General features: G+C 74.5%; 49 protein-coding genes and 1 pseudogene (1 of these 50 only partly in view). 31 read left to right on the forward strand and 19 right to left on the reverse strand.

Annotated features, from left to right (window positions below):
- The 5 genes from ACFVIU_RS28590 to ACFVIU_RS28610 form a co-directional block, all read left to right on the forward strand.
- A partial coding sequence (locus ACFVIU_RS28590; RefSeq protein WP_385845993.1) for an amino acid adenylation domain-containing protein occupies positions 1-5705 on the forward strand: 5705 nt, incomplete at its 5' end.
- A gap of 5 nt (positions 5706-5710) precedes the next feature.
- Positions 5711-5926, forward strand: a complete 216-nt coding sequence (locus ACFVIU_RS28595; RefSeq protein WP_385845994.1) for an MbtH family protein — start codon at positions 5711-5713, stop codon at positions 5924-5926.
- Positions 5927-5936: 10 nt separating this feature from the next.
- On the forward strand, positions 5937-7184 hold the full coding sequence (locus tag ACFVIU_RS28600) for a cytochrome P450 (protein WP_385845995.1): 1248 nt from the start codon (positions 5937-5939) through the stop codon (positions 7182-7184).
- Between the two features lie 30 nt (positions 7185-7214).
- A complete protein-coding gene (locus ACFVIU_RS28605; protein ID WP_385845997.1) occupies positions 7215-7952 on the forward strand; it encodes an SRPBCC domain-containing protein in 738 nt (245 codons plus the stop codon).
- Between the two features lie 31 nt (positions 7953-7983).
- Positions 7984-8172: a hypothetical protein gene (locus tag ACFVIU_RS28610; RefSeq protein WP_385845998.1), complete on the forward strand. Its 189-nt coding sequence runs from the start codon at positions 7984-7986 to the stop codon at positions 8170-8172.
- A gap of 63 nt (positions 8173-8235) precedes the next feature.
- Here the strand turns inward: ACFVIU_RS28610 and ACFVIU_RS28615 are convergent, their stop codons facing one another.
- The 5 genes from ACFVIU_RS28615 to ACFVIU_RS28635 all read right to left on the reverse strand — a co-directional run bounded on the left by ACFVIU_RS28615 (position 8236) and on the right by ACFVIU_RS28635 (position 15165).
- A complete protein-coding gene (locus tag ACFVIU_RS28615; RefSeq protein ID WP_385845999.1) occupies positions 8236-9570 on the reverse strand; it encodes an NAD(P)/FAD-dependent oxidoreductase in 1335 nt (444 codons plus the stop codon).
- The gene (locus tag ACFVIU_RS28620; RefSeq protein WP_385846001.1) at positions 9567-10607 is read right to left on the reverse strand and encodes an oligopeptide/dipeptide ABC transporter ATP-binding protein; all 1041 of its coding nucleotides are present in this window, start codon (positions 10605-10607) and stop codon (positions 9567-9569) included. The genes ACFVIU_RS28615 and ACFVIU_RS28620 overlap by 4 nt, the downstream gene beginning before the upstream one ends.
- Positions 10604-12463, reverse strand: coding sequence for a dipeptide/oligopeptide/nickel ABC transporter permease/ATP-binding protein (locus ACFVIU_RS28625; RefSeq protein ID WP_385846002.1), 1860 nt, complete (start codon positions 12461-12463; stop codon positions 10604-10606). Before ACFVIU_RS28625 ends, ACFVIU_RS28620 begins: the two co-directional genes overlap by 4 nt.
- 85 nt (positions 12464-12548) lie before the next feature.
- Positions 12549-13535, reverse strand: coding sequence for an ABC transporter permease (locus tag ACFVIU_RS28630; RefSeq protein ID WP_385846003.1), 987 nt, complete (start codon positions 13533-13535; stop codon positions 12549-12551).
- 34 nt (positions 13536-13569) lie between these two features.
- Positions 13570-15165 (reverse strand): ABC transporter substrate-binding protein, encoded by a 1596-nt coding sequence (locus ACFVIU_RS28635; RefSeq protein ID WP_385846005.1) that lies wholly within the window; start codon positions 15163-15165, stop codon positions 13570-13572.
- Between the two features lie 156 nt (positions 15166-15321).
- On the opposite strand from ACFVIU_RS28635, the gene ACFVIU_RS28640 reads away from it, so the two are divergent.
- From ACFVIU_RS28640 to ACFVIU_RS28660, 5 genes are all read left to right on the forward strand, one after another.
- Positions 15322-17130 (forward strand): DUF885 domain-containing protein, encoded by a 1809-nt coding sequence (locus tag ACFVIU_RS28640; RefSeq protein WP_385846006.1) that lies wholly within the window; start codon positions 15322-15324, stop codon positions 17128-17130.
- 105 nt (positions 17131-17235) lie between these two features.
- The gene (locus ACFVIU_RS28645) at positions 17236-17487 is read left to right on the forward strand and encodes a DUF5132 domain-containing protein (protein ID WP_385846007.1); all 252 of its coding nucleotides are present in this window, start codon (positions 17236-17238) and stop codon (positions 17485-17487) included.
- Positions 17484-18233, forward strand: a complete 750-nt coding sequence (locus ACFVIU_RS28650) for a thioesterase II family protein (RefSeq protein ID WP_385846008.1) — start codon at positions 17484-17486, stop codon at positions 18231-18233. Before ACFVIU_RS28645 ends, ACFVIU_RS28650 begins: the two co-directional genes overlap by 4 nt.
- Before the next feature lie 198 nt (positions 18234-18431).
- Entirely contained in the window at positions 18432-19541 is a 1110-nt protein-coding gene (locus ACFVIU_RS28655) for an alpha/beta fold hydrolase (protein WP_385846009.1), read from the forward strand.
- A gap of 59 nt (positions 19542-19600) precedes the next feature.
- Positions 19601-21052 carry an amidase gene (locus ACFVIU_RS28660; protein ID WP_385846010.1) on the forward strand — a complete coding sequence of 484 codons (1452 nt, stop codon included), beginning with the start codon at positions 19601-19603 and terminating at the stop codon, positions 21050-21052.
- Between the two features lie 12 nt (positions 21053-21064).
- On the opposite strand, the gene ACFVIU_RS28665 is transcribed toward ACFVIU_RS28660, so the two are convergent.
- The 3 genes from ACFVIU_RS28665 to ACFVIU_RS28675 form a co-directional block, all read right to left on the reverse strand.
- A complete protein-coding gene (locus ACFVIU_RS28665) occupies positions 21065-22465 on the reverse strand; it encodes an NAD(P)/FAD-dependent oxidoreductase (RefSeq protein WP_385846011.1) in 1401 nt (466 codons plus the stop codon).
- Positions 22466-22674: 209 nt separating this feature from the next.
- Complete coding sequence (locus tag ACFVIU_RS28670; RefSeq protein ID WP_385846013.1) at positions 22675-23613, reverse strand: sigma-70 family RNA polymerase sigma factor; 939 nt, start codon at positions 23611-23613, stop codon at positions 22675-22677.
- Between the two features lie 306 nt (positions 23614-23919).
- Positions 23920-25110, reverse strand: a complete 1191-nt coding sequence (locus ACFVIU_RS28675; RefSeq protein ID WP_385846014.1) for an NAD(P)/FAD-dependent oxidoreductase — start codon at positions 25108-25110, stop codon at positions 23920-23922.
- Positions 25111-25337: 227 nt separating this feature from the next.
- On the opposite strand from ACFVIU_RS28675, the gene ACFVIU_RS28680 reads away from it, so the two are divergent.
- The 4 genes from ACFVIU_RS28680 (at position 25338) to ACFVIU_RS28695 (ending at position 30077) form a co-directional block, all read left to right on the forward strand.
- Entirely contained in the window at positions 25338-27350 is a 2013-nt protein-coding gene (locus ACFVIU_RS28680; protein WP_385846015.1) for an ATP-binding cassette domain-containing protein, read from the forward strand.
- 169 nt (positions 27351-27519) lie between these two features.
- Entirely contained in the window at positions 27520-28332 is an 813-nt protein-coding gene (locus ACFVIU_RS28685) for a hypothetical protein (protein ID WP_385846016.1), read from the forward strand.
- Positions 28333-28463: 131 nt separating this feature from the next.
- Positions 28464-28823: a DUF488 domain-containing protein gene (locus ACFVIU_RS28690; RefSeq protein ID WP_385846017.1), complete on the forward strand. Its 360-nt coding sequence runs from the start codon at positions 28464-28466 to the stop codon at positions 28821-28823.
- 246 nt (positions 28824-29069) lie between these two features.
- The gene (locus ACFVIU_RS28695) at positions 29070-30077 is read left to right on the forward strand and encodes a hypothetical protein (protein ID WP_385846019.1); all 1008 of its coding nucleotides are present in this window, start codon (positions 29070-29072) and stop codon (positions 30075-30077) included.
- Between the two features lie 20 nt (positions 30078-30097).
- Here ACFVIU_RS28695 and ACFVIU_RS28700 read toward each other — a convergent pair whose 3' ends face one another.
- The 4 genes from ACFVIU_RS28700 to ACFVIU_RS28715 form a co-directional block, all read right to left on the reverse strand.
- Entirely contained in the window at positions 30098-30976 is an 879-nt protein-coding gene (locus tag ACFVIU_RS28700; RefSeq protein WP_385846020.1) for a GNAT family N-acetyltransferase, read from the reverse strand.
- Positions 30977-31018: 42 nt separating this feature from the next.
- On the reverse strand, positions 31019-31882 hold the full coding sequence (locus ACFVIU_RS28705) for an esterase/lipase family protein (protein WP_385846021.1): 864 nt from the start codon (positions 31880-31882) through the stop codon (positions 31019-31021).
- Positions 31883-32035: 153 nt separating this feature from the next.
- Complete coding sequence (locus ACFVIU_RS28710) at positions 32036-33244, reverse strand: MFS transporter (protein WP_385846022.1); 1209 nt, start codon at positions 33242-33244, stop codon at positions 32036-32038.
- Between the two features lie 31 nt (positions 33245-33275).
- Positions 33276-33662 carry a DUF190 domain-containing protein gene (locus ACFVIU_RS28715; protein WP_385846023.1) on the reverse strand — a complete coding sequence of 129 codons (387 nt, stop codon included), beginning with the start codon at positions 33660-33662 and terminating at the stop codon, positions 33276-33278.
- A gap of 242 nt (positions 33663-33904) precedes the next feature.
- On the opposite strand from ACFVIU_RS28715, the gene ACFVIU_RS28720 reads away from it, so the two are divergent.
- On the forward strand, positions 33905-34324 hold the full coding sequence (locus tag ACFVIU_RS28720) for a CBS domain-containing protein (protein ID WP_385846024.1): 420 nt from the start codon (positions 33905-33907) through the stop codon (positions 34322-34324).
- 54 nt (positions 34325-34378) lie between these two features.
- Here the strand turns inward: ACFVIU_RS28720 and ACFVIU_RS28725 are convergent, their stop codons facing one another.
- Positions 34379-35485: a hypothetical protein gene (locus tag ACFVIU_RS28725; RefSeq protein ID WP_385846026.1), complete on the reverse strand. Its 1107-nt coding sequence runs from the start codon at positions 35483-35485 to the stop codon at positions 34379-34381.
- A 197-nt stretch (positions 35486-35682) separates the two neighbouring features.
- Between ACFVIU_RS28725 and ACFVIU_RS28730 the strand changes: the two genes are divergently transcribed.
- The 4 genes from ACFVIU_RS28730 to ACFVIU_RS28745 all read left to right on the forward strand — a co-directional run bounded on the left by ACFVIU_RS28730 (position 35683) and on the right by ACFVIU_RS28745 (position 39690).
- Complete coding sequence (locus ACFVIU_RS28730; RefSeq protein ID WP_385846027.1) at positions 35683-37014, forward strand: phosphoribosyltransferase family protein; 1332 nt, start codon at positions 35683-35685, stop codon at positions 37012-37014.
- A gap of 181 nt (positions 37015-37195) precedes the next feature.
- Positions 37196-38533, forward strand: coding sequence for a jacalin-like lectin (locus ACFVIU_RS28735; protein WP_385846028.1), 1338 nt, complete (start codon positions 37196-37198; stop codon positions 38531-38533).
- 93 nt (positions 38534-38626) lie between these two features.
- Positions 38627-38974, forward strand: coding sequence for a tetratricopeptide repeat protein (locus ACFVIU_RS28740; RefSeq protein WP_385846134.1), 348 nt, complete (start codon positions 38627-38629; stop codon positions 38972-38974).
- 71 nt (positions 38975-39045) lie between these two features.
- On the forward strand, positions 39046-39690 hold the full coding sequence (locus ACFVIU_RS28745; RefSeq protein ID WP_385846029.1) for a peptide deformylase: 645 nt from the start codon (positions 39046-39048) through the stop codon (positions 39688-39690).
- Positions 39691-39699: 9 nt separating this feature from the next.
- Here ACFVIU_RS28745 and ACFVIU_RS28750 read toward each other — a convergent pair whose 3' ends face one another.
- A complete protein-coding gene (locus ACFVIU_RS28750) occupies positions 39700-41130 on the reverse strand; it encodes a dihydrolipoyl dehydrogenase family protein (protein ID WP_385846030.1) in 1431 nt (476 codons plus the stop codon).
- Between the two features lie 131 nt (positions 41131-41261).
- Here ACFVIU_RS28750 and trxA point away from each other — a divergent pair, with 131 nt between their 5' ends.
- The gene (trxA, locus tag ACFVIU_RS28755; RefSeq protein WP_385846032.1) at positions 41262-41636 is read left to right on the forward strand and encodes a thioredoxin; all 375 of its coding nucleotides are present in this window, start codon (positions 41262-41264) and stop codon (positions 41634-41636) included.
- Between the two features lie 54 nt (positions 41637-41690).
- Here the strand turns inward: trxA and ACFVIU_RS28760 are convergent, their stop codons facing one another.
- Both ACFVIU_RS28760 and ACFVIU_RS28765 read right to left on the reverse strand, forming a co-directional pair.
- Positions 41691-42692 (reverse strand): LacI family DNA-binding transcriptional regulator, encoded by a 1002-nt coding sequence (locus tag ACFVIU_RS28760; protein ID WP_385846034.1) that lies wholly within the window; start codon positions 42690-42692, stop codon positions 41691-41693.
- A 109-nt stretch (positions 42693-42801) separates the two neighbouring features.
- Complete coding sequence (locus ACFVIU_RS28765) at positions 42802-43491, reverse strand: TetR/AcrR family transcriptional regulator (protein ID WP_385846035.1); 690 nt, start codon at positions 43489-43491, stop codon at positions 42802-42804.
- A gap of 99 nt (positions 43492-43590) precedes the next feature.
- On the opposite strand from ACFVIU_RS28765, the gene ACFVIU_RS28770 reads away from it, so the two are divergent.
- Entirely contained in the window at positions 43591-44154 is a 564-nt protein-coding gene (locus tag ACFVIU_RS28770) for an NAD(P)H-dependent oxidoreductase (RefSeq protein ID WP_385846037.1), read from the forward strand.
- A 66-nt stretch (positions 44155-44220) separates the two neighbouring features.
- Here the strand turns inward: ACFVIU_RS28770 and ACFVIU_RS28775 are convergent, their stop codons facing one another.
- The gene (locus tag ACFVIU_RS28775; RefSeq protein WP_385846038.1) at positions 44221-45198 is read right to left on the reverse strand and encodes a helix-turn-helix domain-containing protein; all 978 of its coding nucleotides are present in this window, start codon (positions 45196-45198) and stop codon (positions 44221-44223) included.
- A 56-nt stretch (positions 45199-45254) separates the two neighbouring features.
- Here ACFVIU_RS28775 and ACFVIU_RS28780 point away from each other — a divergent pair, with 56 nt between their 5' ends.
- The 5 genes and pseudogenes from ACFVIU_RS28780 (at position 45255) to ACFVIU_RS28800 (ending at position 50835) form a co-directional block, all read left to right on the forward strand.
- Positions 45255-46490: an MFS transporter gene (locus ACFVIU_RS28780; RefSeq protein WP_385846040.1), complete on the forward strand. Its 1236-nt coding sequence runs from the start codon at positions 45255-45257 to the stop codon at positions 46488-46490.
- 35 nt (positions 46491-46525) lie between these two features.
- A complete protein-coding gene (locus tag ACFVIU_RS28785) occupies positions 46526-47521 on the forward strand; it encodes an alpha/beta hydrolase (RefSeq protein WP_385846041.1) in 996 nt (331 codons plus the stop codon).
- Between the two features lie 50 nt (positions 47522-47571).
- Positions 47572-48992 (forward strand): annotated as a pseudogene (locus ACFVIU_RS28790) (amidase).
- Positions 48993-49021: 29 nt separating this feature from the next.
- Positions 49022-49240 (forward strand): hypothetical protein, encoded by a 219-nt coding sequence (locus ACFVIU_RS28795; RefSeq protein WP_385846043.1) that lies wholly within the window; start codon positions 49022-49024, stop codon positions 49238-49240.
- A 134-nt stretch (positions 49241-49374) separates the two neighbouring features.
- Positions 49375-50835 (forward strand): SPFH domain-containing protein, encoded by a 1461-nt coding sequence (locus tag ACFVIU_RS28800; RefSeq protein WP_385846044.1) that lies wholly within the window; start codon positions 49375-49377, stop codon positions 50833-50835.
- Positions 50836-50859: 24 nt separating this feature from the next.
- On the opposite strand, the gene ACFVIU_RS28805 is transcribed toward ACFVIU_RS28800, so the two are convergent.
- Together ACFVIU_RS28805 and ACFVIU_RS28810 are read right to left on the reverse strand one after the other, a co-directional pair.
- On the reverse strand, positions 50860-51288 hold the full coding sequence (locus tag ACFVIU_RS28805; RefSeq protein ID WP_385846045.1) for a hypothetical protein: 429 nt from the start codon (positions 51286-51288) through the stop codon (positions 50860-50862).
- Positions 51289-51341: 53 nt separating this feature from the next.
- Positions 51342-52016, reverse strand: a complete 675-nt coding sequence (locus ACFVIU_RS28810; protein ID WP_385846047.1) for a helix-turn-helix transcriptional regulator — start codon at positions 52014-52016, stop codon at positions 51342-51344.
- A gap of 119 nt (positions 52017-52135) precedes the next feature.
- On the opposite strand from ACFVIU_RS28810, the gene ACFVIU_RS28815 reads away from it, so the two are divergent.
- The 5 genes from ACFVIU_RS28815 to egtC form a co-directional block, all read left to right on the forward strand.
- Positions 52136-52564, forward strand: coding sequence for a cupin domain-containing protein (locus tag ACFVIU_RS28815; protein WP_385846048.1), 429 nt, complete (start codon positions 52136-52138; stop codon positions 52562-52564).
- Positions 52565-52618: 54 nt separating this feature from the next.
- Positions 52619-53065, forward strand: a complete 447-nt coding sequence (locus tag ACFVIU_RS28820) for a type II toxin-antitoxin system PemK/MazF family toxin (protein ID WP_385846049.1) — start codon at positions 52619-52621, stop codon at positions 53063-53065.
- A 343-nt stretch (positions 53066-53408) separates the two neighbouring features.
- Positions 53409-54770: an ergothioneine biosynthesis glutamate--cysteine ligase EgtA gene (egtA, locus tag ACFVIU_RS28825; protein ID WP_385846051.1), complete on the forward strand. Its 1362-nt coding sequence runs from the start codon at positions 53409-53411 to the stop codon at positions 54768-54770.
- The gene (egtB, locus tag ACFVIU_RS28830; protein ID WP_385846053.1) at positions 54767-56104 is read left to right on the forward strand and encodes an ergothioneine biosynthesis protein EgtB; all 1338 of its coding nucleotides are present in this window, start codon (positions 54767-54769) and stop codon (positions 56102-56104) included. Before egtA ends, egtB begins: the two co-directional genes overlap by 4 nt.
- Positions 56104-56829, forward strand: partial view of an ergothioneine biosynthesis protein EgtC gene (egtC, locus tag ACFVIU_RS28835; RefSeq protein ID WP_385846054.1) — the 5' portion only. The gene runs 54 nt beyond the window's last position; the window shows 726 of its 780 coding nt (coding positions 1-726); its start codon is at positions 56104-56106; its stop codon lies beyond the right edge, outside the window. Before egtB ends, egtC begins: the two co-directional genes overlap by 1 nt.

Genomic DNA, 56829 nt, shown 5'->3' on the forward strand with positions numbered 1-56829 from the left:
ACCAGCAGGTCAAGGTACGCGGCTTCCGCATCGAACCCGGCGAGATCGAAGCCGCCCTCGCCGAACACCCCGCCGTCGCCCAGACCACCGTCCTCGCCGACGGCGACCGGCTCATCGGCTATGTCGTCCCGCGCCAGGAGGCGGCCCGGGACAGCGGCCTCGAAGCGGACCATGTGGGCGAGTGGCGGGACATCTACGACGCCCTGCCCATCGCCCCCGGCGAAGCGGACTTCGGGCAGAACTTCGTCGGCTGGAACAGCAGTTACGACGCGAGCCCGATCCCGGTCGAGCAGATGCGGGAGTGGCGGGACGCGACCGTGGCCCGCATCCTGGCGCTGCGTCCGCGCCGGGTGCTGGAGGTCGGTGTCGGCACCGGCCTGCTCCTGTCGCAGATCGCGCCGCACTGCGAGGCCTACTGGGCGACCGACTTCTCCGCCACCGCGATCGACGCGCTGGCCGCCCAGGTGGCCCGCGAGGAGCGGCTGGCCGAGCGTGTCGTGTTGCAGACGCGCCCGGCGCACGACACCGACGGACTGCCGGCCGGAGAGTTCGACACCATCGTGATCAACTCGGTGGTGCAGTACTTCCCGTCCGCCGACTACCTCGCGGACGTCATCGGGAAGCTGATGCGGCTGCTCGCCCCCGGCGGCGCGCTCTTCGTCGGCGACGTCCGCAACCTGCGGCTGCTGCGGCCGCTGGCCACCGCCGTCCAGCTGCACCGGGCCGCCGAGGACGCCGACCTGCCCTCGGTGCGCCGGGCCGTGGAGCAGGCCCTGCTGGTGGAGAAGGAACTCCTGGTCGACCCGGACTTCTTCACCGCCCTGCGCGATCGCGGCACCGTCGGCGCGGTGGCCGTGGAGGTCAAGCGCGGCCGGCACCACAACGAGCTGACCCGCTACCGCTACGACGTCACCCTGCACCAGCAGCCGGCCACCCCGGCGGCCCCGGCCCCGCAGGAGCTGACCTGGGGCCGAGAGATCACCGGCCTGGCGGACGTACGCGAACTGCTCACCCGCCAGGGCACGCAGCCGCTGCGCCTCTGCGGGGTGCCGAACCGGCGCGTCGCCCGCGAGGCGGCACTGGCCCGGGCGGTGCAGAACGGAGAAGGGACGCTCGCCGAACTGCTGGACCGGCTGCACGGCCCGGCCAGCGACGACCTGCCCGACCCGGAGGACTTCCGCCGGCTCGGCGAGGAACTCGGCCAGCGGGTGGACGTCACCTGGTCGGTCGGCGCGCCCGACGCCCTGGACGTCGTCATCGGCGGCGCCCCGGGAGACGACCCCGTCGAGGCCTACCGGCCGCTGCGGCCGGCCGGCACCGCACTGTCCTCGCTCACCAACCGCCCCACCGGGAGCCGCGCCACGGGCGCCCTCGTCGGCGCGCTCCGCGACCGGCTGCGCGAGCGGCTGCCGGACTACCTCGTGCCGTCGGCCATCGTCGTCCTGGACGCGCTCCCGCTGACCGCCAGCGGCAAGGTCGACCGCCGCGCGCTGCCCGCCCCCGACCTGGGGACGGCCGCGACCGGGCGGGCCCCGCGCACCCCGCAGGAGCAGCTGCTCGCCGATCTCTTCGCCGATGTGCTCGGACTGCCCGGGGTCGGCGTCGAGGACAGCTTCTTCGACCTCGGCGGGCACTCCCTGCTGGCGACCCGCCTGGCCTCCCGGGTGCGGGCGGCCTTCGGCGCGGAGCTCGAGGTCCGCACGCTCTTCGAGTACCCGACCGTGGCCGCCCTGGCGGCCCGCCTCGACGGCTCGGTCACCCAGCGGCCCGCGCTGATGGCCGGTCCGCGCCCCGAGCGGATGCCGCTGTCCTTCGCCCAGCAGCGCCTGTGGTTCCTGCACCGGATGGAGGGGCCGAGCGCCACCTACAACATGCCGCTCGCGCTCCGCCTGGACGGCGAACTGGACCGGCCGGCGCTGCGTGCCGCGCTCGCCGACGTGATCGCCCGGCACGAGAGCCTGCGGACGGTCCTGCGCGAGGCGGACGGCGTGCCGTACCAGCTCGTGCTGGGCGCGGACGAGGCGTACCCCGAACTGCCGGTGGTCCAGCTGGACGACGTACGGCTGCCCGGGCGGCTGGCGGAGGGGGCCCGGCTCGGCTTCGACCTGGCCGCCGAGCCGCCGGTCCGCGCGGAGCTGTTCGCGCTCGCGCCCGACCGGCATGTGCTGCTGCTGGTGGTGCACCACGTCGCGGCCGACGGCTGGTCGATGGGCCCGCTCTCCCGGGACCTGGCGACGGCGTACGCGGCCCGCTGCCGGGGCGAGGAACCGCGGTGGTCCCCGCTGCCGGTGCAGTACGCCGACTACACCCGGTGGCAACGCGAGCTGCTCGGCGACGCCGCCGACCCGGACAGCCTGTTCGCCCGGCAACTCGCCTACTGGAGCGAGGAGCTGGCCGGGCTGCCGCAGCGGCTTCAACTGCCGACGGACCGGCCCCGGCCGGCCGTGGCCTCCCAGCGCGGCGGCCGGCTGACCGTCCGGCTGGACGCCGAGCTGCACCAGGCGCTGCGGGAGCTGGCCACCGCGCGCGGCGCCAGCATGTTCATGGTGCTCCAGGCGGGCCTCGCCGCGCTGCTCACCCGGCTCGGCGCCGGCACCGACATCCCGGTCGGCAGCCCCATCGCCGGGCGCACCGACCAGGCCCTGGACGACCTCGTCGGGTTCATGGTCAACACACTGGTGCTGCGCACCGACACCAGCGGCGACCCCGGCTTCGCCGAACTGCTGGGCCGGGTACGGCAGAAGGCGCTGGCCGCGTACGCCCACCAGGACGTGCCGTTCGAGTACCTGGTCGAGGTGGTCAACCCGGCCCGGTCGCTGTCGCACCACCCGCTGTTCCAGATCATGCTGGCCCTCCAGAACGCGCCGCTCGGCGAGTTCACGCTGCCGGGGCTGTCAACCGGCTACCTGGAGGCGCCGACCGGCACCGCACGGGTCGACCTGACGTTCAGCCTGGCCGAGCAGTACCGGCCGGACGGCGGCCCCGACGGCCTGGCCGGTGCGGTGGAGTACGCCACCGATCTGTTCGACCCGGCCACCGTGGAGCTGCTGTTCGCCCGCTGGGCGCGGTTGCTGCGCGCGGCGGTCGCCGACCCCGACCGGCCGATCAGCCGGATCGACATCCTGTCCGGTGAGGAGCGGCACCGGGTGCTGGCGGAGTTCAACGACACCGCCGTCGAGCTGCCCGAGGCCGCGCTGCCGGAGCTGTTCGCCCGTCAGGTGCGCGCGACCCCGGACGCGGTGGCCGTCGTGGCGGCCGGCACCGAGCTGACCTACCGGGAGCTCGACCTGCGGGCCAACCGCCTGGCCCGGGCGCTGATCCGCCAGGGCGTGGCGCCGGAGACACCGGTCGCGGTCCTGCTGGAGCGCTCGGCGGACCTGGTCGTGGCGATCCTGGCGATCATCAAGGCGGGCGGTGCGTATGTGCCGCTGGACTCGCGCTTCCCGCAGTCCCGGATCGACCTGATCGTCCGGGAGGCGGGCGCCGCGCTGGTCCTCACCGAGGATGTGCTGACCGCGCTGGTGCAGGCCGAACCCGACTCCTCCGACCCGGAAGTCGCCTGCCATCCCGACCAGTTGGCGTACGTGATGTACACCTCCGGCTCGACCGGGCGGCCGAAGGGCGTGGCCGTCACGCACCGCGATGTGGTGGCCCATGCCCTGACGCCCTGCTGGCACGAGGGCGGACACGAGCGGGTGCTGCTGCACTCCCCCACCGCGTTCGACCTCTCGACGTACGAGCACTGGGTGCCCCTGCTGGGCGGCGGCCGGATCGTGGTCGCACCGCCCGGACGGCTCGATCTCGAGCAGTTGCAGCAGACGGTCGGCGAGCACCGGGTGACCGGGCTGTGGCTGACGGCCGGGCTGTTCCGCCTGGTCGCCGAGGAGCGGCCGGAGCTGCTCGCCGGGGTCCGCGAGGTGTGGACCGGCGGTGATGTGGTCTCCCCGGCCGCCGTCGCCCGGGTGCGGGCGGCCTGCCCCGGAATCACGGTGGTCAACGGCTACGGGCCCACCGAGGCCACGACCCTGGCCACCTGCCACCCGGTGCACCACCTGGCCGAGCACGCCGCGACCGTGCCGATCGGCCGGCCGATGGCGAACATGCGCGCCTACGTGCTCGATGCCGCGCTGCGGCCGGTGCCGCCCGGTGTGGTCGGCGAGCTGTATCTCGCGGGGCTGGGCGTGGCCCGGGGCTATGTCGGCCGGCCCGGTCTGACGGTCCAGCGGTTCACCGCCGACCCGTACGGGCCGGCCGGGAGCCGGATGTACCGCACCGGTGACCTCGCGTGGTGGCTGCCCGACGGCACCCTGGAGTTCGCCGGACGGGCCGACCACCAGGTCAAGCTGCGCGGCTTCCGGATCGAGCCCGGTGAGATCGAGGCGGTGCTCTCGGGCTGCCCGGGCGTCGCCCAGGCCGCCGTCGTCGTCCGTGAGGACCAGCCCGACGACAAGCGGCTCGTCGCCTACCTGGTGCCCGCTCCCGAGGGGGCGCCCGAGGCGGGCGCGCTGTCCGACCGGCTGCGCCGCGAACTGCCCGAGTACATGGTGCCGTCGGCGTTCGTCACCCTGGACGCGCTGCCGCTGACCGCCAACGGCAAGCTGGACCGGGCCGCCCTGCCGGCTCCGGACTACGGTGCGCCGGGTTCCGGACGCGGTCCCCGGACCCCGCAGGAGCAACTGCTGTGCGACCTCTTCGCCGAGGTGCTCGGCCGGGAACAGGTGCACATCGACGACAGCTTCTTCGACCTGGGCGGGCACTCGCTGCTCGCCGCCCGCCTGGTCTCCCGCGTCCGCGAGACCCTCGGCGTCGAGGTCGGCCTGCGCACGCTGTTCGAGGCGCCCACCGTGGCCGGGCTCACCGAACGCCTGGTCATGAACGACCCCGACGACGCGTTGGACGTGCTGCTGCCGCTGCGCACGACGGGCAGCCGGACCCCGCTGTTCTGCATCCACCCCGGCGGCGGCATCAGCTGGTCGTACAGCGGGCTGCTGAACCACATCGGTTCGGAGTACCCGGTCTACGCGATCCAGGCGCGCGGCCTCGGCCGGCCCGAGCCCCTGCCGGCGTCGTTCGAGGAGATGGCCGCCGACTACGTCCACCAGATCCGCAAGGTCCAGCCGGAGGGCCCGTACCTGCTGCTCGGCTGGTCCGCCGGCGGGCTGATCGCGCACGCGGTCGCCTGCGAGCTCCAGGCGCAGGGCGAGCGCACCGCGCTGCTGGCGGTCCTCGACGCCTACCCGGTGAAGGACGTGACGTTCGAGGAGCTGCCCGTGCCCACCGAGCGGGACGTGCTCGTCGGTGTGCTCGACTGCAGCCTGGACGACCTGGGCGACCGGCCGCTGACCTATGACGAGGTCTCCGAGATCCTGCGGGAACGGGGCAGCGCGCTGGCCGGACTGACCGGGCCGCAGATCGAGATCGTCGTCCAGATCATGATCAACAACGCCAAGCTGGCGGCCGACTTCGTCCCCGGCAGGTTCGACGGAGACCTGCTGCTGTTCAACTCCACGATCGACCGGGGCAAGGACGACGCCGGACCGGAGACCTGGCGCCCGTACATCGCCGGCCGGATCGACTCGCACCAGATCACCACCCGGCACGACCGGATGACCCAGGCGGGCTCGCTGGCCCAGCTCGGACCGGTGCTGGCGGCCAGGCTCGCCGAGGCCACCGGTGACACCACCACCCACACCCAGGAGGACTGATCCCCATGACCAACCCGTTCGACGACCAGGACGGCACCTTCCTCGTACTCGTCAACGAGGAGAACCAGCACTCGCTGTGGCCGCAGTTCGCGGACGTGCCGGACGGCTGGACCGTCGTCCACGGCCCCGACGGCCAGGCCGCGTGCCTGGAGTACGTCGAGCGGTCCTGGACCGACATGCGGCCCAGGAGCCTCGCCGACGCCATGGACGCCCAGCGGTAGCGCGGCCGACGTGACCTCCACCGACACGCTGGGCGGGACCCGCGAAGCCGCGGGCCCCGCCCGGCCTGACGACCTCGCCGCAGCCCTGCTCACCCCCGAGGCCCGCCGGGACCCGTACCCGGTCTACGCCCGCATGCGGCGCGAGAGCCCGGTCCACCGCAGCGCGCAGGGCATCTGGTATCTCACCCGGTACGCCGATGTCGAGGCGGCCCTGGGAGACCTGCGGCTGTCCAACGACCGGGACCGGATGACCCGCGCCTACGAAAGGCTCGGCGGCGATCTGAAGGCCTTCAGCCGGCTCACCGACCGACTGGGCCGGGTGATGACCAACACCGACCCGCCGGACCACGCCCGGCTGCGCAAGCTGGCCAACCGCGCCTTCACCGCCCGGCGGGTGGAGGCGCTGCGCGAGGGCATCCAGCGGATCGTCGACCGGCTCGTCGACGAGGCGGTCGCGGCGGGCCCGTCCATGGACCTGATCGAGGCGGTCGCCTCCCCGCTGCCGCTGTCCGTCGTCTGCGAGCTGTTCGGCATTCCGGACGAGGACCGTCCGCAGGTCAAGAGCTGGTTCCGGCGCTTCGGCCGGCTCTCCGAGGACATCGACAAGTCCGAGGCGGCGATCGGGCAGTACGAGGAGTACCTCGCCCGGCTCGTCCGCAGGCGCCGGGCCGACCCGGGCGACGACCTGGTCAGCGCCCTGGTCGCGACGCAGGCGCAGGACGACCGGCTCACCGACTCCGAACTGCTCTCCACCTGCTTCGTGCTGATCACCGCCGGCGACGAGACCACCACCCACCTGGTCGGCAACGGCATGCTCGCCCTGCTGCGCCACCCCGGCCAGCTGGCCCGGCTGCGTGCGGACCCGGCGCTGATCCGCACGGCCGTGGACGAACTCACCCGCTACGACACGCCGACCCAGGCGATCGTCCGGGTCGTCGCCGAGGACGTCGAGATCGGCGGGCGGACGCTGCGCGAGGGCGAGCTGGTGTACCTGTTCCTCGCCGCGACCAACCGCGATCCCGAGCGCTTCGAGGACCCCGACCGGCTCGACCTCGCCCGGGCCGGCCACCGGCACCTCGGCTTCGGCAACGGCCCGCACTTCTGCCTCGGCGCTCCGCTGGCCAGGCTCCAGGCGGAGGTGGCCATCGACACGCTGGTCCGCCGGCTGCCGCGGCTGCGCCTGGCCGACGGGGCGGCCCTGGAATGGCGGCCCAACCCGCTGCAACGGCGGCTCTGCGCCCTCCCGCTCACCTACTGACACCTGAACGACGACGAAGGAGAACCGAGCATGGCCCGAGAGTTCGAGGTCCGCCGGGAGCAGGACCTGCCCGCCCCGCCCGAGCAGGTCTGGGACGCGGTCGCCACCGGCGCCGGCAACCTCGGCTGGCTGTACCCCATGGAGGTCGAGCCGCGTGTCGGCGGAAAGGTCAGTCGCGCCGACGGCACCGTCGTGGCCTGGGAGCCGCCGCACCACTTCGCCGCGCGCGTCGCCCTGGACGACGGGTTCTCCAACACGCTCAGCTACCGGATCGAGCCGCGCGAGGACGGCACCAGCCACCTGCGGATGGGCATCCACTGGGTGCACACCGGAGTGGTCGACGAGTACTGGGACACCAAGGCGGACGCGGCCGAGAAGCACGTCGACTTCTACCAGCACAGCCTCGCCGAGTATCTGCGGCACTTCGCCGGGCGCCCCGCCGTCTATGTCAAGACCGGGCGCGCCGAGCGCACCGACGACCCCGCCGACTTCGCCGCGCTGCGCCGGCGCCTCGGCCTCGCCGAGGACACGGCCGTCGGCGACCGGCTGTCGCTCGGCCTCCCGGGCGCGGACGGCGGCCCGGAGGAGGTGGTCGTGGACTGGCTGAGCCCCGACTTCGTCGGCCTGCGCGGCCCGGACGCGCTGTACCGGTTCTTCAACGGCAGCACCTGGAACTGGCCGATCTGGCTGGGCCACCACCTGTTCGCCGAGGACGCGGACGAGGAGCGGGCCACCAAGGCGTGGAACGCCTGGCTCAACGGCGCGTGACTCCTCGCCCGGCACAACCCGAAGGACCGCTGTGGAAAGACTCGTCTACGCCGCCGAACTCGTCGAGGAGGACGGTGCCTACAAGCTCGTGGTGCAGGACGTGGTGCGGGGCACCGTCCAGGTCACCCCTGTGCCCAAGTCCGCTGTGGACCGGCTCCCGACCTTTCTGTCGGTGCTGAGTTCCAAGCTCGGCTCCGCACCGGCACGCAGCCGCCGGTAGCCCTGTCGGCGGGCGCGGGGCCGGTGCCGGACGGCACCGGCCCCGCATCACGTCCGCGGCACGTCAGCCCATGACGGAGCGGGCGGCGGCGCCCTCGGCCACGGGCCGTCGGCGGGAGAAGGCGCCCAGGTCGATGGCGAGGCCGGTGTGTTCACCCGTGTACCGCAACGGTTCGCGGTCGTGGTCGTGGCCGGCCTCGACCCGGTCGACCAGGGCGGCGAGGAACCGGCCCGCCAGCGGGGCGTTCTTGAACTGGTTGCCGCTCGTTCCCATGGCGACGTAGAAGCCGGGCAGATCGGTGCGGTCGTAGACGGGGCACCAGTCGTCGGCGACGTCGTAGACGCCGGCGATGCCGGTCGGCCGGTTGGGCACCCCGAGCAGCGGGAAGCGGCGTGCGGCCCGGGTGGCCTGGGTGTCGAACCGGGCGGGCGTCGGGTGCGGGTTGCACAGGTCGGGATCCTCCAGCCACTCCAGCGGGTCGCAGGCCGGCAGCGTGCTGCCGACGAGGAGGTGTCCGTCGCGGGGGCACAGATAGGTCCCGAGGTCGACGTCGGCCACGACCGGGCCGGGCCCGGCCTCGGCGCCGCTCCGGCCTCCCGGTGCGGTCAGCTGGTGGACTTCCTGGCGCAGCGGACGCACCCCGACGGTGAACTCGGCCCCGGCCCCGGCCATCCGGTTGAACGCGCCCGACCAGGGCCCGGCGGCGTTGATCACCACCGGTGTGGTGATCTCGGTGCCGTCGGCGAGCCGGACGCCCGCCACCCGGTCCGCGCGGCGCAGGACGCCGACGACCGTGCGATGGAAGAGGAAGCGCGCCCCGAGGCGGGCAGCGGCGTCCGCGAGGTTGCGGGCGGCGAGCTGGGGATCGTCGACGAAGCCCGCGTCGGGTGTGAACAGCGCCCCCAGCTCCCCGTGCGGGCCGGAGAAGAACTCCTCGTCGCGCAGGGACCGGGGCGGGCCGTAGCGTCCCGTGTCGATGCCGGGGATCCGGCTGCGCAGCGTTGCGGCGTCCCAGCGCTCGTACGGCACGCCGGCCCGCTCGAACAGTGCGACGACCTGCGATAGGCCGTCGCCCGGCGGGTCGAGGAGGACGGCACCGGTGCGCCGGAACGCCGCCAGGCCGGGGCCGTGCGCGGTGTCCAGGTGCTCCGCCCAGCCTGCCCAGCAGTGCTGGGACTCCCAGGCGGTGGCGACTCCGTCCCAGGTCGAGTAGTTGAACCGGATGACGGCGCTGGACGCGCTGGTGGATCCGTGGCCGACGCCGCCGGACTTGTCGACGGTCACCACGCGCCGCCCGGTGCGCGCCAGTTCCAGCGCCACGGCGGCACCGATCACACCGGCGCCCACGACGACCGCGTCCGCGCCGGACGGCGGCGCGTCCGGTCCCCGGGCCGTCATGACGGCAGCTCCCGGGGGTTCCCCGGAGCCCGGTCGCCGTTCGCGTCCCGCTGGACGCCGTCGGCGCCCTGGGGGAAGTGGCAGGCGGCGCGGTGCGGTTGCCCGGCCGCCTCCTGCTGGGGGTCCCGCGCGGCGCAGACGTCCCGACCGGGGCGGCGGTTCGGCCCGACGGGACACCGCGGGTGGAAGCGGCAGCCGGACGGTGGCGCTGCGGGGTCGGGCGGCTCTCCGGGAAGGAGCGGTTCACCGACCGGCCGGGGCCCGGCGCGCAGGCTCGGTACGGCGGACAGCAGCGCCCGGATGTAGGGATGCCGGGGGCTGCGCAGCAGGTGCTCGGTGGCGGCGGTCTCGACGATCCGGCCGAGGTACATCACGGCGACGGCGTCCGACACATGGCGGACGGCGGCGAGGTCGTGGCTGATGAACAGCATGGCGAAGCCCATGCGCCGCTGGAGGTCCCGGAGCATGGTGAGGAGCGCGGCCCGGACGGACATGTCGAGAGCCGAGGTGACCTCGTCGGCGACGAGCACCGCCGGATCGACGGCGAGCGCGCGGGCGACGGCCACGCGCTGGCGCTGGCCGCCCGACAGCTGCCGCGGCACGCGGTCGGCGCAGCCGGCGTCGAGACCGACCAGTTCCAGGAGTCCCCTGACGCACTGTTCGCGGCTGCGGCGGTCCAGCCGGACGAAGGCCCCGGCCGATTCGGCGAGCGACTGGCGGACCGTCATCCGCGGGTCCAGTGCCGTGTCCGGGTCCTGGAAGACCAGCTGGACCTGCTGCCCCAGCCGGCGGCGGTCGGCGGCCCGGCGCCCGCGGTACTCCCGGCCGCCGACCGTGATCCGCCCGGCACACGGGCTGTCCAGTCCGACGACCGCGCGAGCCAGCGTGGACTTTCCCGAACCGGACTCGCCGACCAGCCCGACCGTCGTGCCCGGGGGAACCTCCAGTGACACCCCGTCCACCGCGGTGACCGGCCCGGACGGCCCGTGGTGGCGCACGGTGACGTCGTACAGCGCGAGCCCTGCCCGTTGCGTCATGTCCCGGCCTCCTCGGTCGCACGCCGTCCGGGGAGCGGTTCCGGGGGCAGCGGCCGCCAGCAGGCGACGTCGTGCATCGGGCCGAGCGGGGACAGCTCGGGGATCTCCACGGCGCACCGGTCCAGCCGGTGCGGGCATCGGTCGTGGAACGGACAGCCGGGGGCCGCACCGCTCGGATCGGGCGGCCCTCCCTCGATGGCGCGTAGGGGGCGGTCACGGTCCGCGGTCAGGTCCGGTACGGAGGCGACGAGCATCCGCGTGTACGGGTGCCGGGCGCCGGTCGCCAGGTCACGGGCCGGGAGGTTCTCCACGATCGTTCCGCCGTACATGACGAGCACCCGGTCGCAGGCGTCGGCGACCAGGGCGATGTCGTGGCTGATGAAGAGGATGGCGGTGCCGTCGTCGTGCCGGAGCCGGCGGAGCAGGTCCATGATCTGCCGTTGCACGGTGACGTCCAGGGCGGTCGTCGGCTCGTCCGCGATGACGAGGTCGGGCCGCAGCATCGCGGCGGCGGCGATCGCCACGCGCTGGCGCTGACCGCCGGACAGCTGGAAGGGGCGGGACCGCAGCAGCCGGCGCCCGCCGGGCAGCGCGACCCGCCGAAGCTCCGCAAGGGCCTGTTCGACGGCTGTGGCGCGGGGGGTGCCCCGGTGGGTGCGCACGGCCTCCGTCATCTGCGTTCCGATGCGGAGCGCGGGGTTGAAGGCCGAGGCCGGGTTCTGGAAGATCATCGCCAGTCCCGTCGCCAGCTGCCGGCGTCGCTCCGCGCGGGACAGGGACTCGGGGTCCGTGCCGAGGAACCGGTGGGTGCGCCAGGTCGCGCGGGCGCCGTCCGGCAGCAGGTCGGCGAGGGCGAGCGCGGTCAGCGACTTGCCGGAGCCGGACTCGCCGACCAGGCCGGTCATCTCACCGCGGCGCAGTGCGAGGGTGACACCGCGGACCGGCCGAAGGATCCCGTCCGCGGTGGGCAGGACGACCCGCAGGTCCTCCACCTCCAGGACGTGGTCCGCGGCCGCCGGGCGGGCGGGGTGTGCCGGGCGCGGCGCGGGTCCGTCCGGCCGGTACGGGCGGGGCCGGCGGGCGGCGGCTCCGGCGAGCATCTCGCCCAGCAGCTGGAAGGCCACCGCGGCGTAGACGATGGCGATGCCGGGTGCCACGGCGGGCAGTGGTTCGGTGTAGATGCGGTCCAGTCCCTGGCTCAGCAGCAGCCCCCAGTCGTACGACGGGGGCTGCACCCCCAGGCCGAGGAAGCTCAGTCCGGACAGCGCCACGAGTGCCGAGCCCGCGGCGACGGTGGTGTTGAGCAGCAGGGGCTCGGCGATGTGGGGCAGGACATGGCGCAGCAGGAGCCGGTGGCGGCGCAGGCCCAGCACGCGTGCCGCCGCCATGAAGTCGGTTCCGGCGACCGCGGCGGCGAGGGTCTGGGTGATCCGCGCGAAGCCCGGTGCACCGGCCACGGCGAGCGCGCCCACCGCCCCGGCGGCGCCCGCGCCGAAGAGGGCCGCGAAGAACATCGCGACGAGGAGCGCGGGGAAGGCCAGCAGGAGGTTGATCAGGGCTCCCAGCAGGCGGCGGGCGCGCCCGCCCACGACGGCGGTGAGCGCGCCCAGGGTGATGCCGGCGGCCGCCCCGAGGAGCGTGGCCGCGACGGCCAGCAGCAGGGAGAGCCAGGTCGCCGAGAGCAGCCGGGCGAGCAGGTCCCGCCCGAGATGGTCGGTGCCGAGCAGATGGGCGGCGGTGGGTCCTTGCAGCACCGCCGACGGGTCCGCGCGGTGGCCGGCCCGCCCCCACAGCGCCGTGCCCACGACGGCCGGCACGGCGAGCGATCCGAGCATCACCAGGGTGATCACGCCCATCGGCGAGGTCCAGCCCGACCGGGACGCGCGCGCTCGGCCGGCGGCACGCGACGGGGAAGGGGCGGGGGAGATCAGCACCATCGGATCACGTCTTCCGGATGACCGAGCGGGGGTCGAGCAGCGCGAGGGCCAGATCGACCAGGAAGTTCACCACCAGGACGGCCGAGCCCAGCACCAGGACCGACGCCTCGACGACCGCGTAGTCCTGCGCGGCCACGGACTGGGCCATCGCCGAACCGATGCCGGGCCAGGCGAACACCTTCTCGACCAGGACGGTCCCCGCGATCAGGGCGGGCAGCAGATTCCCGCCGAGCGTGAGCGAGGCGGTCAGCGTGTTCGGTGCCACATGGCGCAGACAGAGCGCCACGGCGGGCAGCCGCTTCGCGCGGGCGGCACGCACATAGTCCGTCGCGAGGACCTTGAGCGTCTCCACCCGGACGATCCGCAGCAGGACCGCGGTCGGGGCGAGCGCCAGGGCGAGCACGGGCAGCACATAGGACCGGGGGCCGAGGTCGCCGGCGGCCGGGAAGACGGGCAGGGCGACCGCCAGCCCCGCGGTGAGCCCCGCCGCGAGCACGAAGTCCGGCAGGCCCGCGAGGACGGAGGTGGTGGCGGTGAAGGCCAGTTCCGCCCGGGGCCGCCGCCCTCCGCGGGTCCACACCGCGGCGAGCAGCCCTCCGGGGAGGGCGACGAGCAGGACGCAGCCGAAGGCCAGGACGGCGAGCAGCAAGGTGGCCGGCAGACGCGCCCTGATCAGGTCGGCCACCGGCTCGCCGGTCACCAGGGAGACACCGAGGTCCCCGTGGGCCAGCTGCCGCAGGTACTGCCGGTACTGCGTCAGCAGGGCGCCGTCCAGGCCGAGTTGGTGGCGTTTCGCCGCCACGAGGTCCGGCGGGGCGTCCACGCCCAGGGCGGCCCGGACGGGGTCGCCGGGCACCAGCCGGATCATCGCGAAGGAAGCGGTGACGACCACGAAGAGGGAGACCGTGAGCCGCACCGCACGCCGGCAGCAGAACACCACCCACGGGTGGCGCCGGGCCAGGGCGGCGAGCCGCGCGGACACGGTCGTCATGGGAGTTCTCCTCGGCTGGGGGCGGTCGCCGCCGCTATCGGTGCAGGCGGATGCTGGTCGGTACGATCCGGCCGCCGGGCGCGACGGCGAAGGTGGTCCGGTAGCCGTACACGGTGCTCGTGCCGTCCGCGACGGGCAGCGCGTCGGCCGAGCGGAACAGCGCCGCGGCCGCCTTGTTCCAGTCCGCGCAGCTGGCCGTGCCCGCAGCGCGCAGGGCGCGGGCAACGAAGCGGTCGTAGGCGTGGTTGGTGACGTGCGCGAAGTTCAGTCCCGCTGACGGCGCCGGGCCGGAGAAGTACGGGACGAGCTGCGCGGGCAGCGGCGGACCCGGTGAGCTGCCGACCACGGCGTCGAAGTCCCCGCTCTGGTACATGGCCTGGACCAGCGCGTTGCGGCCCTCGCTGACGAGGTCGACCTGCGCGCCCAGCGCCTGCCAGGAAGCGGCCATCAGTTCGGCGACCGAGGGAAGGGTGGAGCCGAGGTCGGCGCTGCTGAGCAGCCGCAGCCGCAGCGGTCTGCCGTGCTTCACCAGTCTCCCCCGCGCGTCCTTCGTCCAGCCCGCGGCACGCAGGGCCGGCACGGCGGTGTGCGAGGGCAGGTTCCCGTCCGCCACGTCGGCGTGGCAGACGGAGTCCGCGGCGGTCAGATGGCCGGCGGGTGTTCCGTCGCCGCCGATCGCCACATTGGCCAGGCCCTTGCGGTCCAGGGCGCCCACCAGAGCCCGCCGCAGGCCGGGATCGCTCAGGGGCCGGCCGGGACGCTCGTTGAAGAAGGTCAGCCCCACCACGGTCGGCACCTGGGCGGTGGCCAGGCCGTGGCCGGACAGCCGCGCCCGGTCGGGGCCGGTCACCGTCGCGATGTTCACCCCGCCCGTGAGGAGGAGGTTCGCCGCCGTGGACTCCTGCGGCACCACCGACACCACGATCCGCTCGGGCTGGCCCGCGGCCGCGTTGGTCGCTCCGCCCGGCCCCCACGCGTACCCCTTGCGCCGGGTGAAGAGGTACGGGCCGCCCGAGGTGTAACCGCTCAGCACATACGGCCCGGTGCCCGCCGTGCTCCTGTCCAGCGCGCCGGGACGGGCCAGCCCGGCGGGGCAGACGACGGGCAGCAGACCGATCGTGCGCAGGACGAAGCTGTACGGCGACGCCATCCGCACCGACACCGTCCGGGCCGCGTCGTCGGCGGACACCGTGAAGGGCACACCGGGCAGTGCCGCCCGGGCGCCGACGAGCCGGTTGCGGGGATCGCTCGCATAGGTCAGGGACCGGGCCACCCCGGAGGCCGTGAGGACCGTGCCGTCGGAGCAGGTCACGCCCTTGCGCAGGGTGAAACGCGCGGTGGTGGCTCCGGCCCGCCACGTCTCGGCCAGCCCGGAGACCACGCGTCCGTCCGGTGCCACACCGACCAACGAGTCGTAGGCGTAAGGAGCCAGGGCGGAGCCGAACTGCGCGTAGGGATGGAAGCTCGGAGTCTCGGACGCGGTGGCGATCGTGACGGTTCCCCCCACGACGACGGGGGTGCGGGTCGACGACACGTCGCCGCCGCAACCGGCCAGCACGGCGGACGCGACGGCGGCGGACGCCACCACGGCCGACCGGGCCCTGGGCAACGACGCGGTTCGGCGGTGCATGGCGTTCATCGTGCCACCGGGACCGCGGGCCCCGGACCGGCTCTCAAGGGCAGGGCGGACACGGGCCGGGCGAATTCCCCCGTCCGAGTGAGGCCGCCCGGCGCGCGGTTGATCTCCGGTTCTGATGCGGCGTCACCTGGCGCGCACACTGGCTCCATGGCGAACCACTCAGCGGACTCCCCGGACGGCTCGGCGGCACGCGAGGCACATTCCCCCGACGGCTCGGCGGCGCGGGAGGTCGGCCGGCTCGCGGCCTCCTACTGGGACTTCCTGCTCGCGCGCGAGCCGGCGCTGCGGACCCGCCGCGGGCTGCCGGTCGAGTCGCTGCCGGGGGTGTCCGCCGCGGAGGCGGACGAGCGCGCCGGGTTCGCGGCGGGGGTGCTGCACCGGCTGGACACGCTGCGGCCCACGGAGCTGCCCGGTCCCGCCGCCGACACCGCGGGCTTCCTCCGGGCGCTGGCCGAGCAGGAGGCGGAGGCGGGACGCTTCCACTGGCTCACCCCCACCGCCACGCCGTACCAGGTCTTCCGTCTCCAGCAGTACGGGGACACGGTCTTTTGCCCCTTCGCCTTCGAGGACCGCGCCGACGTGGACCGGTACCTGTCCCTCGTACGGGATCTGGCCCGCTGTGTCGGGACGATCGGTGACAAGGCCGCGGGGCAGGCGGCACGGGGCTTCCGCGTCCCGGCACCGGCGCTGGCCGGGGTCCGGACCACCCTCACCCGCCTGCGGGCGTCGGCGGCACGGTATGTCCGCGTGGACGCCGGCCGGCTCACCCGGCTCGACGCGGCCGGCCGGGGCCGGCTGTGCGACACGGTGGCGGAGCTGGTGGCCACCGAGCTGGAGCCGGCCTTCGACCGACTCCTCGCCCTCGTGGCCGACCCCGACTACGCCGGACGGGCCCCGCAGGCCGTCGGCTGGGCCCACCACCCGGAAGGCGAAGCCGCGTACCGGTCCTTCGTCAGGACCTACACCTCCGGCGACACACCGCCCGAACGCCTCCACCAGCTCGGCCGGGAGCACTGCCGCGAACTCGGCGAACGGATGCGGGAGATGCGGGACGCCCTCGGCTTCACGGGGACCGAGGCGGAGTTCCACGCACGGCTCGCGACCGAGCCCCGCCTGTACGCCACCACCCCCGAGGAGGTCGAGGCGCGCTACCGCGGACACCTCGACCGGCTCGCGCCGCTGCTGCCGCGCTGGTTCGCGGTCCTGCCGCGCGCGCCCTACGGCGTGGCCCGCCTCGATCCGGCGCTGGAGGCGTCGATGACGTTCGGCTACTACGAACCGCCGACCGCCGCGCGGCCGAGGGGGCGTTACCGCTACAACGCCTCGGACCTGGCGCACCGGTCGCTGCTCGGGGCGGCCGCGTTGATCTACCACGAACTCGCGCCCGGACACCACTTCCACCTCGCCCGTCAGGCGGAGAACACCGCGCTGCCCGACCTGCGCCGCGAACTGGCGGTCTTCGACGGCTTCCAGGAGGGCTGGGCGGAGTACGCGGCTGGGCTCGGCTGGGAGATGGGGCTGTACGAGGACCCGTGGGACGCGTACGGACGCCTGGCCCATGAGCGCTTCACCGCGCAGCGCCTCGTCGTGGACACCGGTCTCAACCTCGGCACGATGACGCTGGAGCAGGCGCGCGCCTTCATGCGGGCCCACGCGGCAGCCGAGTCCGAGGAACAGATCACCACCGAGCTGCTGCGCTATGCGACCGATCTGCCGGGACAGGCGCTGTCGTACCGGGCGGGGCATGCCGAGTTCACGGCACTGCGGGCGGCGTACGAGCGCGACGCCGGCGCCGCGTTCGACGTCCGCACCTTCCACGAGGCCGTGCTGGCCGGCGGCACGCTGCCGTTTCCCGCCCTGCGCCGACGGCTGGCGAGAGAACTGCACGGGCGTCCGGCCACCGGTGCGGGCCCGGAACAGCCCGTCACGGGAGCACCGTTCTCCTCGAACGGGTGAAGGCACGGCGGAACCGGCGACCGTGCGCGCAACCCCGGATACCGTCTGTGATCCCGTCGCTCTTTCCCTCATCGCCACCTCGGCAGAAGAGAAGGATGTCCTGCCATGCCGCCTGTCGTGCCTCCGTTCCTGATCGGCCTGCTCACCGCGTCCTTGGTCAAGAAGGTGGGCAAACCCGTCCTCCACGGGCTCGTCAAGACGTCGGTGGGGCTGGGACTCGAGGTCAGGAAGGCCGTCCACGAAGCGAGCGAGGAGATCCAGGGTCTCGCGTCCGAGGCGACCGCCGAGATCCTCGCCGCCCGGGCGGCGTACGCAGCCGAGGACGGCGGCGGCGCCGCGCGGACGGTCGGGCCATGACGGCACATGACGCGACGAAGTGGTTCCGTGTCCACCGGCGCGCGGTGGACCCCGTACTCCGACTGGTGTGTCTGCCGCACGCCGGCGGCACGGCACAGCTGTTCCACGGCTGGCCCGCGCTGCTGCCGGAGGACGTCGAGGTGCTCGCCGTGCGGTACCCCGGCCGCCAGGACCGGCTCGCGGAGCCCTGCATCGACTCCATGGACACCCTGGCCGAGCTGATCGCGGACGCGCTCCAGCCCTGGCTCGACCGGCCGCTCGCGCTCTTCGGACACAGCATGGGTGCCTGCGTCGCCTACGAGCTGGCGCTACGGCTGGAGGCCCGCGGTGTCGTCCCCGAACACCTGCTGGTCTCCGCGCACGCGGCCCCCCAGCGGGCCGGGCGCGGCGCACTGCACCGCGCCGACGACGAAAGCCTGATCTCCCACGTCCGCCAGCTCGGAGACCTGCACTCGGAGGCCTACGACATCCCCGAGCTGCGTGATCTGCTGCTGCCCGCCCTCCGCGCGGACTACCGGCTCATCGAGGGCTACCGGCCCGTGCGTCCGGCTCCGGTGAAGGCACCGATCACCGCGTACGCCGGCCGGGACGACACCAGTTGCGCACTCGACGACGTCCTCGCCTGGTCCGACCTGACGGCCCCGGGCTCCTTCGAGCTGCGCGCGTTCCCCGGGGACCACTTCTATCTGGCGCCCGGGGAGGCCGAGGTGGTCGCGGACGTCGCGGCACGCCTCACCCGCGCGTAGGGCGCGGGGCAGGCCCGCCGCGGCGGGTCGGCGTCTCGGCCCCGGCGGCTGCGCCTGCGGCCGTGGCGGAGGGCGGAGGGCGGGGCCCCGCGCTCCGCATGGCGCCCGCGGGGTTTCCGGGGGACGATGCTCGTGCCGGCCGCCGAGATGCGCGGTGTCCCGGGCAGCGGCCACGAGGGCGGGACGGAGAGGGAACCCATGCGACCGGGCACGCATGTCGCCGACGCGGTGCTCCGGCTGCTCAGCCGGGACTGGGCCGGGCTGGCCATCGCCCTGCTGACGGCGGCCGTGGGCGCGTGGTGCCTCACCCTGGGGACCGGCTGGCGCGTTCTCGGCGGTGTGCTCTGTGCCGCGGCCCTCGTGCTCGGCTTCGGGGCGCTGCGCCATCTGGTGCATGTGGCCCGGGTGCGAAAGAGGTATCCGCCGCCCGGACGCCTGGCCGACGTGGGCGGCTACCGCATGCATGTCCTCGCCGAGGGAGACGCCGGACCGGGGCCCACCGTGGTGTGGATGCCGGGCGGCCATGCCGGCGGGTACGCCATGCACCGGCTGCACGCGCTGGCACGGGAACGGACGCGTTCGGTCCTGGTGGACCGTCCGGGCTCCGGCTGGAGCGACCCGGGTCCGTTCCCGCGCACGACGGCGGCCGAGGCGGTCGAACTGCTCACGGCGCTGGAGCGGGCCGGCGAAACGGGTCCCTACGTCCTCGTGGGGCACTCCTTCGGGGGACTGCTCATGGCCAACGCCGCCCGGCGCCGCCCCGACCTGGTGGCCGGTCTGGTGCTGCTCGATCCCACCCCGCCCGACGTCGTCGCCTTCGGCCCTTCCCTCGGGACCCTGCGGCACGCCGCGCGGGGACAGACCGTCCTCGCGCTGCGCCACCTGTTCGGCCTGCACGCCCTGGCCCCCAGGAACGGGGCGCACGCTCCACAGGACCCGATGCATGTGCTCGCGGCCGTCGAGACCCGGACCCGGGCGCACTGCGCCGCGGCGTCGATCCTGCGGGAGCTGTCGCCGGCCGGTATCACCCGGGACGGCTGGCAGACGGTCGTCCACGACGGCGAACTCGGCGCGCTGCCCCTCCTCCTGGTGGCACCCCGGGACCTGACGGGCGGTGACCACCTCTTCGACGCGGTCGACGATCCGGTGGAGAGCGCCCGGGTACGGCACTTCTTCCTCACCGTGCGCGACCGCTACCTCGCCGCCTCCAGCGCGTCCCGGAAGGTCCACACCCCGGAGGGAACCGGCCACGACTTCCCGGACCGGGTCCCCGAGTTCGTGGTGCAGGTGGTGGGCTCACTGCTGTGAAACCCGTTGCGTGAAACGGTGTTTCGTGGCCTGTGCGAGCGGCCAGTACGGTCCGGATCATGGAGTGGACCTATCAGACGGCCGCGGAACTCGCGGCTGCCATGCGTGCCGGTGACGTGTCCTCGGCGGAACTGACCGACCAGGTGATCGCCCGTATCGAGCGGGACGACACGGCGGTCAACGCGATCTGTGTGCCGGACTTCGACCGTGCGCGGGCCGCCGCGCGCGATGCCGACCGGGCGCGCGCCCGCGGTGAGGACCGGCCGCTGCTCGGCATCCCGGTGACGGTCAAGGAGTCGTACGACATCGCCGGACTGCCCACGACCTGGGGCATGCCCCAGCACCGGGACTACCTACCGGCCGAGGACGCGGTGCAGGTGTCGCGGCTCAGGGCCGCGGGCGCGGTGGTGCTCGGCAAGACCAATGTGCCCGTGGGACTCCAGGACATACAGAGCTTCAACGAGATCTACGGCACCACCAACAACCCGTGGGACCACGGCCGTACGGCGGGCGGGTCCTCCGGCGGATCGTCGGCGGCCCTGGCGGCCGGGTTCGGGGCGCTGTCCATCGGCTCCGACATCGGCGGCTCGTTGCGCACCCCGGCACACTTCTGCGGTGTCTACGCGCACAAGCCGACCCTGGGGCTGGCGGCGAACCGCGGCATGGTCCCGCCGCCCGGGCCGGCGCTGCCGGTCGACCAGGACCTCGCCGTCGTCGGTCCGATGGCGCGCAGTGCCCGCGACCTCACGCTGCTGCTCGATGTGATGGCCGGTCCGGACCCGCTGACGCACGGTGTGGCGTACGACCTGAGGCTGCCGCCCGCGCGCCACGAGCGGCTCCGCGACTTCCGGGTGCTGGTCCTGGAGGAGCATCCGTTCATCCCGACCGGCTCCGCCGTGCGGGCGGGCGTCGGCCGGGTGGCCGAGGCGCTTGCCGACGGCGGCGCCCGCGTCGAACGGCACAGTCCGCTGCTGCCCGACCTGGCCGAAGCCGCGGTGGTCTACATGCAGTTGTGGTTCTCGGGTGCCGTGGCGCGTTTTCCCGACGCGGCGTACGAGCAGCTGCGGGCCCGTGTCGCCGGCCTGAGCGCGGACGACCGGAGTCTGCACGCGGAGCGGCTGCGCGGCATGGTGTTCAGCCACCGGGACTGGGTGGCGGCGAACAGCCGTCGCGAACTCCACCGGCAGGGCTGGCGGCGGCTCTTCGCGGAGTTCGACGCCGTGGTGTGTCCCATCACGCCCACCCCCGCGTTCCCGCACGACCACCACCCCGATCCGCTGGCCCGCCGGATCGACATCGACGGCGTGGCCCACCCCTACCTCGACCAGCTGGTGTGGGCCGGTGTGGCGACCATGCCCGGCCTGCCCGCCACCGCCGTACCGGCGGGCCGGTCCCCCGAGGGTCTTCCGGTGGGAGTGCAGCTGATCGGCCCGATGTTCGAGGACCGCACCCCGCTGCGACTGGCCGAACTGCTCGAGAAGAGGATCGGCGGCTTCCAGGCACCGCGGTAGGGCGGCGGCGCCCTATCCCCGGCGCAGGCCCAGGCGGGGTTCCAGGGTCAGGCGCAGGCCGGCGATCGCCCGGTCGGGGGTGGTGGGCCAGGGGGTCAGCCGGCTCGCGCCGTGGCCTCCGAGGCCCACGCGCCGGTGGCCGGGCAGGGGGTCGCGCAGGGCGTGGAAGAGGCGGGGGACGGTGTCGTCCCGGCTGTCGTGGAGGTCTTCCACACCGGTGACGATGTTGAGGAACGACTCGTGCAGGCGCAGGGGCTGCTGGTCGCGGTGGCTGAGGTGCTGGGCGCGGCGGAAGTGGGCGTCGCGGCCCTGGTGGATGTCGTAGAAGGCGCCGACGAGGATGAGGAGGCGTTCGTAGGCGTGCTGGTAGGCGCCCTGGTGGAAGGCGGTGGCCTCGGCCTCGGTGGCTTCGTCGCGCAGGGCGGCGGCGATGGCCGCGGCGGAGAGCAGGCCGCTGTACATGGCGAGATGGACGCCGGTGGACAGCAGGGGGTCGAGGAAGCAGGCCGCGTCGCCGGCGGCGAACCAGCCCGGCCCGCCGAAGCGGTCGGCGGTGTAGGAGTAGTCGCTCTCCACCCGCAGCGCGGTGGTCTGTTCGGCGTCGGTCAGCAGGCGGGCCAGGGCGGGGGCGTGGAGCAGCCGGTCGGCGTAGAGCTGCTCGGTGCCGCCGAGCGCCTGCCGGGCCAGGGTGAAGGAGTGCTTGTCGGTGACCAGGCCGACGCTGAGGGTGCCGTCGTGCAGGGGGATGGCCCAGAACCAGCCGTGGTCGGGCAGGGAGTGCAGGCGGATCGCCCCGTCCGGCGCGTCCGCGGCAGGTGCGGCACCGCGCCAGTAGGTCCAGGTGGCGACGTTGCGGAAGGCGTCGTGGAACCGGCGTGTGTGTAAGTGCCGTGCGGTCACCAGCCCGGCGCGGCCGGAGGCGTCCACCAGGTACCGGAAGGCGATCCGGCCCTGCCGGCCGGCCCGGTCGGCCCAGGTGGCGGCGCTCGCCCGGCCGTCGGGGAGGTCGACGGCGCGGACCGCGGTCTCCTCGTGGGCCCGTACGCCCTGGCCGCGGGCGTGCTCCAGCAGGGCCTGGTCGAACTCCGCGCGGACGACCTGGAAGCTGTAGGGCGCGTCGGGCCCGAGGTCGTCGAAGGTCAGCTGCCACTGCTGGCCGCCCCAGTCGTAGTAGGCGCCCTGTTTGCGGACGAAGCCGCGTTCCTCGATGGTCTCCCGGGCGCCGAGCAGGTCCAGCAGGGGCAGCAGGGACGGCAGGAGGGACTCCCCGATGTGGTAGCGGGGGAAACGATCCTTTTCCAGCAGGGTGACGTCGAAGCCCTCGCGGGCGAGCAGCGCGGCCGCCGTCGCGCCGGCCGGGCCGCCGCCCACGACCAGCACGTCCGTCTCCTCCATCGGTGGTACGTCGGGCATGACGGCCTCCCCGGCTCGGGACTGCGTGACGCCGCCAGTGAACAGTCCCGCGCCGCCCGCCGGGAAGACCGCCTGCCGCCGGCAGCTGGCCGGTGCCCTCGGCCTCCGTGGCCTGGGCGGGCGCTGTACCGCTCGGCCTCCGCGCGACCACGCGATCGGTCTGCCGGCGCACCAGCAGGACCCAGGTCACCCGGGTGCGTCGGCCCCGCTCACCATGCGCTGACGACCGGCGCGTCGGCTCCGTGCTGCCGCCAGGCCGCGTCGAGGCGCGCGAGCCGGTGTGCGGCGGCGATGCCGTGCAGGGACGCGACCCTGCCGTCGCTGACGCCGAACGCCACGGCGCCCACGACCCGGTCGCCGACCACGGCGACGACGGCCGGGGAGCCGTTGACCAGCGCGGCGTGCAGCGCGACCGAGCCTCCGGCCAGCCGCCGTTTGGCCTCGGTGGGCTTGAAGCCGGCCCGCACGAAGGTGGCGACCCGCTCGCGCGTGGTGTACCGCAGCAGCCGCCTGGCCAGCCCGGCTCCGTCGGAGACCGCGGTCACGTCGTCGGTGAGCATCGCCACCAGCCGTTCGGTGCGTCCCGAGGTGGCGGCGGCGAGGAACTCCTCGACGATACGGCGCGCGGACGCGGCGTCCACCTCGCCGCCGCCCCGGCGCTCGGCGGCGACCCGGCGCCGGGCCCGGTGGGCGTGCTGCTGGCTCGCGGACGGGGTGATGTCGAGGATCGCGGCGATCTCGGCGTGGGGGTAGGAGAAGGCCTCGCGCAGGACGTACACGGCCCGCTCGACCGGCGAGAGGCGCTCCATGAGCATCAGGACCGCCAGGGACACCGACTCACGCTGCTCGAAGGTGTCGGCGGGGCCGAGCATCGGGTCGCCCTCGAGCAGCGGCTCGGGCAGCCAGTCCCCGGCGGCGCGCTCATGGCGCGCCTGCGCCGAACGGAGCCGGTCCAGACAGAGGTTGGTGACGACCTTGGTCAGCCACGCCTCCGGCACCTCGACCGTGGCGCGGTCGGCGGCCTGCCAGCGCAGGAACGCGTCCTGTACGGCGTCCTCGGCGTCGGCGGCCGAGCCGAGCAAACGGTAGGCGAGCGAGGCCAGTCGGCCCCGGCTGGCCTCGAACCGGTCGATGGCTGCGGTGTCCATGCGGTGCAGCCTACGGCCTCTCTTTCGGACCTTGCCGGCGTCGCGGGCCCTGGCACGCGCATCTGCCGCGTTGTCGTCCCTCGCCGACTCCCCCACACTCGGCTGCGCTCGCGCGGGGGACCCCCATCGCGTCGACTCGGTCCTCCGCCTTGCATCTGCACGCTCCCCCAAGCTCTCGACTCCTCCCCCACTCTCGGCTCCGCTCGAGCGGGGGGACCCCCATGAGCAGGGGGCACCCCCATGACCCCGCTCGGGTCGGCCAGAAAGGCACCGGCGCCGCAGCCGACCTGATCCGAAAGAAGGACCCTAGGCGGCGGCCCGCACCCCGGAGCGGTCGGGGGCGGTGGCCAGACGGCGCCTGCGCTTCGGCATGCCGAAGGTCGGGTGGGCGACGCTCCACCCGGATCCCTTGAGCACGCCCGACTTGAGGAACGCGGCGGTCCGGCCGCCCAGGTACCAGGACTTGGACCGGACGTCTCCGTCCACCATCTGGAAGATCGCGTCCCGCTGCCCGAGGCTGATGTGGTTGCCGTAGTACTTCAGCCCGACGGCCGGGACCTCGGCGCCCGTGAGGCGGGCGACGATCGCGGCGGTCGCCTGCATGCCGGTGTAGCCGGCCGAGGCGCAGGACATCGGCATCGGACGGCCGTTCTCGCCGATCGCGTGGGCGCAGTCGCCGGCCGCGTAGACGTCCGGGTGCGAGACCGAGCGCATGGAACGGTCGACGACGATCTGGCCGGTCTCGGCGACCTCCAGACCGGCGGCGGCCGCGAGGGAGTCCACGGCGAACCCGGCCGACCACACGGTCACGTCGGCCGGGAGCGACCTGCCGTCGGCGGCGATCGCCCGGTCCGGCTCGACGGCTTCGATGCCGGTGTGTTCGTGGACGGTGACGCCGAGCCGGTCGAAGGCCTGGCGCAGGTGCCGGCGGGCCCGCGGGGAGAGCCAGGCGCCCAACTCGCTGCGGGCGGCGAGCGCGACCGACAGGTCGGGCCGGGACTCGGCGAACTCGGTGGCGGTCTCGATGCCGGTCAGTCCCTCCCCGACGACGAGCACGGTGCCGCCGGGGCCCAGGCCGGCCAGGCGCTCGCGCAGCCGCAGCGCCGAGGAGCGGCCGGTCACGTCGTAGCCGTATTCGGCCACCCCGGGGACGCCGTGGCGGGCCACGGAGCTGCCGAGCGTCCAGAGCAGCGTGTCGTAGGCGAGTTCGCCGTCGCCGTCCTCGCCGGTCACCGCGACGGTCCTGCGCTCGGGGTCGACGCCGGTGACCCGCGCCAGGCGCAGCCGTACGCCGGTGCCCGCGAAGACGTCGGCGAGCCCCTGGAACGCGAGGTCCTGGCCGCTCGCGAGCTGGTGGAGCCGCATCCGCTCGACGAAGTCGGGCGCGGCGTTGACGACGGTGATCTCGGTGTCGGCCGGGGAGAGCCGTCGGGCCAGGCTGCCGGCGCTGAAGGCCCCGGCGTATCCGGCGCCGAGGACGACGATGCGGTGCTTCATGACGATCGCTCCTGTCTCGTTCGCGTGCCCGTTGAACGAGACGGCGGCCCCTTTCCTGACAGGGGCCCGATGTGATGCAGGTCACCGGACCGAGGGCGGTGACCGAGCCTTCGGCGGGCGCCCCGGGCAGCCGGGAGCCGGTGCGGCAGTTTGCCCGGATCCGGCCGTTACGGGCCACGGCAGGCGGTCGTTTCCTTGAGCGTTCGACGACCGGCGGGGAGGACAGAGTGAGCGAACGGACCGGGGACCAGCCTCCTGCGGCGCCGGCCGGGGTGCCGCGGCCGCGCGCCGAGGACCTGCCGTCGCCGCCCGCGACGATCGCGGCCATCGCGCAGCACGCGGACGACGGCGAGGAGATGGTCGAGGCCTGGTGGCTGCTGCACCAGGGCGCGTCCGCCCGCGCCGGCCTGGGGCAGATTCTGGCCGAACTGCCCCGCACGGTGCGGCGGGTGGGCGGCTTCGCATGGCGGGCGAGCCGGCCGGCCACCCTCGCCCTGGCGGTGCTCCAGACCGCCTCGGCCGTGATGTCCGCGTTCGGGCTCGTCGCCACGGTCGGGGTGGCCCAGCACATCCTCGCCGACGGCCCCACCCCCGAGCGGGTGCGCGCCGCCGTTCCGCAGCTGGTCCTGGTGGTCGTCGTCCTGTCGGTGCGCGCCCTGCTGGAGTACGGCGTCACCGTCGCCCAGGGCCGGCTGACGCCGCTGATCCGCGCCGCGCTGGAACGGGAGTTCTACCGGCTCACCTCGCATGTGAGGCTGGAGGCCGTGGACAGCCCGACCTGGCAGGACGACTGCTACCGGGCGCGGAACCAGGGGCTGCACTACGCACGGCAGATCGTCGGGCACGTGGTCACCCTCGCCTCTGCGGCGCTGGTGCTGATCGGCACCGCGAGCGTCCTCGCCGTCCTGCATCCGCTGCTGCTGGTCCTGCTCCCGCTGTCGGTGCTGCCGGTGGGCGCGGCGGCGGTGAAGTCGGCGAAGGCCCGCTTCCACAGTTTCCGCCGGTTCAACGAGATGTCCCGGCGCACCGAGGTGTTCTCCTGGCTGATGCTGGACCGGGACACCGCCGCGGAGCTGCGCTCCCACACCGCCCAGCAGGCGCTGCTGGACGAGCACGGCCGGCTCACCGAGCAGATCACCGCGGAGGACGTCCGGCTGAACCTCGCCGAGGCCCGGCTGTCGCTGATCGGCCGCAGCGCCGGCGGGATCGGGACGGGCGTCACCTACGTGGTGCTGGGCCTGATGCTGATCCACGGCTGGCTGCCGCTCGCCGCCGGTGCGGGTGCGGTGCTGGCGTTGCAGAGCGCCCGGTCCGCCATGACCCGGGTCGTGGACGTGGCCCACCTGCTGTACGAGACGAGCCTGTGGGTGGGCGACCTGCTGGAGCACCAGGAGCGCTGCCGCGGGGTCCTGCCGCGCCGGACCGGTGTGCAGGCCCCGCGGACGGTCGCGGCGATCACCTTCGACGACGTGCACTACACGTATCCCGGCAAGGACACGCCCGCGCTCGCCGGGATCAGCCTGACCCTGCGCGCCGGGCAGACCGTCGCGTTCGTCGGCGCGAACGGCTCGGGCAAGAGCACCTGCTCCAAGCTGCTGGCCGGCCTGTACGACCCCACCGAGGGCGAGATCCGCTGGGACGGGGTGCCGCTGACCCGGTACGACGCGGAGTCCGTCCAGGCCCGGGTCGCGTCCGTCCTCCAGGATCCGACGCGGTATCCGTTCTCCGCCCTGTCCAACATCACCGTCTCCCGCGGCACCCTCACCGAGGCGGATCCGGCCAGGGTCCTGGAGGCCGCCACCGCCTCGGGCGCGGACCGGGTGATCGCGTCCCTGCCCGGCACCTGGACCGCGACCCTGTCCAAGCGGTTCCGGGGCGGCCAGGAACTCTCGGCCGGCCAGTGGGCGAAGCTGGCCGTCGGCCGGGGCGAGTACAAGGACGGCCTGGTGCTGATCCTCGACGAGCCGACCGCGAGCATGGACCCGCGCGCCGAGCACGCCGTCTACCGGACCGTGCTGCGCGGCAAGCACCGCCCGGACCGCATCACCGTCCTGATCTCCCACCGCCTCGCCTCGGTCGTGGACTGCGACGCCATCTACGTCTTCGCCGACGGCAGGATCATCGAGGCGGGGACGCACGGCGAACTCATGGCACTCGGCGGCGAGTACGCGCAGATGTTCACCCTCCAGGCGGCCGCGTACCAGGCCGGCTCGTCCGCGGCGGCGGAGGCACCGGGGTGAGCGGCCCCGGCGGCCGGCGGGGCACGTGCGGCGAAATGTCTTGAACGTTCCGGAGTAGCGCGTTTGCGGGGTCCCGAGGTGTGGGAGGCCGAGACATGGCAAAGACGCCGAGGGGTTCTGCGGGAAGGGGTACGGCATGGCCGGGTCGGGCTCTGGGGGTACCGCGGGCGTGGCGAGCGGCAAGGCGCGGTTCGACGACATCTACGACCGGCCGGACCCCCGTGCCTATTTCGGACGCCTGGCCCCGCTGGAGTACGAGATCCCGCACCATGCCCAGCAGGTCTTCCGGCGGGCCGCGGCCGAACGGGCGGCGCTGGCCGACGGCCGGCCGCGCCCGCCGGCGGTGCTGGACGTCTGCTGCTCGTACGGGATCAACGCCGCGCTGCTCAACCACGACGTCACGCTGGCGGAGATGTACGAGCGGTACACCTCCCCCGATGTCGAGAAGCTGTCGACGGCCGAACTCGCGGCCCGGGACAAGGAGTTCTACGCCGAGCGGCGCCTTCCGGACGCCGTGGCGGTGGTCGGCCTGGACGTCTCGGCGCCCGCCGTCCGGTACGCGATCGAGGTGGGCCTGCTCGACGAGGGCTTCACCGACGACCTGGAGCAGGGCTCACCCGGGCCCGGGCTGGCGCGGGCGCTCCCGGAGGTCGGCCTCATCACGCTGACCGGCGGCGGCAGCTATGTCACCGCCCGGACGTTCACCGCGCTGCTGGAGGGGGCCCGCAGACCGGTGTGGGTCAGTGCGTTCGTGCTGCGGACGGTGTCGTACCACCCGATCGTGCGCACCCTGGCCGCGCACGGACTGGGCACCACGGTCGACGCCACCCGGACCTACCCCCAGCGTCTCTTCACCGACGAGCGGGAACAGCGGTATGCGATCGCCGCGGTGCGGGCGCTGGGCGGCGATCCCGCCGGGCGGGAGGCGGACGGCCGTTTCCACTGTCTGCACTACGAGTCCCGGCCGGACCTGCTGCGGTGAGACACCGGGCGGCGGCCGCTCCGCCGGGGGGCCGGGGCGCTCGCCCGATCGGGTGAGCCTCCGTTACGGCCGCGATGCCGACGGGAACCCGGTGCGGGCCGGGACGGCCGATCGCTCGGGAGGGTGTCGTCATGGCCCAGCACATCACCTGTCACCGGGTCTACGAGGAGACCTCGCCCAGGGACGGCAAGCGGATCCTCGTCGACCGTGTCTGGCCGCGCGGGATGCGCAAGGAGGACGCGCAGCTGGACGAGTGGCTGCGCGATGTGGCCCCGTCGACCGAGCTGCGCCGCTGGTACGGCCATGAGCCCGGCCGCTTCGCCGAGTTCCGCCGCCGCTATCTGGCCGAGCTGGAGGACTCCGGACACCGGGAGGCCGCCGAGCATCTGCGGGACCTCGCCGCCCAGGGCAGGGTCACGCTCCTGACCGCCACCAAGGACGTGGACCACAGCCAGGCCGCCGTACTCGCCGAATGGCTGGGCGGAGCCTGACCCTCGCCCCGCGGGCGGCCCCGGATGGCGCAGCGCGCCCGACCGGACGTACGGCACCCGGTGCCTGAGCCGTCCGTGGCACGGCAGGCCCCGGACCCGCGCTTTCGGCGGCGAGCCCGGCCGGCCGCGGGTGCCCGCGCCGACTGCCGTGGCAGCGGCGGGAGATGCGGGGGTGGGCGGTTGGGGGCACGGTGGGGGCTGTGCCGGACTCCGGCCGATCCCTCCCGAGCATCCGAAGGAACCTTGATGTCCGTAGCCACAGACCTGCTCGTCCCGGCGCTGCGCGAGGTCCGCGAGACCAAGGCGGCGCTTGCCGACCGCTTCAAGGCCCATCTCGCCGTCACCCCGCCCGGTGAACACCGGGACGTGCTGGAGCGCCGCCTCGGAGACGCCCGCGGCCATGTGTACCGCCTCGACGAACGCCTGGACGTGATCCAGCCCCGCGGCCTGGTGCAGAGCGTCCTGGGCGGCGCCTGGCAGCTCACCGGGCAGGCGGCCCGGCTGCCCTTCGACATGGCGGCGTCGGTCCCGGCGGCGGTGTTCCGCGGCCGCGGACCGGCCACCGAACTGCGGCTGCTGAAGAACGCCCAGGACGAGTACGCGGTCACCGCGCTGGCCCTCGTGGTGTGCCGGGCCGCCGAGCGCATCGCCCAGGAGACCGCGGACGGCGTCACGACGGAGCTGCTCGACGCCATCCGCCGGGACGACGAGGAGACGCTGGAGGAGCTGGCCCACGCGGTCGAACAGCACGCCGAGGCCGCGGTGGCGGCGACCGGGACCACGGCGGGGCCGGGCGTGGCCGGAGCCGCCCTGGCGGTGCGCGAGTGGAGCAGCTGGCTGCGGGAGACGGCCGAGCGCATGCCGGGCGCGGACCGGCTCCAGGGCGCCCCGCGCGGGGCCCTGATCAGCGAGGACCAGCTGCCGATCGCCGACTATCGCAGGCTCAGCACCAAGACGATCGTCGACCGGCTCCCCTACCTGCCGCAGACCGACCTGGCCATGGTCGGCGCCTACGAGCGGTCCCACGCGGGCCGCCCGGCCGTCCTGAGCCGGGTCGCCGCCCTGCTCGGTCCGGTGCCGTGGCCCGGCTACGACGGCATGACGGCGGAAGAGGTCGTCAAGCGGCTGAACGACGCCGGCCCCGGACACTGCCGGCGGGTGCTGGAGTACGAGCGGCGCCACCAGGGCCGTACCACCGTGCTCAAGGCCGCGGAGCGGGCCGTGGAGAGGACCACCGACCGGGTGCCCGCCTGACCGGCGGTACGGCCCGCACGTCACCCGGGCGGACCGGCGGCCGGGGGCTGCCGCAGCTGGTAGGTCCACAGCCGGTCCACGAGGGTGAAGCCGAAGGAGGCGAAGAGCCGGGCCGCGGCCTCGCGCTCCGGGGTGCCGTCGATGACGAGCGCGGCCTCGCAGGCGCCCTGCTCGGCCAGCAGGGCGAGGGCCTGGCCGAGCAGCCCGCGGCCGAGTCCCCGGCACCGGTGGGTGGGGCGGGTCTCGATCCAGTAGACGGTCGCGGTGCGGCCGGGACCGGTGCCGACCACGGCCTCCGCGACCGGCTCGGCTCCGTCGTGGACGATCAGCCGGTGTCCCGGCGGGACCTCGCAGGGCAGCACGTCGGCGACCGGTGTCACCGGCGACGGCACGGCCGGGAGCGTGCAGTGCATGTAGGCGCTCTGGCAGCGGCCGGTGAACCCGGCCGCCAGCAGGGCGTCATGGGTGGCGGCGCGACGCGTGCGGGGCAGGCCGCCCGGCCCCAGCGGACCCGGCGGGGCGGCGACGAACGCGTCGATCCGCGGGCAGTTGGCGAGTTCGGCCCGGGCGTGGCCGAGGAGAGCGCTCAGCACGGGCGGGTCCTCCCGGCCGTACGCCCAGCAGATGACGCCCGTACGGGCGTCCGTCCACGCCACGTAGCCGATGACCCCGCGGGGGCGGTGCCCGGCCTCGGCCAGGACGCCGACCCGCGGCGGGGCCGGTGCGGTCCAGCCGGCCAGGGCGGGCGGGCCGCGCCGCGCGGCGGCCAGCTGCTCCGCCGTGCACGGCCGCTGCCCGGGCAGCCGGTCCGCCGCGACCAGTGCGCACACGCCCGGCTCGTCCTCGGGGCGGTACGGGCGTACCAGCGTGCCGGGGTCGGGGCTGGGTGCAGGGGCCATGATGTCGGTCCGCGGGGCGCCGGCATGCCGGCGGCGGTGTGCTCACCGGCTCCGTTTCAGCGTCCTCCGGTTCCTCCCCGCTGTCACGCCTCCCCTCGCGCACCGGGGCGGAGACCCGGCGGTCACCGCGGCCCCGGCGGCGGTCAGCAGCGAGCGCATCTGCTCGATGACGGGCTGGTGCAGGGGCAGGGTCAGATGGCCCACCCCGGGCACGAGGACGTTGCGTGCCTCGAGGTCGGGATGGTCGATCCGGCCCCGGGCAGCGGGTACGACGGCCTCGTCCAGGTCGCTGTAGAAGGCCACGAACCGGGTGCGGCAGCCCGCGGCCGGCTCCGCGAGTTCGGCCAGGACGTCGCTGCCCGGCCGCAGCTGGCGCAGCAGTGGGTGGGGCGGTGCGAGCAGGGCGGTCGCCGTCCCGGTGTGCGGCGTCGCCAGGGTGATCAGCAGGGACACATACGCGTCACCGCCGAGCCGCTGCACGTAGTAGCGGGCGATCAGGCCGCCCAGGCTGTAGCCGATCAGGACCACGGACCGGCCGGTGCTGCGGGCGTGCGCCGCCTCGACCTGGTCGCCGAGCACCCGGGCCGCCGACCGGATGTCGGGGCTGAGCGCCTTGTAGTCGACCGGGACGAAGGGGCCCACGCCGCAGCCGTCCAGGCCGCGGTGGAGCGAGGAGACCACCCACTCGCGGTCGGCCAGACCGTGCACCAGAAGCACCGGGACGGTGCTGACGGGGTCGTCCGGTGGAGCGGTGGCGTCGGCCGCCCGGGCGGCGCGGGGGTGACCGAGCCAGCCGGTCAGTGTCCCGACGCCCTCCTCGGCGATGTCGAGCGGTAGCCGGGCGAGTCGTACCGCCGCGCGGCCGGCCTCGACACCGAGACCGAGCACCGGCGACAGGCCCGGCACGGACAGCTGCGTTTCGAAGGAAGTGCTCGTAGCGGCTCACCTCCTCGGTTACGCCCCGAGGTGCCCCCACCATGGCACGGAAAACGTGTGTCCGCCTCTTCAAGGCCCCGTACCTGGAGCGAAGGAAAGCCTGACGGCCTCGTCCCCGGCCGCTCAGCGGCGGCTCAGCTCGGTGACGGCCAGCAGGACCACGGCCACTGCCTGGACGGCGACGACCACCGTGATCAGCACGGGGATCGAATAGCCGTACAGGCCGCCGGTCAGCGCGCCGCCCGTCACGCTGGCCGCGCCCACCACGCCGGCGAACAGGCCGTACGCGGTGGCCCGCCGGCCGCTCGGCACCAGGTCGGCGACCGTGGCGCGCAGGACGGACTCCTGGATGCCCATGGCCGCGCCCCACACCAGCGATCCGGCCACCGCGACGGCGAGCGTGCCGGTGAAGCCCAGCGCGACCACGGCGACGGTCAGCACCGGCAGCACCACCAGGACGCGCGGGCCGACCCGGTCGTACAGCCAGCCCGTGGCCAGCGCGGCGACCGCGTCCACGGCCATCGCCGCCGCGTACAGCACGGGCACCCAGGCGGTGCTCAGCAGATGCCGTTGGACGAGGTGGTAGGAGAGCACGCCGAAGGTCGCGAACCCGGTCGTGGTGGCCGCCGTGAACGCGGCGTAGGTCCAGAAGGTCCTGGGCAGCCGCTCGCCCTGCTCCTCGGGCGGGGCGGCCGCCGCGGCCGTCAGCTCGCGCTCGTAGCCTTCCGGGTCCGGTACCCGGGCACGCAGCCGGAACAGCAGGCCCAGCACCGCGACCCCGGGTACGGCGAGGACGCCCAGCGCCGCGGCGTAGTCACCGCCGGTCAGCGCGAGCATGCCGGACACCAGCAACGGGCCGATCAGGGCGCCGATCTGGTCCATCGCCTCGTGGACGGCAAAGCCCCGCCCCCGCCCGGTGGCGGCGGTGGCGTGCGAGAGCAGCGTGTCCTTCGCGGGCGAGCGCACGGCCTTGCCGACCCGCTCGGCGATGACCAGCACGCAGGCGGCCCACAGCACTCCGGCCACGCCCAGGAGCGGCACGGAGACGACCGTCAGGGCGTACCCGGCGATCGCCAGGCCCCAGAAGCGGCGGGTGCGGTCCGCGAGCGGGCCGGAGACCAGCCGCAGCCCGAGCGCCGCCGCCTCCCCCGCGCCGGTGACCACCCCGACGACCAGGGCGGACGCGCCCAGCGAGGCCAGCAGCGGGCCGGTGATCGAGCGGGCGCCCTCGTACACGATGTCGGCGAGCAGGCTGACCGTGCCGAACCAGACCACGAACCGCCACGGCCCCATCCGCGCGGCCTCCCCCGTCCCGGGCCCGGACCGGTTCATGCCCCGGACGTCCCCGGCGGGCGCAGCCGGTTCACGCGTGCTTCCCCCGGCCCCCGGGCCGGCTCTTCGGCCCGGTCGTCGCCTCCCGGCCGACGTACCGGATGACCTCGCAGCCGTCGAGGACCACCAGCCCCGAGCCGACCAGCTCGTCGAGTTGCGGCAGAAAGTCCCGCACCCGCTCCTCGGTGTCCACGATCACGATCGCCACCGGCAGATCCTCGCTGAGCGACAGCAACCGCGAGGTGTGGATCAGGGAGGAGGCGCCGAAGCCCTCCACACCGCGGAACACCGAGGCACCGGCCAGCCCGGCCCGGTGTGCCCGGTGCACGATCTCGCTGTAGAGCGGCTTGTGGTGCCAGACGTCGTTCTCACCGATGAAGACCGTCACGCGCAGGGCATCGCCCGTAAGCCTTGTCACCGCTGCCTCCCGGCCACCGTCGCGGACGTCGCCGTCGCCGCGAACAGTACCGCCGCGGGGGCCGGGCGGCGAGCAGGGTGCCGCCGCCCCGCGGTACGGCCGTCCGGCGTGGCCCGGCACGTGTGCCGGGAGTGCGGGCGGCCGCCGGGCAACCCACACTGGTGCTGAGGAGTACCGGCCGGGGCGGGCCAGACTCCGCGGGCTCTCCCGGCGCGGACGAGCGACGCTCGAAGGAGACCGCCATGACCACCGCCCGGGAGATCATGCACACGGGTGCGGCCTGCGTCGCGGAGCGGGAGACGCTGGAGGCCGCCGCACGCAGGATGAAGGAGATGAACGTCGGCTCCCTTCCGATCTGCGGCCCCGACGACCGGCTGCACGGGATCGTCACCGACCGCGACATCGTGGTGAAGTGCGTCGCCAGGGGCAAGGACCCGAGGACCGTGACCGCGGGCCAGCTGGAGCAGGGCAAGCCGGTCACGATCGATGTCGGGGCCGACGCCGACCTTGTCCTCCGGGTCATGGAGAACCACAAGATCCGCCGGCTGCCGGTGATCGACAACCACCGGCTCGTCGGCATGATCAGCGAGGCGGACCTCGCCCGTCATCTGCCCGAGGGCCGGGTCGGTCACTTCGTCGAGGTGATCACCGCCGCGCCCTGACCGGGAGCGGCGCGCACGGCGCCGGCCGGTGACGTCAGGCACCGGCCCGCGACGTCAGGCGGCGGCCCGCGCGGGACCGGCGTAGCGCAGCAGGACCCCCACGCCCTCATGCAGCCGTACCCGCTGTTCGGGTACGACGACGAGTTCCGCCCTGGTCCCGACCAGGGCCCGGGTCAGGGCCGCGTCGGCCCGTTCCAGCTGCGGGTCGGTGATGCCGTACAAGCGCAACTCGGTGTCGGTGAAGGCCAGTTGGCTGGGTTCCGGGCCGATCCACAGGCGCAGCGGTGACTCGGGGTGGTCGTTGAGCAGCAGGGCTCTGACGCTGCCCCGCTGGAGCGCCGACACCGCCGCCCGGAAGCCCTCCGCGGCCGCTCCATGGCGGCCCCGCTGGGCGAGGAAGGCGTCGAGCAGGGCCCGGTCGTGCGCGGCCATGCGCTCGCCGAAGAGCTGCTCGAGCCGCTGCTCCAGCAGGGCGCGGCCCGGCTCGGACGCGCCGGCGCCCTCCACGGTCGTCACCTCGCCGCGCAGTGCCGGGGGCAGCCGGCGGACCAGGATGCCCCGGGCCCAGACGTCTCCGGCGACGACCACCGCCTCGGCGCCGATGCGCCGCGCATGGCCCTCCAGCTCGCCCCCGATCACCTCGGCCGCGTTCAGCCAGTCGGTCACTGGGACTTCCTCGTGCAGCCGGTGCCCGGGCCGCACCCTGGTCAGGGGCCAGCTGCCGGCCTCCGCGTCGATCCGTACGGTGCCGGGGGCCTCCGTGGAGTGACGGCCGCTGTAGTGCACATGCACGGCGAGGTACGGGATCCCGGGCGCGTGCTGGACGGCCAACGGCATGGCGTCGGGCAGCGTTCCGAAGTACGCCGTGTCCCGGGCCGGCGGTGTGGGCAGTTCGTCCAGCAGGGCCAGCCGTCCCCGGGCGGCGAACACGGCCTGCCCGTGGGTGCCGGGGACGTCCGTGTCGCTGCCCACGGTGCCCGCCACCGCGGTGACGGAGTCCGGGTCGGCCCCCTCGGCCAGCAGGGCGTCCCGCAGATGCCGGCGGCGCAGCTCCATGGCCGCGTCGGGATCGCCGACGGCGGTGTCGCGGGAGGTGTCCACATAGACGGACGCGAACGGACCGGGGTGCTTGTAGAGGGGTTCGAGGAACGACAGTCGCATGCTCACTCCCGGGTGAGGCGCTCCCTGTCCATGGTGCGCGTCCCGGCGCGCCGGGGCGACTCGGAAGATCACCTCGTGGCGCGGTGCAGATCACCTCCTGGCACGGTGCGGATCGTCTCCTGGCGCGGTGCGCGCCCCGCTTCCGCCGGGGCGACGATGGAGGTACGGACATTTCCTGGTGGCAGGGAGGCCGGATCGTGTTCTTCACCGATCGCCGGGACGCCGGCCGCCGGCTGGCCGCCCGGCTCGAACACCTGCGGGGTTCCGATGCCGTCGTGCTGGCGCTGCCCCGCGGCGGAGTCCCGGTCGGCGCGGAGATCGCCGAGGCGCTGGACGCACCGCTGGACGTGTGCCTGGTCCGGAAACTGGGCGTGCCGGTCCAGCCGGAGCTGGGCATGGGGGCCATCGGCGAGGGCGGCGTCCGGGTGATCAACGACGAGGTGGTCCGGCATGCGCGGGTCACCCCGGACCAGCTGGCCGAGGTCGAGGCGCGCGAGCAGGAGGTGCTGGCGCGCCGCGCCCGGCGCTATCGGGGCGACCGCGCACCGGTGCCGCTCACCGGCCGTACCGTCCTGGTCGTCGACGACGGGGTGGCCACCGGGTCGACGGCACGGGCGGCCTGCCGGATCGCACGCGCCCGCGGCGCCGCCCGGGTGGTGCTGGCCGTTCCGGTGGCACCGTACGACTGGACGGCGCGGCTGGGCGCGGACGCCGACGAGGGGGTGTGCCTGCACACCCCGGCGGAGTTCTACGCGATCGGGCAGTTCTACGCCGACTTCACCCAGACCGGCGACGACGAGGTGATCGCCTGCCTGGAGGACTCGTTCGCCCGCCGGGAAGGCACCCGCGGGGCCCGTCCGGGCCGCTCGGCGGTCCCCGGGGACCGGGAGGCGGAGGTGCGCGCGGGGCGGGCGGGCCTGCGGGGGCGGTTGACGGTGCCCGAGGGCGCGAGCGGGGTCGTGGTGTTCGCGCACGGCAGCGGCAGCAGCCGGCACAGTCCCCGCAACCGGTTCGTCGCGGACGTGCTGAACCGGGCGGGGCTGGGCACCCTGCTGTTCGACCTGCTGACCGAGGAGGAGGAGACCGACCGGGCCAACGTCTTCGACACCGGGCTGCTCGCCGGGCGGCTCACCGAAGCCACCGGCTGGCTGCGCGAGCAGCCCGAGGCGGCGGGGCTGGCCGTGGGTTACTTCGGTGCCAGCACCGGTGCCGCCGCGGCGCTCTGGGCCGCCGCCGAGCCGGAGGCGCGGATCGGCGCGGTGGTCTCCCGCGGCGGCAGGCCCGATCTCGCCGGGCCGCGGCTGCCGGCCGTGACCGCGCCCACGCTGCTGATCGTGGGGGGCCGCGACGAGCTGGTCCTCGACCTCAACCGCGAGGCCCAGGCCCGGCTGCGGTGCGAGAACCGGCTCGCGGTCGTACCCGGCGCCACCCACCTCTTCGAGGAGCCCGGCACCCTGGAGCAGGCCGCCGGCCTCGCCCGCGACTGGTTCACCGACCACATGGCACCCCACCACGCGGCGGCCCGCTGAGCGCACCCCGGCCGGTCGGCCGGTGGCGCCCGCGGGGACGGCGGGGCGTACGGGCGGCAACGGCTCCGGTCCGGCCGGTGAACTTTTCCTCACCCTTGGCCGAACCGGCGCACGAAGCAGCGTTACCGGCGGTAAGTTGCTGCCGCCCGCTCCCCTTGACGCCCCCTCAGGAGGCCAGCCCGTGCGCCGTCTTCTGCTCTGCCTCACGGTCGCGGCCGCCGCGTTCGGCGGATTCACCGCCCCCGCGGCCGCCCAGACCGCCCCCGACGGAACCTCCGGGACGTTCAGCGTCCTCTCCTACAACGTGGCGGGGCTGCCGGAGGGCCTCTCCAGTGCCCCCACGCCGCGCGCGCCGAGCACGACCGCGATAGGCGCCCGGATCGGCGCCTACGACGTGGTCAACGTCCAGGAGGACTTCAACTACCACTCCAATCTCTACGCCTCCGACACCCACCCCTACCGCACCCCCACCAGCGGCGGAGCCGGTATCGGCAGCGGTCTCAACACCCTGTCGGACCTCCCCTACGACACCGACGACTTCGAGCGGGTGCACTGGAACTCCTGCCAGGTGGACTCCGGCGACTGCCTCACCCCCAAGGGCTTCACCTTCCTGCGCGAGCGCCTGGCGGAGGGCGTGTACGTCGACTTCTACAACCTCCACACCAACGCCGGCACCAACGACGGGGACCTGGCCTCGCGCGCCGACAACCTCAGCCAGCTGACCACGTTCATCAAGACCCACTCCGCCGGGAACGCCGTCGTGGTCATGGGCGACACCAACACCCGCTACACGCGCGCCGGCGACACCATCGGCGAGTTCGCCCGGGACAACGGCCTCACCGACGCCTGGGTCCGGCTCGAACGCGGCGGCACCCCGCCCGCCAAGGGCTCCGACCCGCTGCTGTGCGACGAGAACGCGATCACGAACACCTGCGAGGTCGTCGACAAGGTCCTCTACCGCGGCAACCGGCTCGTCTCGCTCGACGCCACGGCGTACGACAACAAGCACGCCGGCTTCCTCACCGGCGACGGGCTCATGCTGTCCGACCACGACCCGATCGCGGTGTCCTTCGGCTGGTCGCGCAATCCGGACCTCCAGCTCAGCGACCAGTTCGGCGGCCCGCACGGCGACTACTTCACCGACATCGCGACCGTGCCCGCCACCAGCGCGCCGGCGACCCTCTCACTGCGCAGCGGCGCGCGCGTCGACGGCGTCGGCATCACGTACGGCGACGGTACGGCCGTGACGCACGGCGGCACCGGCGGCACGGCCTCGTCGCTCACCCTGGGCAGCGGGGAGTACGTCACCTCCGCCCGGCTGTGCGAGGGGCAGAAGGACGGCCACAGCCGCATCTTCTCCGCCGCCTTCACCACGAACCTGGGCCGCGTCCTCTCCGGCGGCACCACCACGTCCGACTGCGTGACCCGGACCGCCCCCTCCGGCTGGCAGATCGCCGGCTTCCACGGCCGCTCGGGCGACGAGATCGACAAGCTCGGCTTCGTCTACACCAGGCACTGACCCCGCCCAGGCGGCCGGCACGGCGGAGTAGTGGAATATTGAACAACTCTGCTCCGTTGTGGCCGTCGAAGGAGGTCACCAGTGGAGACGCGAGTGGAGAACACGTACTACGACCACGGGACGGCGGCCGAGCGCTGGACGCGCGCGCAGCTGTTCTTCGAGGCCAGGGACTACGCCGGGGCGGCGCGGGTGCTGGCCGGGCTGGTCGAGGAGGTGCCGGAGCAGACCGCTCCGCGGCTGCTGCTGGCCCGCGCCTACTACCACTCCGCCCAACTGCGGCGCGCCGAGGCCGAGTTGCGGATCATCGTCGAGCGCGACCCGGTGGAGCAGTACGCCCGGCTGATGCTGGGGCGCACGCTCCAGCGGCAGGCACGGCACGAGGAGGCCGAGCAGCATCTGCGGATCGCCGGAGCGCTCGCGGGTGAGTTCCCGGAGCGGTGAGCCGGGCGGTGCCCCCGTGCCCGCGGGGGCACCGCGGTGTCGTCTACCCCGTGTCATGGCATCCTGACCCGATGGCAGCCACCCGTGATCACGCACCGCTCGCCGAGCGGGTCGAGGAACTCCTCGCCGCCGGCGGCCCCCTGCCCATCGTCGCCGCCGGTCAGCCCGTGCTGCGGCGCGCCACCGAACCGTACGACGGCCAGCTCGGCCCCGCCCTGCTGGCCCGCTTCATCGAGGCGCTGCGCCTCACCATGCACGCCGCCCCGGGCGTGGGCCTCGCCGCGCCGCAGGTCGGCGTGGAGCTGCGGATCGCGGTCCTGGAGGACCCGGCGCCGGTGCCGGAGGAGGTCGCGGCGGCCCGGGGCCGGGTGCCGCAGCCGTTCCGCGTCCTGGTCAACCCCTCCTACGAACCCGTCGGGACCGCCCGCGCCGCGTTCTTCGAGGGCTGCCTGAGCGTGCCGGGCTGGCAGGCCGTGGTGGCCCGGCACGCCGAGGTGCGGCTGCGCGGCAGCGACGAGCGGGGCCGCGCGCTGGACGAGGTGGTCGCGGGCTGGCCGGCCCGGATCGTCCAGCACGAGACCGACCACCTCGACGGCACCCTGTATCTGGACCGCGCCGAGCTGCGCTCGCTGTCCACGAACGAGGCCGTGGCGGCGCTGTGGGCACAGCCCGCGCCGCGCGCGCCCGCGGCCGCGCTCGGCTTCGAACTGCCCTGACCTGGAAGGTCAGTTGTCCCGGTACGCCTCCAGCAGGCGCAGCCACACCTCGCTGAGGGTCGGGTAGGACGGGACGGCGTGCCACAGCCGGTCGACCGGGACACGGCCCGCGACCGCGACGGTCGCGGAGTGGATCAGCTCGCCGACGCCCGGGCCGACGAAGGTGACCCCGCGCAGGATCTCCTCCTCCAGGTCCACGACCATCCGGGCCCGGCCCTGGTAGCCGTCGCCGTAGAGCCCCGCGCCCGCGACGGAGGAGAACGCGACGTCGACGGCGCGGACCCGGTGGCCCGCCTGTTCCGCCTCGGCGAGGGAGAGGCCCACGGCGGCGGCCTCGGGGTCGGTGAAGACGACCTGGGGTACGGCGCTGCCGTCGGCGGTGGCGACGTGCGCGCCCCAGGGTTCGTCCAGGAGCGGGCCGCCGGCCGCGCGGGCGGCGATGGCGGCGCCCGCGATCCGGGCCTGGTACTTCCCCTGGTGGGTGAGGAGGGCGCGGTGGTTGACGTCGCCGACCGCGTACAGCCAGTCGGTGCCGGTGACCCTCAGGGTGTCGTCGACGTCCAGCCAGGAGCCCGGTTCCAGGCCGACGGTGTCCAGGCCGAGGTCGTCGGTCTGCGGGACCCGGCCGGTGGCGAAGAGGATCTCGTCGGCCTCGATCCGGTCGCCGCCGACGGTGACCGCGACGACGGTGCCGTTCTCGCGGCGCACGGACTCCACGGTGGTGCCGGTGCGGATGTCGGCGCCGGCCTCGGCGAGGGACTCGGCGACCAGTTCCCCGGCGAACGGCTCCATGCGGTTCAGCAGGCCCTTGCCGCGCACCAGCAGGGTGACCCGGGAGCCGAGGGCCTGCCAGGCGGTGGCCATCTCGGTGGCGACGACTCCGCCGCCCACGACGATCAGCCGGGCCGGTGCCGCCTGGGCGCTGGTGGCCTCGCGGCTGGTCCAGGGCCGCACCTCGGCGAGACCGGGCAGGTCGGGCAGCTGGGCGCGGGTGCCGGTGCAGACGGCGACGGCGTGGCGGGCGGTGAGGGTGGTCACCGTGCCGTCGGGAGCGGTCACGGTGACGGTGCGCGGGCCGGCGAGTCGCCCGTGGCCCCGGTACAGGGAGGCGCCGATGCCGTCCAGCCAGCGGACCTGGCCGTCGTCCCGCCAGTGCGAGGCGTACTCGTCGCGGCGGGCGAGAACGGCGGGCGTGTCCAGCGGGCCCTGGACCGCGGGGGCCAGGCCGGGCAGGCGGCGGGCGTCGGCCCGGGCGATGACCGGGCGGAGCAGCGCCTTGCTCGGCATGCACGCCCAGTACGAGCACTCGCCGCCGACCCGTTCGCTCTCCACGACCGCGGTGGTGAGTCCGGCCGCGCGGGTGCGGTCGGCGACGTTCTCCCCCACGGGTCCGGCTCCGAGCACCACGACGTCGTACGCGATGGATTCCGTTTCCGTCATGGGGTCAGTCTGGTGGCTGGTGTGCGCGGAGGCCACAGGGGGTACGCGCCCGGGGCGCCCCGGAATAGGCCGTCGCACGGCCGTGTTTCCGCCGTCGGCAGAGCCCCATACCAGGAAGAGGGAAGCAGGCCATGAGCAGCACCGTTGAGCTGACCAAGGAGAACTTCGACCAGACGGTCGAGAAGAACGGCTTCGTCCTCATCGACTTCTGGGCAGAGTGGTGCGGCCCGTGCCGGCAGTTCGCGCCGGTCTACGAGAAGGCCGCCGCGGACAACCCGGACCTGGTCTTCGGCAAGGTGGACACCGAGGCCCAGCCGGAGCTGGCCGCGGCCTTCGGCATCCAGTCGATCCCGACACTGATGATCGTCCGGGACAAGGTGGCGATCTTCGCCCAGCCCGGCGCCCTCCCCGAACCCGCCCTCGCGGACGTGATCAGCCAGGCCCGCGGCCTGGACATGGACGAGGTCCGCCGGAGCATCGCGGCCCAGGAGGCCCAGGGCGAGTAACCGCTCCGCGGTGGGGCTCGGTGGTGCGCACAGGGCCCCGGGAGCTGGTCCAGGTCAGGTGGAGTCGCGGTGGATGAGGGAGGCGCCCAGGACCTTGTGGGTTTCCGGGTCGCCCCCCGGGTCGCGGACCGCGCGGTCGACCAGTTCGGCGAGGTCGCGTGCCGACGGAAGCTCGACCTGGACCGTGCTGAGCCGGGGCCGCAGCAGCCGGCCCAGCATGAGGTCGTCGGCGCCGATGACGGCGACGTCCTCGGGGATGCGTACGCCCTCGTCCTGAAGGGCACGCATGAGCAGCATCGCGTACTCGTCGTTGTAGGCGAACACCGCGTCCAGGCCCGACTCGGACCAGCGGGCGGCGAGTGCGGCGGCGGACCGCTCGGTGTACGCGAGCGGCAGCACGGTCACGGTCGCGTCCGTGTCGTGCAGCGCCTGACGCACGCCCGCGAGCCGGGGCTCCGAGTACGCCTCCAGGCCGGGCTCCTCGGGCATCACGACCCCGATCCGCCGTCTGCCCCGCCGGTACAGGTGGGTGGCCGCGGTGTGGCCGACGGCGGTGTGGTCCATCAGCAGGGCGTGGGCGCCGTCGACCCGGGCGGGGCCGAGGGTGACCACGGCCCGGGCGCCGGAGCGCTTGAGGACGGCGACGCCCTGCGGGCCGAGTCCGGTACCGGGCACCAGGACGGCGACCGGCCGCAGCTCCGCCCAGGCACGGGCGGCCTCGTCGCCCTGGAGGCCGACGGTGCCGTACTGGACGACGGTGTAGTCGAGGCGGCCGAGGGCCCACTGGAGTTCGTTGAGGAACGTGCTGTAGAGGGGGCCCGCCGGGATCGCGGGGGCGGGCATGACGACCATCCGGCTGTGCCCGGCGCGCAGGCTGCGGGCGGCCGCGTGCGGCACGTACCCCAGTTCCCGCGCGGCCTCGTGCACCCGGCGGCGGGTGGCTTCGCTGATCCGGACCGCGCTGGTGTTGTTGAGGACGTAGGACACGGTCGCGCGCGAGACGCCGGCCAGCCGGGCCACGTCGGCGCTCGTGGGCGTGTTCGGTATCTGCACCATGACAGAGCGCATCTTGGCAGAGCGCCGGACGCCCGCCGCGGGCGGGGGAACGTGGTCCGGAATTGGACGAACCGGTTCTGTGTCCGGCCCGACCGGTCCGGCGTCCGGCTCAGTGGAGCGGCTGAGTGCCGGTCACCCGGGCGACCAGGTCGAACCAGCCCTGCTCCAGCCGTTCCATGGGCATGCCGCACTGGCGGGTCAGATGGTGGATGAGGCCGGGGTCCAGCGCCGCCAGCAGGGTGTGGGACAGCAGATCGCAGTCGCCGTCCGGCACCAGCTCGCGCAGCAGCATGGTCACATGGGTGCGCAGCGCCTGGAAGGCGGGGTGGGCGTACCGGCGGGCGGGCTCCGGCTGGGCGGCCAGCTCCAGGTCGAGCGCCTCGGCCGAGCGGTAGAGCACGGCCACGCCGAACGCCCGCAGCCGCTCCAGGGGCGGCGCGCCGGGGCCCAGCGGCGGCGGGCCGCTCAGGAAGTCGGACTGGAGCTGGCGGGCGGAGTGGTCGAGCAGCGCCATCAGCAGACCGGTGCGGTCGCCGAAGCGGCGGAAGACCGTGCCCTTGCCGACCTGGGCGGCGGTGGCGACCGCCTCCATGGTCACCCCGGCCACTCCGTGTTCCGCGATGAGCCGGGAGGCGGCGTCCAGCAGCCTGGCCCGGTTGCGGGCCGCGTCGGCGCGCAGGCAGGGCTCGTCGGCGGCCGTGCCGATGTCGAGCAGGGCGGGCTCCTCTTGGGGCCCGAGGGGCTCACGGGGCTCCGGGCAGGGGGGCAGGAGGCTGGACATGGAGCCAGCGTAAAGCATCGGGAAGAAAACTGGACCGCGGTCCGTTTAGGATGGTACACAGTTAACCGGACCCCGGTCCGGATTGTGACCGCGATGTTTCAGCCTCTTGGAGTACCCATGTCCGTTCGCATCCTCGCGCTCGTCGGCAGCCTCCGCGCCGGCTCCCACAACCGCCAGCTCGCCGAGGCGGCCGCCAAGCTCGCTCCGGAGGGCGCCGAGGTCGTGCTCTTCGAGGGCCTGGCCGACGTGCCGTTCTACAACGAGGACATCGACGTCGAGTGCGCCGTTCCGGCCGCCGCCGCCGCGCTGCGCGAGGCCGCCCAGGCCGCCGACGCGTTCCTGTTCTTCTCGCCCGAGTACAACGGCACCATCCCGGCCGTCCTGAAGAACGCCATCGACTGGCTGTCCCGCCCGTACGGCGCCGGCGCCTTCGGCGGCAAGCCCGTCGCCGTGGTCGGCACCGCCTTCGGCCAGTACGGCGGCGTGTGGGCGCAGGACGACACCCGCAAGGCCGTGGGCATCGCCGGCGGCAAGGTGATCGAGGACATCAAGCTGTCCATCCCCGGCTCCATGACCCGTTTCGCCGAGACCCACCCGTCCGAGGACGCCGAGGTCGCCGCCCAGCTGACCGAGGTCGTGGCCCGGCTGCACGGCACCATCGCCGAGGCCGCGGCCGCCTGAGCCGCACCCGCACCACGAAGGGGCCGGAGTTTCTCCGGCCCCTTCGCCGTGTCCGCGCCCTCCCGGTCACCCCGCGACGAGCCGCTCCCCGAGCGGGCTGCGGCGGTAGAGCACCCGTCTGCCGTCCCTGGCGCGGGTGAGCAGACCGGTGTCGTACAGCACCCGCAGATGCTGCGAGACGGCGCTCGGGGTCACCCCCAGCCGACGGGCCAGCTCGACGGTGGGCAGGGGCTCGGCGAGCAGCCGCAGCAGGGTCGTCCTGGGCGCGCCGAGCAGGGCGGTCAGGGGGGACGCCTCGGGCGCGGGCGGCGCTTCCCACAGGGTGGCCGTGCCCCGGCCCGGGTAGGCCAGCATCGGCGCGGCGTCGGCGCTGATCGGCGGCGCCGGCTTGTGCGCGAACACCGACGGGACCAGCCGCAGCCCCCGCCCGTCCGCGGCCACCGTGTGTCGGCCGATCATCTTGTCCACCGTCAGCATTCCGTCGCGCCAGCGCAGGTGGGGGTGGAGACCGGCGAAGAGGGCGCACGCGCCGCCGGTGGCCAGCTGTCCCGCCCGGTAGGTGATGTCGGCCTCCAGCACCAGCCGGATCCGCGGCCAGTACGGCAGCAGCGCCGTCTCCCAGTAGCGGCGCAGCACCGCGCAGAGCGTGTCGAGCAGGTCCAGGACGGGCCCGTCGCCGGGTGCGGCGGCCTGCCGCAGGGGCTCGGGCAGCGGGTGTGGCGCGTGGGCGGCGCGCAGATCGTGCCGTACGGTCCGCGCGGGTGTGGCCCGTACGACGGCCAGCTCCTCGTCGAACGAGGGGGCGTACGCGGCGGGCCGGGGGGTGAGGAAGTCGGGCAGCGCCAGAGTGGCGCCGACCAGCGCGGACAGCAGGGGCCGGTCGGCGGGGGCGAGCGCGCCGAGCACGGTACGGCGCCAGTCGCGGTGCAGCGGGTGCAGGCCGGGGGCGCGCAGCACCCGCAGACTCTCCATGAGCTGGCCGAGCGGGGAGATCGCGAACCGGGTGTCGGCGAGGTCGTCCACCCCGAGCAGGATGCCGATCATTCAGCCCCCGGCTACATCGTTGGGCAACGGCCGGCGTGGGACGTGGACTTGCGCCTATGACGGATCATCACACCGGGCAGGGTACCGCGCTGCCGCCGGGCGTCTCCCGGCTCGTCCCGCTGCTGGCGCTCGCCTGCGGGGTGGCCGTCGGCAACGTCTACTTCCCGCAGGCGATCGTGCCGCTCGCGGCGGCCGGCCTCGGCGTCTCTGCGGACGCGGCGGCCGGGGCGGTGACCGCCACCCAGTTCGGCTACGCGGCGGGGATCTTCCTGCTGGTCCCGCTCGGCGACCGGCTGCGGCCCCGCCCGCTGCTCGTCGCGCTGCTCGTGCTCACCGGTCTCGGGCTGTGCGCCGCTGCCGCCGCGCCCGCGCTGCCGCAGCTGCTCGCGGCGAGCGCGCTCACCGGGGCGAGCACCGTGATCGCCCCGCTCGCCGGGCCGCTGACGGCGGGCCTGGTGCCGGCCGAGCGGCGGGGCGTGGCCGGCGGCACGCTGCTGAGCGGGTCCCTCGCGGGCATGCTGCTGTCCCGCACGGCCGGGGGCGCCCTCGGCGAGCAGCTGGGCTGGCGGGCGCCGTACCTCCTGGCCGCCCTGCTCACCCTCGCGGTCGCCGGGCTGCTCGCCCGCGCGCTGCCGGACCGGGAGCCGCCGTCCCGGCAGCGGTATCCGCGGCTGCTGGCCGAGCCGCTGCGGCTGCTGCGCACCGAACCGGCCCTGCGCCGCTCCTGCTGCTACCAGACCGCCGTCTTCGCCGCCTTCTCCGCCGCGTGGACCGGACTGCCGCTGCTGCTCACCGGCCCCCGGTACGGGTTCGGCGCGGCCGCCGTCGGGGGGTTCGCGCTGGTCAACGCGGTCACCATGGTCGTCACCCCGTATGCGGGCCGGCGGGTGGACCGGCGTGGCCCGGACGCGGTGAACCTGGTCTGCTTCCTGCTGGTCACCGCCTCCGCCGGGCTGCTCGCCCTGGGCGGTCTCGGCGGGGCGCCCGGGCTCGCGGCCCTGGCCGGGGGCACGCTGCTGCTGGACATCGGCATGCAGTCCGGGATGGTCGCCAACCAGGTGCGGGTGTACGGCCTCGGCGCCGGCGTCCGCAGCCGGCTCAACACCGCCTACATGACCTGCGCCTATCTGGGCGGCAGCCTGGGCTCCTGGCTGGGCACCCGGGCCTTCGCCCAGTACGGCTGGACCGGCGTGTGCGGCCTGGTCGCACTCCTGACCCTGGTGGCCCTGAGCCGGCAGCTGACGGGGTATGCAACCGGTGCCCGGTCGTGCCGGACGGGTGTGCCGGGGTGACCGGTGCTGTCGGAGGAGCTCTGTAAGGAGAAGCGATGTCCCTGGTCCCGCCGCCGTTCGACGCGGAACTGGCCGCCGTGCTGGAGCGGTCCGAGGACGCGTTGGCGCCCGGCTTCACCCGGGACGACCTCGCGGCCGCCCGCCGGGCCACGGGCCCCGAGCTGCTCGCGCTGGTCGACGTCACCCTGGACGGCGCCTTCACGGCCCGGGACCGCACGGTGCCCGGCCCGCCGGGCGCCCCGGACGTCTCCCTGCTGCTGTGCCGTCCCGCCGCCGGCGCGCCCGCCGCCCCGCTGCCGGTGCTCTACCACGTGCACGGCGGCGGCATGATGCTCGGCACCAACCGGGCCGGTGTCGAGGTGCCCCTGGCCTGGGCCCGGGAACTCGGCGCGGTGGTGGTGTCGGTGGAGTACCGGCTCGCCCCCGAGCACCCGCATCCGGCGCCGGTCGAGGACGTGTACGCGGGCCTGGTGTGGACCGCCCGGCACGCCCGGGAGATCGGCGGCGACCCGGACCGGATCGTCGTCGTGGGCGCCAGCGCGGGCGGCGGACTGGCCGCGGCGGCCGCCCTGCTCGCCCGGGACCGCAACGGCCCCCGCCTGCTGGGCCAGTTGCTGATGGGCCCGATGCTCGACGACCGCAACGACACCGTCTCCAGCCGGCAGATGGCGGGCCGGGGCGTCTGGGACCGCACCGCCAACGAGACCGGCTGGACGGCGCTGCTGGGCGAGAGCCGGGGCGGCCCGGACGTGTCCCCCTACGCCGCGCCGGCCCGCGCCACCGATCTGTCCGGGCTGCCCCCGGCCTATCTGGACGTCGGCTCGGCGGAGACCTTCCGGGACGAGGTGGTCGCCTACGCCTCGCGCCTGTGGCAGTGCGGCGGCGCGGCCGAACTCCACGTCTGGCCGGGCGGCTTCCACGGCTTCGACACCCTCGCCCCCGAAGCGGCCCTCTCCCGCTCGGCCCGGACGGCCCGCCGGGACTGGCTGCGCCGGCTGGTGCGGGAGCCCGTACCGCCGGGACCCCACTGACGTTACTGTTCGGTAGACAAGGTCCCGGAGTCTCCCGGAGGTGCTCCGCCATGGTGTCCGATCCCGTCGCCGGTCTCGTGGAATCGCGCCGCGCCCTGCGCGAAGGAGCCGTGACCTCACGGGAGTTGGTGGAGCGGACGCTCGTCCGGATCGAGCGGACCCAGGGCACGCTGAACGCGTTCCGGATCGTCCGGGCCGAGGCCGCGCTCGCCGAAGCGGACGCGGCCGACCGGGAGTTGGCCGCCGGCGGACGGCGCCCGCTGCTCGGGGTGCCGGTCGCGGTGAAGGACGACATGGACGTGGCCGGCGAGCCGACCGCCTTCGGCTGCCGGGGGGACTTCCCGCCGGCGGCCGCGGACGGCGAGGCGGTACGGCGGCTGCGCGCGGCCGGCGCGGTGATCGTCGGCAAGACGAACGCCTGCGAGCTGGGGCAGTGGCCGTTCACCGAGGGGCCGGCGTTCGGTGAGACCCGCAATCCCTGGCACCCCGGGCACACCCCGGGCGGGTCCTCCGGTGGCTCGGCCGCCGCGGTCGCCGCCGGGCTGGTCCCGGCCGCGCTCGGCTCCGACGGCGCCGGATCGGTGCGGATCCCCGCCGCCTGGACCCATATGATCGGCATCAAACCGCAGCGCGGCCGCATCTCCACCTGGCCGCGCGCCGAGCCCTTCCAGGGCATCACGGTCAACGGCACCCTGGCCCGTACGGTCGCCGACGCGGCCCTGCTGCTGGACGCGGCGAGCGGCAACCACGCCCGGGACCCGCACCGGCCGCCCGCGCTCACGGTGGCGGACGCGGTCGGCCAGGACCCCGGCCGGCTGCGCATCGCACTCTCCCTGCGGCCGCCGTTCACCGCCGTACCCGCCCGGCTGGACCCGGGGATCCGCGCCCGGGTGACCGAACTCGCCGAGCTGCTGGAGCGGTTGGGGCACACGGTCGTACCGGCGGATCCGCCGTACGGGCAGATCGGGCTGACCTTCGTGCCGCGGGCCACCGCCGGTGTCGCCGAGTGGGCCCGCGAGGCGCCCGACCCGGCGCTGCTCGATCCGCGCACCCGGGGCACCGCCCGGCTCGGCCGGCTGCTCGGCGGGCCCCACTGCGGGCGGCCCGGCGGGCGGAGGCGGTGCTGCACCGGCGGATCGGCGCGTTCTTCGACACGTACGACGTGGTCCTCGCCCCGACCACGGCCGCTCCCCCGCCCCGGATCGGCGCCCTGCACCGGCTGGGCGGGACGGCCACGGAGCGGGCGGTGATCGCCGCCTGCCCCTACGCCTGGCCGTGGAACGTGCTCGGCTGGCCCGGCGTGAACATCCCCGCGGGGTTCGTCGGGGACGGTCTGCCGGTCGGGGCCCAGCTGCTCGGGCCCGCGTGCAGCGAGCCGCTGCTGGTCCGGCTCGCCGCCCAGGTGGAGGCGGAGCTGCGCTGGCACACGCACCGGCCGCCGCGCCGGGACGAGGCCGCAGGGGTCCTCTGACGCCGGCGTTCCGCCCGTACGCTGGGACCATGGACGATGTGTCGATGGTCGGGCTGCTCGGCCGGGTGACGGGCACGGTCGGGCCCGGGCTGGTCGGCGAGGTGATCGTGCGGGTGCGCGGCGGCGCCGAGCACTTCCTCGCCCACCCGGCCGACGGCACCGCCCGCCTCTCGCCCGGGACGGTGGTCACGGTGGTGGAGTACCTGCCGCCCAGGACGGTGTACGTCATCGCCGCCTACGACAGTTGAGCGGGCTGCGCCCCAGGTGAGGGCGGTGTGCGTCAAGATGGCAACAAGGATTCCCCGCCGTCTTCTCGGGGCGTCCGGGCGGGCGCACACTCCCTTCGTCCGGTGCCGGATCAGGCACCATGCAAAGGGGGCGAATGCCGATGATCGTCGGCGTCGTTGCGGGGGCGGTCGTGGTGGCCGTCCTCGTGCTGGTCGGTCTCTTCAAGCTGATGTGGCGGGTCGCCGAGCCGAACGAGGCGCTCATCATCTCCGGCTCCAAGCACCGTACGGAGGGCCTGGAGGAGGGGATGGGGTTCCGCATCGTCACCGGGCGCGGCACGCTGGTGCTGCCCGGGGTGCAGGCGGTGCGCAAGCTGTCCCTGGACCTGAACGAGACCGAGCTGCACGTGGACTGCGTCACGCACCAGGGCATTCCGCTGAAGGTGCGGGGCGTGGTCATCTTCAAGGTGGGCGACGACTTCGTGTCGATCGCCAACGCGGCCCGTCGTTTCCTGGACCAGCAGAAGCTGATGTCCGACCGGGTGCACAACGTCTTCGCCGGTCATCTGCGGTCCATCGTAGGCGGGTTGACGGTGGAGGACATGATCCGCGACCGCGAGAAGCTGACCGGGCAGACCCGGGCGGCCTGCGGTACCGAGATGGAGAAGCTCGGGCTGATCGTGGACTCGTTGCAGATCCATGAGATCGAGGACCCGACCGGCTACATCCAGAACCTGGCGATGCCGCACGCGGCGGCTGTGCAGCGGGACGCGCGGATCGCGCAGGCGGAGGCGAACCGGCTGGCCACCGAGGCGGAGCAGCAGTCGTTCGCGCGGATGGCGGAGGCCACCCGGGACAGCGAGATCCTTCAGGCCGGCTACCAGGCCGAGCGGGACAAGGCGGCGGCGAAGGCCCGGCAGGCCGGTCCGCTCGCCGAGGCCGGCGCCCGGCAGGAGGTGGTGGTGCAGGAGACCCGGGTCGCCGAGCTGGAGGCGCACCGGCGCGAGCAGCAGCTCCAGGCGGACGTCCGCAAGCCGGCGGACGCGAAGGCGTACGAGAAGCGGACGCTGGCCGAGGCCGAGCGCGATGCGCGGATCTCGGCGGCCGAGGCCAAGGCGAAGGAGACGGAGCTGGCGGCCGGGGCCGAGGCGACCCGGGTGAAGACGGCCGCGGCCGCCGAGGCCGAGGCGACCAAGACGCGCGGTGCGGCCGGCGCGGACGCCACCCGGGCCACCGGTCAGGCGGAGGCCGCGGCCGCGCAGGCGAAGGGTCTGGCGGAGGCCGAGGCGATCCGGGCCCAGGGTCTGGCGGAGGCGGAGGCCATCAAGGCGCGGGCCGCCGCGCTCGCCGAGAACCAGGAGGCGGTCGTCGCCCAGCAACTCGCGGAGAAGTGGCCGGAGATCGTGCAGGCCGGAGCGTCCGCGTTCGGCAATGTGGACAACATGGTGCTGCTCAACGGCGCCGACGGCATGGGCGAGCTGTTCGCGAAGGCGCTCACCATGGGCGGCACCGGCCTCGGTCTCGCCCGGAAGCTGCTGGCCACCATGGGCGACAACGCCCCGGCGGCACCGGCCACTTCGCCCTCCCTGCCGGTACCGGTGGACGAGGAGGACTGAGCGGAGCCCCCCGGAACACCACCGTCACCGGGTGTTCAGGGCCACTCCGAGTGCGATCAGGGCGGCGACCTTGGCCAGCTCCAGGGCCACGTACCAGAGGTGACTGCGCGAGCGGGGCAGGTCCTCGCCCGCCAGCACCCGGTCGGACCTGCGGTTGAGCAGCGGTCGTACGACGGCCAGCTGGGCGAGCAGGAGGGCCGCCGCGGCGCCGGTCGCCCAGCCGACGGCGGCCGTGGCCCCGCCCGCGGCGGCCACGGCGATCACCGCGACGGCGAAGACCGCCTCGACGGCGTTCAGCGCCCGGAACACCAGCCGGCCGATGCCGAGGCCGATCGGGATCGTCACGCCCGGCGCACGGAACTTCAGCGGCGCCTCCAGGAAGGAGATCGCCAGCACCATGCCGAGCCAGACGAAGGTGACCGCGCTCGCGGTGGCGGCGGACGTGGCGTTCATGAAGGGGTGCCTTTCTCCGCCGCGGGGCAGCGGGAGCGAGGGGCCGGGCGGGCTCAGGCGGCGGCCGGGCGCTCGGCCAGACGGGCCACGCAGGAGTCCGGTTCGGCGAAGGGTTCCAGTCCGGTGGCGGTCAGCGAGGCGTCGAGCCGCGCCAGGGCGCCCTGGATCAGGCCGAGATGGAGCGGGCACACCAGCCGGCCGCGTTCCTCGGCCAGTTCGAGGAACGGGCAGTGGTGCAGCCGGATCCGCTCCGGTGGGCCGTCCGGCTCCGTCGCGCCCTCCGGGCGGGGTGCGAAGCCCAGGTCGTCCAGGAGGGCGACCAGTCCGGCCGCCGCACGCGCGGACGTGGGCCGCTCGAACGGCGCCGGCGGGTCCACCAGGAAGCGGCCCCACTCGCGGCCGGTCTCCAGCGCCTCCGCGTGTGCCTCGGCCGGATCGGCGGCCGCCCAGCGGCTGAGCAGCATCCGCGCCAGGAGGGGGTACGAGCGGGTGCCGCCGCGGGGCATGCCGGGGCGGGGCGTGTAGACGGTGCGCGGCCTGCCGGGTCCGGACGGTGCCTCGGTCCGGCGCTCGACCAGGCCCTCGGCCACCAGGGCGTCCAGATGGAAGCGGACGGTGTTGGGGTGGATGCCCATCCGCTCGGCCGTCTCCGTGACACCCAGCGGTGCGGGCGCGGCACGCAGCGTGTCCAGCACCTCGCGCCGTCGTGGGCTCTCCCGTGTGGCCATGTCCGGGCACCCCGCTCTCACCTGCGCTGATTTTTCACGAATCCTACATGTATTAATGAGTAGAGTGCGGGCGGGGGTAGTCGGGCACGGGGGACGACGAGAGCCGAGAGGAACAGCAGATGAGACAGCAGTCCGCGATCGGGAACCGGCCGATCGGCGGCCTCGGGCCCGAGCCTGAACCGCGTCTGCTGTGCGACGCCCGGGCCCTGGCCGAGGCGCCACCGGTCCCCTCGGGGGTGCTGTGGAAGCTGGCCGAGAGCGGGCGCCAGCTCGACGCCAACGTGGTCCGGCTCGCCCCGGACACCCGGGTCGCCGCGCACGCCGAGCCCCGGCTGGACGTGCTGCTGATGGTGGTCGCCGGGGACGGCGTGCTCGGACAGGGCACGGCGGAGGAACCGCAGCCGCTCGCCGAGGGGGTCCTGGTGTGGCTGCCGCACGGCGCGACGCGCAGCATCACCGCCGGGCCGGGCGGGCTGACGTATCTGACGGTGCACGTGCGCCGCCCCGGCATGGCCATCGGCCGGCGCGCCGACACCGCATCGGAGTAATCCGCGGGGTCCGGCGGCTCGTTGCGGCATGATCCGTACCACTAGGGTGCCGCCGTGACCACGTTTACCGATGAGAACGTCCCCGGCCGTTACGGCCCGCACGCCACCACCGAGGCCGACCCGCGCGAGGTCGGCCGGGTGCGCACCGAGTACTCCCCGGCCCACGACGGCGACCCGGACCCCGGCGAGATCGTGTGGACCTGGGTGCCCTTCGAGGAGAACGACGGGCGGGGCAAGGACCGCCCGGTGCTGGTCGTCGCCCGGGAGGCGGCGGGCACCTTCCTCGCCGTACAGCTCTCCAGCAAGCGGCACGACGGCGACCGCGAGTGGGTGGCGATCGGCAACGGGCCCTGGGACCGGTCCGGCCGGGACTCCTGGGTGGACGTGGACCGGGTGCTGAGGCTGCACGAGAGCGGCATGCGCCGGGAGGCCTGCGCGCTGGACCGGATGCGGTTCAACCTGGTGCGGCAGCGGCTGCACGAGCGCTACGGCTGGACCTGACCGGCCGCCGCGGGGCTGCCGCGGACGTCCGCTTCCGGGGCGGTTCCGCGCGGGCCGGCGCTCACGGCGCCACCCCCGTGGACGCCGTGACCACGGCCCGCGCGGTCTCCCCCGTCGTGCTCACGCAGGCATCCTGGGCGATGCTGGTGATGCGGTGCAACGGAGTTTCCCGTCCCCGGGAACGTCCCGGGAACGGGCACGGAAACGGGGATGACCGATCCGGAACATCCGGCAGGGCACCCTTGTGCGAACCGGCGCGAGGGTCTTGGGTGGAACGAGTGCCGGCCCGGACCACCCTGGACCGGGCCGGTGACATGGTGGTGTCTCTCAGGAGGATCCCGACATGTCTGATTCCAAGAGCGACGGTGGCGACTGTACGGAGTCCCGGACAGCCTTCACCGACGCCGAGGTGGAAGCCCTGGTCAGGGGCATCTGCTTCAAGACCGGACCGCCCCGGGCGCTGGGTGTGGAACTGGAGTGGCTCGTCCACGAGCTGCGGACGCCGCAGCTTCCCGTGAGCTGTGACCGGCTCGAAGCGGCCTACGCCAGGCTGCGGGCCGTACCCCTGGGCTCGGCGCTCACCGTCGAACCCGGCGGCCAGCTGGAGCTCAGCTCGCCGCCCGCCGCCTCCCTGATGGAGTGCGTGGACACCGTCTCGGCCGACCTGGACGCCGTCCGCGCCGTGCTCGCCGAGGACGGCCTCGGCATCCTCGGCATCGGCCACGACCCCTGGCACGCGCCCCGCAGGTTCCTGCGGGAACCGCGCTACGACGCCATGGAGGCCTGCCTGGACCGCACCGGTCCGGCCGGCCGGCACATGATGTGCACCTCGGCCTCCGTACAGGTGTGCGTGGACGCCGGCCACGAGGAGCCCGGCCCGCTGGGCCATGTACGGCGCTGGTGGCTGGCGCACCAGCTGGGCGCGGTCCTGGTGGCCGCGTTCGCCAACTCCCCGCTGATCGGGCGCCGGCCCACCGGCTGGCGGTCCACCCGTCAGCTGCTGTGGACGGAGATCGGCGCCGGCCGCGCGGGCGCTCCCCCGCTGGACGCCGACCCGCGGGCCGCGTGGGCCCGGCATGTGCTGGACGCCCCGGTGATGTGCGTCCGCCGGGAGAGCGGGCCGTGGGAGGTGCCCGAGGGGCTCACCTTCCGCGAGTGGACCCGCTCCCGCACACCCCGGCCGCCGACCCGGGCGGACCTGGACTACCACCTGACCACCCTGTTCCCGCCGGTCCGGCCGCGCGGCCATCTGGAGCTGCGGATGATGGACGCCCAGCCCGGCCCGGACGGCTGGATGGTGCCGCTCGCGGTGACGGCGGCGCTGTTCGACGATCCGGCGGCCGCCGAGGCCGCGTACCGGGCGGTCAAGCCGCTCGCCGAGCGGTCGCTGGGCCTGCCCGCCCCGCACAACCCGCTGTGGGTGGACGCGGCCCGGCACGCCCTCGCCGACCGGGAGCTGCGCGAGGCCGCCGACGTCTGCTTCGCGGCCGCCCTGGAGGCGCTGCCCCGGCTCGGCGCGAGCGATGCCGTCCTGCACGCCGTGAGCGCCTACCGGGACCGCTACGTCGCCCGGGGCCGCTGCCCCGCCGACGACCTGCTGGACGGACTGGACGAGGACGGACCGAGCGTTCGCGAACTGAACGACCGGGTACTGAGCGGGGGCGGCGCCCCCACCGCCTCCGGGAGGAAGGACATCCGCACATGACGGCCCCCGAGACCGACACCTCCGCCACCGGCGGCGATCCGGACCTCCTGCGGGCCCGGGCGCTCGCCTCGCTCACCGCGGCCCGGGACCGCACCACCCTGCTGACCAGCTGTGTCGAGGACCCGGACCTCACCGCGCAGCACTCCCCGCTGATGTCGCCGCTGGTGTGGGACCTCGCGCACATCGGCAACCAGGAGGAGTTGTGGCTGCTGCGGGCGGTCGGCGGCCGGGAGGCGATGCGCCCGGAGATCGACACCCTGTACGACGCCTTCGAGCACCCGCGCGCCGAGCGCCCCACGCTGCCGCTGCTGCCGCCCGAGGAGGCCCGCCGGTACGCGGCCGAGGTGCGCGACCGGGCCCTGGACGTGCTGGCGGCGGCCGACTTCCACGGCACCCGGCTGACCGCGGCCGGGTTCGCCTTCGGCATGATCGCCCAGCACGAGCAGCAGCACGACGAGACCATGCTGATCACCCATCAGCTGCGCACCGGTCCGCAGGCCCTGACCGCCCCCGATCCGGCGCCGGCCCCGCCCTTCACCGGGCCGCCCGACGTGCTCGTCCCCGGCGGCCCCTTCACCATGGGCACCTCCGCCGAACCCTGGGCGCTGGACAACGAACGCCCCGCGCACACCCGCGAGGTGGCGCCGTTCAGGATCGACACCACCCCGGTGACCAACGCGGCCTACCAGGCGTTCATCGCGGACGGCGGCTACGACACCGAGCGCTGGTGGGCGCCGGAGGGCTGGGCGCACATCCGGCGGCACGGGATCTCCACGCCGCTGTTCTGGCGGCGGGACGGCGGCCAGTGGCTGCGCCGCCGGTTCGGCGTCACCGAGGTGGTGCCGCCCGACGAGCCGGTGCTCCATGTGAGCTGGTACGAGGCCGACGCGTACGCCCGCTGGGCCGGGCGCCGGCTGCCCACCGAGGCGGAGTGGGAGAAGGCCGCCCGCCACGACCCGGTCACCGGCCGCTCCCGGCGCTACCCCTGGGGTGACGCCGATCCGGAGCCGGTCCACGCCAACCTGGGCCAGCGGCACCTCGGACCCGCCCCCGCCGGCAGCTACCCGGACGGCGCCTCGCCACTGGGCGTACGGCAGCTGATCGGTGACGTGTGGGAGTGGACGTCGAGCGACTTCCTGCCGTACCCGGGGTTCCGGGCGTTTCCGTACCGGGAGTACTCGGAGGTGTTCTTCGGCTCCGACTACAAGGTGCTGCGCGGCGGTTCGTTCGCCGTGGACCCGGTGGCCTGCCGGGGCACGTTCCGCAACTGGGACTACCCGATCCGGCGGCAGATCTTCTCCGGCTTCCGCACCGCCTGCTCGGAGCCCTGCTGATGTGCCGTCACATCGCCTATGTCGGCCCGGAGACACCGCTCGGCACGCTGCTCGTGCAGCCCCCGCACAGTCTGCTGCGACAGTCGTGGGCGCCGCGCCGGCAGCGCTACGGCACCGTCAACGCCGACGGCTTCGGGGTGGGCTGGTACGCCCCGGACGATCCGGTGCCGGCCCGCTACCGGCGGGCCGGGCCGATCTGGGCGGACCTCTCCTTCGCCGACCTGGCCCGGGTGGTGCGCTCCGGCGCCGTGCTGGCCGCCGTCCGCGACGCGACCCTCGCGGGCGCCGACGCGGAGGCCGCGGCGGCGCCGTTCGCGGCCGGGCGGTGGCTGTTCAGTCACAACGGCGCCATCGCGGGCTGGCCGGACACGGCGGCGCCGCTGCTGTCCGCGCTGCCCCCGGCCGAGCTGCTCGCGCTCGCGGCCCGCACCGACTCGGCGTTCGTCTGGGCGCTGGTCCTGCACCGGCTGCACTCCGGCGACGAGCCGGACCTGGCGCTGGGCGAGACGGTGCGGCTGGTCGCCCGGACGGCGCCCGCCGCCCGGCTGAACCTGCTGCTGACCGACGGCGACACGATCGCCGCCACCGCCTGGGGCGACAGCCTCTGGTACCGCACGGAGCCCGGTCGCGGGACGGTCGTCGCCTCCGAGCCGTACGACGACGACCCGCTCTGGCAGGAGGTCCCCGACCGCACCGTGCTCACCGCGAACCGCGCCGGCGTGCTG

The organism is Streptomyces sp. NPDC127190, from assembly GCF_042672505.1.
GTDB lineage: Bacteria > Actinomycetota > Actinomycetes > Streptomycetales > Streptomycetaceae > Streptomyces.

Coding starts and splice junctions, on each gene's coding strand:
- ACFVIU_RS28595 (WP_385845994.1), top strand. CDS start 5,711: ATGACCAACCCGTTCGACGACCAGGACGGCACCTTCCTCGTACTCGTC.
- ACFVIU_RS28605 (WP_385845997.1), top strand. CDS start 7,215: ATGGCCCGAGAGTTCGAGGTCCGCCGGGAGCAGGACCTGCCCGCCCCG.
- ACFVIU_RS28615 (WP_385845999.1), bottom strand. CDS start 9,570: ATGACGGCCCGGGGACCGGACGCGCCGCCGTCCGGCGCGGACGCGGTC.
- ACFVIU_RS28620 (WP_385846001.1), bottom strand. CDS start 10,607: ATGACGCAACGGGCAGGGCTCGCGCTGTACGACGTCACCGTGCGCCAC.
- ACFVIU_RS28625 (WP_385846002.1), bottom strand. CDS start 12,463: ATGGGCGTGATCACCCTGGTGATGCTCGGATCGCTCGCCGTGCCGGCC.
- ACFVIU_RS28630 (WP_385846003.1), bottom strand. CDS start 13,535: ATGACGACCGTGTCCGCGCGGCTCGCCGCCCTGGCCCGGCGCCACCCG.
- ACFVIU_RS28635 (WP_385846005.1), bottom strand. CDS start 15,165: ATGCACCGCCGAACCGCGTCGTTGCCCAGGGCCCGGTCGGCCGTGGTG.
- ACFVIU_RS28640 (WP_385846006.1), top strand. CDS start 15,322: ATGGCGAACCACTCAGCGGACTCCCCGGACGGCTCGGCGGCACGCGAG.
- ACFVIU_RS28645 (WP_385846007.1), top strand. CDS start 17,236: ATGCCGCCTGTCGTGCCTCCGTTCCTGATCGGCCTGCTCACCGCGTCC.
- ACFVIU_RS28650 (WP_385846008.1), top strand. CDS start 17,484: ATGACGGCACATGACGCGACGAAGTGGTTCCGTGTCCACCGGCGCGCG.
- ACFVIU_RS28655 (WP_385846009.1), top strand. CDS start 18,432: ATGCGACCGGGCACGCATGTCGCCGACGCGGTGCTCCGGCTGCTCAGC.
- ACFVIU_RS28660 (WP_385846010.1), top strand. CDS start 19,601: ATGGAGTGGACCTATCAGACGGCCGCGGAACTCGCGGCTGCCATGCGT.
- ACFVIU_RS28665 (WP_385846011.1), bottom strand. CDS start 22,465: ATGCCCGACGTACCACCGATGGAGGAGACGGACGTGCTGGTCGTGGGC.
- ACFVIU_RS28670 (WP_385846013.1), bottom strand. CDS start 23,613: ATGGACACCGCAGCCATCGACCGGTTCGAGGCCAGCCGGGGCCGACTG.
- ACFVIU_RS28675 (WP_385846014.1), bottom strand. CDS start 25,110: ATGAAGCACCGCATCGTCGTCCTCGGCGCCGGATACGCCGGGGCCTTC.
- ACFVIU_RS28690 (WP_385846017.1), top strand. CDS start 28,464: ATGGCCCAGCACATCACCTGTCACCGGGTCTACGAGGAGACCTCGCCC.
- ACFVIU_RS28695 (WP_385846019.1), top strand. CDS start 29,070: ATGTCCGTAGCCACAGACCTGCTCGTCCCGGCGCTGCGCGAGGTCCGC.
- ACFVIU_RS28700 (WP_385846020.1), bottom strand. CDS start 30,976: ATGGCCCCTGCACCCAGCCCCGACCCCGGCACGCTGGTACGCCCGTAC.
- ACFVIU_RS28710 (WP_385846022.1), bottom strand. CDS start 33,244: ATGAACCGGTCCGGGCCCGGGACGGGGGAGGCCGCGCGGATGGGGCCG.
- ACFVIU_RS28720 (WP_385846024.1), top strand. CDS start 33,905: ATGACCACCGCCCGGGAGATCATGCACACGGGTGCGGCCTGCGTCGCG.
- ACFVIU_RS28725 (WP_385846026.1), bottom strand. CDS start 35,485: ATGCGACTGTCGTTCCTCGAACCCCTCTACAAGCACCCCGGTCCGTTC.
- ACFVIU_RS28745 (WP_385846029.1), top strand. CDS start 39,046: ATGGCAGCCACCCGTGATCACGCACCGCTCGCCGAGCGGGTCGAGGAA.
- ACFVIU_RS28750 (WP_385846030.1), bottom strand. CDS start 41,130: ATGACGGAAACGGAATCCATCGCGTACGACGTCGTGGTGCTCGGAGCC.
- trxA (WP_385846032.1), top strand. CDS start 41,262: ATGAGCAGCACCGTTGAGCTGACCAAGGAGAACTTCGACCAGACGGTC.
- ACFVIU_RS28760 (WP_385846034.1), bottom strand. CDS start 42,692: ATGGTGCAGATACCGAACACGCCCACGAGCGCCGACGTGGCCCGGCTG.
- ACFVIU_RS28765 (WP_385846035.1), bottom strand. CDS start 43,491: ATGCTTTACGCTGGCTCCATGTCCAGCCTCCTGCCCCCCTGCCCGGAG.
- ACFVIU_RS28770 (WP_385846037.1), top strand. CDS start 43,591: ATGTCCGTTCGCATCCTCGCGCTCGTCGGCAGCCTCCGCGCCGGCTCC.
- ACFVIU_RS28775 (WP_385846038.1), bottom strand. CDS start 45,198: ATGATCGGCATCCTGCTCGGGGTGGACGACCTCGCCGACACCCGGTTC.
- ACFVIU_RS28780 (WP_385846040.1), top strand. CDS start 45,255: ATGACGGATCATCACACCGGGCAGGGTACCGCGCTGCCGCCGGGCGTC.
- ACFVIU_RS28785 (WP_385846041.1), top strand. CDS start 46,526: ATGTCCCTGGTCCCGCCGCCGTTCGACGCGGAACTGGCCGCCGTGCTG.
- ACFVIU_RS28795 (WP_385846043.1), top strand. CDS start 49,022: ATGGACGATGTGTCGATGGTCGGGCTGCTCGGCCGGGTGACGGGCACG.
- ACFVIU_RS28800 (WP_385846044.1), top strand. CDS start 49,375: ATGCCGATGATCGTCGGCGTCGTTGCGGGGGCGGTCGTGGTGGCCGTC.
- ACFVIU_RS28805 (WP_385846045.1), bottom strand. CDS start 51,288: ATGAACGCCACGTCCGCCGCCACCGCGAGCGCGGTCACCTTCGTCTGG.
- ACFVIU_RS28810 (WP_385846047.1), bottom strand. CDS start 52,016: ATGGCCACACGGGAGAGCCCACGACGGCGCGAGGTGCTGGACACGCTG.
- ACFVIU_RS28815 (WP_385846048.1), top strand. CDS start 52,136: ATGAGACAGCAGTCCGCGATCGGGAACCGGCCGATCGGCGGCCTCGGG.
- egtA (WP_385846051.1), top strand. CDS start 53,409: ATGTCTGATTCCAAGAGCGACGGTGGCGACTGTACGGAGTCCCGGACA.
- egtB (WP_385846053.1), top strand. CDS start 54,767: ATGACGGCCCCCGAGACCGACACCTCCGCCACCGGCGGCGATCCGGAC.